At 55.6% G+C, this 56,347-nt stretch carries 57 protein-coding genes and 1 pseudogene (1 of these 58 cut by a window edge); 31 read left to right on the top strand and 27 right to left on the bottom strand.

Annotation, left to right across the window (positions count from 1 at the left end; all coding sequences use genetic code 11):
* Positions 1–869, top strand: the 3' portion of a protein-coding gene (gene glpK, locus D9980_RS20790) for a glycerol kinase GlpK (protein WP_021181885.1). Its footprint begins 640 nt before the window's first position; 869 of the gene's 1,509 nt are visible here — the last part of the coding sequence; its start codon lies off the left edge, out of view; it ends in the stop codon at positions 867–869.
* Positions 870–990: 121 nt separating this feature from the next.
* On the top strand, positions 991–2,001 hold the full coding sequence (gene glpX, locus D9980_RS20785; RefSeq protein ID WP_021181884.1) for a class II fructose-bisphosphatase: 1,011 nt from the start codon (positions 991–993) through the stop codon (positions 1,999–2,001).
* 32 nt (positions 2,002–2,033) lie between these two features.
* Here the strand turns inward: glpX and emrD are convergent, their stop codons facing one another.
* Positions 2,034–3,218, bottom strand: a complete 1,185-nt coding sequence (emrD, locus tag D9980_RS20780) for a multidrug efflux MFS transporter EmrD (RefSeq protein WP_021807226.1) — start codon at positions 3,216–3,218, stop codon at positions 2,034–2,036.
* Positions 3,219–3,526: 308 nt separating this feature from the next.
* Between emrD and D9980_RS20775 the strand changes: the two genes are divergently transcribed.
* Together D9980_RS20775 and fpr are read left to right on the top strand one after the other, a co-directional pair.
* Complete coding sequence (locus tag D9980_RS20775) at positions 3,527–4,150, top strand: metalloregulator ArsR/SmtB family transcription factor (RefSeq protein ID WP_021807227.1); 624 nt, start codon at positions 3,527–3,529, stop codon at positions 4,148–4,150.
* A 4-nt stretch (positions 4,151–4,154) separates the two neighbouring features.
* Positions 4,155–4,901, top strand: a complete 747-nt coding sequence (gene fpr, locus D9980_RS20770) for a ferredoxin--NADP(+) reductase (RefSeq protein WP_121608327.1) — start codon at positions 4,155–4,157, stop codon at positions 4,899–4,901.
* Position 4,902: 1 nt separating this feature from the next.
* Here the strand turns inward: fpr and D9980_RS20765 are convergent, their stop codons facing one another.
* The gene (locus D9980_RS20765; RefSeq protein ID WP_021181880.1) at positions 4,903–5,322 is read right to left on the bottom strand and encodes a DUF805 domain-containing protein; all 420 of its coding nucleotides are present in this window, start codon (positions 5,320–5,322) and stop codon (positions 4,903–4,905) included.
* 195 nt (positions 5,323–5,517) lie between these two features.
* Between D9980_RS20765 and D9980_RS20760 the strand changes: the two genes are divergently transcribed.
* Complete coding sequence (locus D9980_RS20760) at positions 5,518–6,105, top strand: DUF1454 family protein (protein ID WP_121609061.1); 588 nt, start codon at positions 5,518–5,520, stop codon at positions 6,103–6,105.
* 127 nt (positions 6,106–6,232) lie between these two features.
* A complete protein-coding gene (tpiA, locus tag D9980_RS20755; protein WP_024482884.1) occupies positions 6,233–7,000 on the top strand; it encodes a triose-phosphate isomerase in 768 nt (255 codons plus the stop codon).
* Positions 7,001–7,065: 65 nt separating this feature from the next.
* Here tpiA and D9980_RS20750 read toward each other — a convergent pair whose 3' ends face one another.
* The 5 genes from D9980_RS20750 to cpxP all read right to left on the bottom strand — a co-directional run bounded on the left by D9980_RS20750 (position 7,066) and on the right by cpxP (position 12,860).
* The gene (locus tag D9980_RS20750) at positions 7,066–8,055 is read right to left on the bottom strand and encodes a sulfate ABC transporter substrate-binding protein (RefSeq protein ID WP_024482885.1); all 990 of its coding nucleotides are present in this window, start codon (positions 8,053–8,055) and stop codon (positions 7,066–7,068) included.
* Positions 8,056–8,255: 200 nt separating this feature from the next.
* Positions 8,256–9,728 (bottom strand): IS1182 family transposase, encoded by a 1,473-nt coding sequence (locus tag D9980_RS20745; protein ID WP_238393656.1) that lies wholly within the window; start codon positions 9,726–9,728, stop codon positions 8,256–8,258.
* A 203-nt stretch (positions 9,729–9,931) separates the two neighbouring features.
* Positions 9,932–10,894 carry a 6-phosphofructokinase gene (gene pfkA / locus D9980_RS20740; RefSeq protein ID WP_021181876.1) on the bottom strand — a complete coding sequence of 321 codons (963 nt, stop codon included), beginning with the start codon at positions 10,892–10,894 and terminating at the stop codon, positions 9,932–9,934.
* 233 nt (positions 10,895–11,127) lie between these two features.
* Positions 11,128–12,030 carry a CDF family cation-efflux transporter FieF gene (fieF, locus tag D9980_RS20735; RefSeq protein ID WP_024482886.1) on the bottom strand — a complete coding sequence of 301 codons (903 nt, stop codon included), beginning with the start codon at positions 12,028–12,030 and terminating at the stop codon, positions 11,128–11,130.
* 335 nt (positions 12,031–12,365) lie between these two features.
* Positions 12,366–12,860, bottom strand: coding sequence for a cell-envelope stress modulator CpxP (gene cpxP / locus D9980_RS20730; protein ID WP_024482887.1), 495 nt, complete (start codon positions 12,858–12,860; stop codon positions 12,366–12,368).
* A 149-nt stretch (positions 12,861–13,009) separates the two neighbouring features.
* Here cpxP and cpxR point away from each other — a divergent pair, with 149 nt between their 5' ends.
* The 5 genes from cpxR (at position 13,010) to D9980_RS20705 (ending at position 18,291) form a co-directional block, all read left to right on the top strand.
* The gene (gene cpxR, locus D9980_RS20725; protein WP_021181873.1) at positions 13,010–13,708 is read left to right on the top strand and encodes an envelope stress response regulator transcription factor CpxR; all 699 of its coding nucleotides are present in this window, start codon (positions 13,010–13,012) and stop codon (positions 13,706–13,708) included.
* Entirely contained in the window at positions 13,705–15,075 is a 1,371-nt protein-coding gene (cpxA, locus tag D9980_RS20720) for an envelope stress sensor histidine kinase CpxA (RefSeq protein ID WP_121608326.1), read from the top strand. The genes cpxR and cpxA overlap by 4 nt, the downstream gene beginning before the upstream one ends.
* Positions 15,076–15,132: 57 nt before the next feature.
* Entirely contained in the window at positions 15,133–15,606 is a 474-nt protein-coding gene (trmL, locus tag D9980_RS20715; protein ID WP_121608325.1) for a tRNA (uridine(34)/cytosine(34)/5-carboxymethylaminomethyluridine(34)-2'-O)-methyltransferase TrmL, read from the top strand.
* Between the two features lie 215 nt (positions 15,607–15,821).
* On the top strand, positions 15,822–16,856 hold the full coding sequence (gene rhaT, locus D9980_RS20710; protein WP_024527897.1) for an L-rhamnose/proton symporter RhaT: 1,035 nt from the start codon (positions 15,822–15,824) through the stop codon (positions 16,854–16,856).
* Positions 16,857–16,866: 10 nt separating this feature from the next.
* Complete coding sequence (locus D9980_RS20705; RefSeq protein WP_121608324.1) at positions 16,867–18,291, top strand: L-fucose/L-arabinose isomerase family protein; 1,425 nt, start codon at positions 16,867–16,869, stop codon at positions 18,289–18,291.
* A gap of 3 nt (positions 18,292–18,294) precedes the next feature.
* On the opposite strand, the gene rhaR is transcribed toward D9980_RS20705, so the two are convergent.
* Positions 18,295–19,134, bottom strand: coding sequence for an HTH-type transcriptional activator RhaR (gene rhaR, locus D9980_RS20700; protein ID WP_037411283.1), 840 nt, complete (start codon positions 19,132–19,134; stop codon positions 18,295–18,297).
* Between the two features lie 12 nt (positions 19,135–19,146).
* Positions 19,147–20,040, bottom strand: a complete 894-nt coding sequence (gene rhaS, locus D9980_RS20695) for an HTH-type transcriptional activator RhaS (RefSeq protein WP_121608323.1) — start codon at positions 20,038–20,040, stop codon at positions 19,147–19,149.
* A 377-nt stretch (positions 20,041–20,417) separates the two neighbouring features.
* Here rhaS and rhaB point away from each other — a divergent pair, with 377 nt between their 5' ends.
* The 5 genes from rhaB to rhaM all read left to right on the top strand — a co-directional run bounded on the left by rhaB (position 20,418) and on the right by rhaM (position 25,468).
* Entirely contained in the window at positions 20,418–21,833 is a 1,416-nt protein-coding gene (gene rhaB, locus D9980_RS20690) for a rhamnulokinase (RefSeq protein ID WP_238393738.1), read from the top strand.
* Entirely contained in the window at positions 21,830–23,086 is a 1,257-nt protein-coding gene (locus D9980_RS20685; protein ID WP_121608321.1) for an L-rhamnose isomerase, read from the top strand. Before rhaB ends, D9980_RS20685 begins: the two co-directional genes overlap by 4 nt.
* Positions 23,087–23,096: 10 nt before the next feature.
* On the top strand, positions 23,097–23,921 hold the full coding sequence (gene rhaD / locus D9980_RS20680) for a rhamnulose-1-phosphate aldolase (RefSeq protein ID WP_121608320.1): 825 nt from the start codon (positions 23,097–23,099) through the stop codon (positions 23,919–23,921).
* 67 nt (positions 23,922–23,988) lie between these two features.
* The gene (gene fucO, locus D9980_RS20675; protein ID WP_121608319.1) at positions 23,989–25,137 is read left to right on the top strand and encodes a lactaldehyde reductase; all 1,149 of its coding nucleotides are present in this window, start codon (positions 23,989–23,991) and stop codon (positions 25,135–25,137) included.
* Positions 25,138–25,153: 16 nt separating this feature from the next.
* Positions 25,154–25,468, top strand: coding sequence for an L-rhamnose mutarotase (rhaM, locus tag D9980_RS20670; RefSeq protein ID WP_024482895.1), 315 nt, complete (start codon positions 25,154–25,156; stop codon positions 25,466–25,468).
* Positions 25,469–25,515: 47 nt separating this feature from the next.
* On the opposite strand, the gene D9980_RS20665 is transcribed toward rhaM, so the two are convergent.
* From D9980_RS20665 to D9980_RS20625, 9 genes are all read right to left on the bottom strand, one after another.
* Entirely contained in the window at positions 25,516–25,971 is a 456-nt protein-coding gene (locus tag D9980_RS20665; protein ID WP_121608318.1) for a GNAT family N-acetyltransferase, read from the bottom strand.
* 99 nt (positions 25,972–26,070) lie between these two features.
* Entirely contained in the window at positions 26,071–27,576 is a 1,506-nt protein-coding gene (locus tag D9980_RS20660; RefSeq protein ID WP_121608317.1) for a PLP-dependent aminotransferase family protein, read from the bottom strand.
* A 40-nt stretch (positions 27,577–27,616) separates the two neighbouring features.
* Entirely contained in the window at positions 27,617–27,898 is a 282-nt protein-coding gene (locus D9980_RS20655; protein WP_024482898.1) for a helix-turn-helix transcriptional regulator, read from the bottom strand.
* Positions 27,885–28,208, bottom strand: a complete 324-nt coding sequence (locus D9980_RS20650; RefSeq protein WP_024482899.1) for a type II toxin-antitoxin system RelE/ParE family toxin — start codon at positions 28,206–28,208, stop codon at positions 27,885–27,887. Before D9980_RS20650 ends, D9980_RS20655 begins: the two co-directional genes overlap by 14 nt.
* 184 nt (positions 28,209–28,392) lie before the next feature.
* A complete protein-coding gene (gene cysE, locus D9980_RS20645) occupies positions 28,393–29,214 on the bottom strand; it encodes a serine O-acetyltransferase (RefSeq protein ID WP_121608316.1) in 822 nt (273 codons plus the stop codon).
* 98 nt (positions 29,215–29,312) lie between these two features.
* Positions 29,313–30,332, bottom strand: coding sequence for an NAD(P)H-dependent glycerol-3-phosphate dehydrogenase (gpsA, locus tag D9980_RS20640; RefSeq protein ID WP_121608315.1), 1,020 nt, complete (start codon positions 30,330–30,332; stop codon positions 29,313–29,315).
* Positions 30,332–30,802, bottom strand: a complete 471-nt coding sequence (gene secB, locus D9980_RS20635; RefSeq protein WP_021181865.1) for a protein-export chaperone SecB — start codon at positions 30,800–30,802, stop codon at positions 30,332–30,334. The genes gpsA and secB overlap by 1 nt, the downstream gene beginning before the upstream one ends.
* An 83-nt stretch (positions 30,803–30,885) precedes the next feature.
* On the bottom strand, positions 30,886–31,134 hold the full coding sequence (gene grxC / locus D9980_RS20630; protein WP_024482902.1) for a glutaredoxin 3: 249 nt from the start codon (positions 31,132–31,134) through the stop codon (positions 30,886–30,888).
* 26 nt (positions 31,135–31,160) lie between these two features.
* Entirely contained in the window at positions 31,161–31,595 is a 435-nt protein-coding gene (locus D9980_RS20625; RefSeq protein WP_024482903.1) for a rhodanese-like domain-containing protein, read from the bottom strand.
* 303 nt (positions 31,596–31,898) lie between these two features.
* Between D9980_RS20625 and gpmM the strand changes: the two genes are divergently transcribed.
* The 3 genes from gpmM to D9980_RS20610 are packed head-to-tail and all read left to right on the top strand — an operon-like array spanning position 31,899 to position 35,740.
* Positions 31,899–33,443 carry a 2,3-bisphosphoglycerate-independent phosphoglycerate mutase gene (gene gpmM, locus D9980_RS20620; RefSeq protein ID WP_024482904.1) on the top strand — a complete coding sequence of 515 codons (1,545 nt, stop codon included), beginning with the start codon at positions 31,899–31,901 and terminating at the stop codon, positions 33,441–33,443.
* A gap of 9 nt (positions 33,444–33,452) precedes the next feature.
* Positions 33,453–34,787, top strand: coding sequence for a murein hydrolase activator EnvC (gene envC / locus D9980_RS20615; protein ID WP_121608314.1), 1,335 nt, complete (start codon positions 33,453–33,455; stop codon positions 34,785–34,787).
* A 2-nt stretch (positions 34,788–34,789) separates the two neighbouring features.
* Positions 34,790–35,740, top strand: a complete 951-nt coding sequence (locus D9980_RS20610; protein WP_024482905.1) for a divergent polysaccharide deacetylase family protein — start codon at positions 34,790–34,792, stop codon at positions 35,738–35,740.
* An 87-nt stretch (positions 35,741–35,827) separates the two neighbouring features.
* Here the strand turns inward: D9980_RS20610 and tdh are convergent, their stop codons facing one another.
* Positions 35,828–36,853 carry an L-threonine 3-dehydrogenase gene (tdh, locus tag D9980_RS20605; protein ID WP_021181859.1) on the bottom strand — a complete coding sequence of 342 codons (1,026 nt, stop codon included), beginning with the start codon at positions 36,851–36,853 and terminating at the stop codon, positions 35,828–35,830.
* Positions 36,854–36,862: 9 nt separating this feature from the next.
* A complete protein-coding gene (kbl, locus tag D9980_RS20600) occupies positions 36,863–38,059 on the bottom strand; it encodes a glycine C-acetyltransferase (protein ID WP_121608313.1) in 1,197 nt (398 codons plus the stop codon).
* Between the two features lie 240 nt (positions 38,060–38,299).
* On the opposite strand from kbl, the gene rfaD reads away from it, so the two are divergent.
* The 6 genes and pseudogenes from rfaD to D9980_RS20570 all read left to right on the top strand — a co-directional run bounded on the left by rfaD (position 38,300) and on the right by D9980_RS20570 (position 44,671).
* Complete coding sequence (rfaD, locus tag D9980_RS20595; protein WP_121608312.1) at positions 38,300–39,232, top strand: ADP-glyceromanno-heptose 6-epimerase; 933 nt, start codon at positions 38,300–38,302, stop codon at positions 39,230–39,232.
* Between the two features lie 24 nt (positions 39,233–39,256).
* On the top strand, positions 39,257–40,303 hold the full coding sequence (gene rfaF / locus D9980_RS20590; RefSeq protein ID WP_024482909.1) for an ADP-heptose--LPS heptosyltransferase RfaF: 1,047 nt from the start codon (positions 39,257–39,259) through the stop codon (positions 40,301–40,303).
* A 2-nt stretch (positions 40,304–40,305) separates the two neighbouring features.
* Positions 40,306–41,270: pseudogene (gene rfaC, locus D9980_RS20585) on the top strand (lipopolysaccharide heptosyltransferase RfaC).
* Entirely contained in the window at positions 41,267–42,430 is a 1,164-nt protein-coding gene (locus D9980_RS20580; protein WP_121608311.1) for a glycosyltransferase, read from the top strand. The pseudogene rfaC and the gene D9980_RS20580 overlap by 4 nt, the downstream one beginning before the upstream one ends.
* 28 nt (positions 42,431–42,458) lie before the next feature.
* Positions 42,459–43,691: an O-antigen ligase gene (locus tag D9980_RS20575; protein ID WP_121608310.1), complete on the top strand. Its 1,233-nt coding sequence runs from the start codon at positions 42,459–42,461 to the stop codon at positions 43,689–43,691.
* The gene (locus tag D9980_RS20570; protein ID WP_121608309.1) at positions 43,688–44,671 is read left to right on the top strand and encodes a glycosyltransferase; all 984 of its coding nucleotides are present in this window, start codon (positions 43,688–43,690) and stop codon (positions 44,669–44,671) included. The genes D9980_RS20575 and D9980_RS20570 overlap by 4 nt, the downstream gene beginning before the upstream one ends.
* An 82-nt stretch (positions 44,672–44,753) precedes the next feature.
* Here D9980_RS20570 and D9980_RS20565 read toward each other — a convergent pair whose 3' ends face one another.
* Both D9980_RS20565 and D9980_RS26750 read right to left on the bottom strand, forming a co-directional pair.
* Entirely contained in the window at positions 44,754–45,848 is a 1,095-nt protein-coding gene (locus D9980_RS20565) for a glycosyltransferase family 9 protein (protein WP_121608308.1), read from the bottom strand.
* Between the two features lies 1 nt (position 45,849).
* Positions 45,850–46,806: a polysaccharide deacetylase family protein gene (locus D9980_RS26750; RefSeq protein WP_162304305.1), complete on the bottom strand. Its 957-nt coding sequence runs from the start codon at positions 46,804–46,806 to the stop codon at positions 45,850–45,852.
* Positions 46,807–47,021: 215 nt separating this feature from the next.
* Here D9980_RS26750 and rfaQ point away from each other — a divergent pair, with 215 nt between their 5' ends.
* The 3 genes from rfaQ to D9980_RS20545 are packed head-to-tail and all read left to right on the top strand — an operon-like array spanning position 47,022 to position 50,326.
* Positions 47,022–48,101 carry a putative lipopolysaccharide heptosyltransferase III gene (gene rfaQ, locus D9980_RS20555; RefSeq protein WP_024527877.1) on the top strand — a complete coding sequence of 360 codons (1,080 nt, stop codon included), beginning with the start codon at positions 47,022–47,024 and terminating at the stop codon, positions 48,099–48,101.
* Positions 48,098–49,225: a glycosyltransferase family 4 protein gene (locus D9980_RS20550; protein WP_121608307.1), complete on the top strand. Its 1,128-nt coding sequence runs from the start codon at positions 48,098–48,100 to the stop codon at positions 49,223–49,225. Before rfaQ ends, D9980_RS20550 begins: the two co-directional genes overlap by 4 nt.
* Before the next feature lie 3 nt (positions 49,226–49,228).
* Positions 49,229–50,326, top strand: a complete 1,098-nt coding sequence (locus tag D9980_RS20545) for a glycosyltransferase (protein WP_121608306.1) — start codon at positions 49,229–49,231, stop codon at positions 50,324–50,326.
* Between the two features lie 32 nt (positions 50,327–50,358).
* On the opposite strand, the gene D9980_RS20540 is transcribed toward D9980_RS20545, so the two are convergent.
* Positions 50,359–51,372, bottom strand: coding sequence for a glycosyltransferase family 9 protein (locus D9980_RS20540; RefSeq protein WP_098929415.1), 1,014 nt, complete (start codon positions 51,370–51,372; stop codon positions 50,359–50,361).
* Positions 51,373–51,495: 123 nt separating this feature from the next.
* On the opposite strand from D9980_RS20540, the gene waaA reads away from it, so the two are divergent.
* The 3 genes from waaA to coaD are packed head-to-tail and all read left to right on the top strand — an operon-like array spanning position 51,496 to position 54,036.
* Complete coding sequence (waaA, locus tag D9980_RS20535) at positions 51,496–52,773, top strand: lipid IV(A) 3-deoxy-D-manno-octulosonic acid transferase (RefSeq protein WP_024482919.1); 1,278 nt, start codon at positions 51,496–51,498, stop codon at positions 52,771–52,773.
* Positions 52,774–53,547: a glycosyltransferase family 2 protein gene (locus D9980_RS20530; protein ID WP_121608305.1), complete on the top strand. Its 774-nt coding sequence runs from the start codon at positions 52,774–52,776 to the stop codon at positions 53,545–53,547.
* A gap of 3 nt (positions 53,548–53,550) precedes the next feature.
* Positions 53,551–54,036 (top strand): pantetheine-phosphate adenylyltransferase, encoded by a 486-nt coding sequence (gene coaD / locus D9980_RS20525; protein ID WP_121608304.1) that lies wholly within the window; start codon positions 53,551–53,553, stop codon positions 54,034–54,036.
* Here the strand turns inward: coaD and mutM are convergent, their stop codons facing one another.
* The 4 genes from mutM to radC form a co-directional block, all read right to left on the bottom strand.
* Positions 54,037–54,846 (bottom strand): bifunctional DNA-formamidopyrimidine glycosylase/DNA-(apurinic or apyrimidinic site) lyase, encoded by an 810-nt coding sequence (gene mutM / locus D9980_RS20520; RefSeq protein WP_121608303.1) that lies wholly within the window; start codon positions 54,844–54,846, stop codon positions 54,037–54,039.
* A gap of 79 nt (positions 54,847–54,925) precedes the next feature.
* Positions 54,926–55,093 carry a 50S ribosomal protein L33 gene (gene rpmG / locus D9980_RS20515; RefSeq protein ID WP_004392084.1) on the bottom strand — a complete coding sequence of 56 codons (168 nt, stop codon included), beginning with the start codon at positions 55,091–55,093 and terminating at the stop codon, positions 54,926–54,928.
* 11 nt (positions 55,094–55,104) lie between these two features.
* Complete coding sequence (rpmB, locus tag D9980_RS20510) at positions 55,105–55,341, bottom strand: 50S ribosomal protein L28 (RefSeq protein WP_004931195.1); 237 nt, start codon at positions 55,339–55,341, stop codon at positions 55,105–55,107.
* A gap of 265 nt (positions 55,342–55,606) precedes the next feature.
* Positions 55,607–56,290: a DNA repair protein RadC gene (gene radC / locus D9980_RS20505; RefSeq protein WP_024482923.1), complete on the bottom strand. Its 684-nt coding sequence runs from the start codon at positions 56,288–56,290 to the stop codon at positions 55,607–55,609.
* Positions 56,291–56,347: the final 57 nt, after the last annotated feature.

The raw sequence follows: 56,347 nt of genomic DNA, 5'->3' as shown, positions 1-56,347 counted from the left end.
CCATGCTGCCAGCAGTCCGTCCTTCTTCCGAAGTGTATGGCCAGACCAACATCGGGGGTAAAGGCGGGACGCGTATTCCTATCGCCGGGATCGCCGGTGACCAGCAGGCGGCGCTGTATGGCCAACTCTGCGTCCAGCCGGGTATGGCGAAAAACACCTACGGCACCGGCTGCTTCCTGTTGATGAATACCGGCAAAGAGGCAGTACGCTCCAGCCACGGCTTGCTGACCACCATCGCCTGCGGCCCACGCGGCGAAGTGAACTATGCGCTGGAAGGTGCGGTGTTTATTGGCGGTGCCTCTATCCAGTGGCTGCGCGACGAGCTGAAACTGATCAGCGATGCCGCCGACTCCGAATACTTCGCCACCAAGGTCAAAGACAGCAATGGCGTCTACGTGGTGCCCGCCTTTACCGGCCTGGGTGCCCCCTACTGGGACCCGTATGCCCGTGGCGCTATCTTCGGCCTGACCCGCGGCGTCAACAGCAACCACATCATCCGCGCCACGCTGGAGTCTATCGCCTACCAGACCCGCGACGTGCTGGATGCTATGCAGGCCGATGCCAATACCCGTCTGCAATCGCTGCGTGTGGACGGTGGTGCGGTAGCCAACAACTTCCTGATGCAGTTCCAGTCCGATATCCTCGGCACCCGTGTTGAGCGTCCTGAGGTGCGTGAAGTGACGGCGTTGGGCGCGGCCTATCTGGCCGGGCTGGCGATTGGCTACTGGAGCGATCTGGATGAAGTGAAGAGCAAAGCCAACATCGAGCGTGAATTCCGTCCGGGTATCGAAACTACCGAGCGTAATTTCCGTTACAGCGGCTGGAAAAAGGCCGTGGCTCGTGCGCAAGCCTGGGAAGATCACGACTGATTCGTTTTACCCTGCAACAGCGCTGCCTTCGGGCAGCGTTTTTTTTGCCTCGCCCTGCCACCTCCCCCCTGTGGTAAACTTTGCCGATATTTTCTTCCCTTTTCTCACTGACAGGTTTGCCATGAAACGTGAATTAGCCATCGAATTTTCCCGCGTTACCGAAGCCGCCGCACTTGCGGGTTATAAATGGTTGGGACGCGGCGACAAAAACGCCGCCGACGGTGCTGCCGTCAATGCCATGCGCATTATGCTCAACAGGGTGGATATTGATGGCCGGATCGTGATCGGTGAAGGTGAGATTGATGAAGCCCCGATGCTGTATATCGGCGAAAACGTCGGTACCGGGCTAGGCGATGCGGTGGATATTGCCGTCGATCCCATCGAAGGCACACGCATGACCGCAATGGGGCAATCCAATGCGCTGGCGGTCCTGGCGGTAGGCGATCGTGGCACCTTCTTGCACGCTCCTGATATGTACATGGAAAAACTGGTCGTCGGCCCGCAGGCGCGTGGAGTGATCGATCTCAACTTGCCGCTAGCCACCAACCTGAACAACATCGCTGCCTGCCTAGGCAAGCCACTGACGGAGCTAACGGTGATCACGTTGGCTAAACCACGCCACGATGCGGTGATCGCAGAAATGCAGCAGCTCGGGGTGAAGGTTTTCGCTATTCCCGACGGTGATGTCGCCGCGTCGATCCTGACCTGTATGCCGGAAAGCGAAGTGGATGTGATGTACGGCATCGGTGGCGCACCGGAAGGCGTGATCTCCGCTGCGGTGATCCGGGCGCTGGATGGTGATATGCAAGCCCGCCTGCTGGCTCGCCATCAGGTCAAAGGGGATAACGAAGATAATCGCCGTATTGGCGAGCAGGAGCTGGCCCGCTGTAAAGAAATGGGCATCGAAGCCGGTAAGGTGTTGGTGCTGGATGAAATGGCGCGCAACGATAACGTGATCTTTGCCGCAACCGGCATCACCAAGGGCGATCTGCTGGAGGGCATAAGCCGCAAAGGCAATATGGCCACCACCGAAACCCTGTTAATTCGGGGCAAATCGCGCACTATCCGCCGCATCCGTTCGACCCACTATCTGGATCGCAAAGACGCAGCGCTGCACGAATTCCTGCTTTAACGCCTAGGGGCGCAGAGCGCGCCCCGTCTCTATCAGGCGGTATGTCCCTGATGCTGCATACGGCTCGATAGCGGCCACCAGCACAGCAAAATCAACAACGCCATGGCAAACATCAGCAAGCCAAGGCTGAACTGCCCGGTTTGTGGCAGCATGGCTGACAGCCAGGTTGCCAGGCCAGACCCCATATTCTGCATGCCGCCCACCAGGGCACCCGCCGCCCCGGCCAGATAAGGGAACGGCTCCATCGCACCGGTGGTCGCCAAGGGGAATAGCATCCCGGCACCGAAGAAGAACAACGCCGCAGGCACGATCAGCGTCCAGATATTCATCACCCCGAACCAACCAGGGATCCACATCATCAGCCCGGCCAACAGGCAACTGATCACCGAATGCCACATCAGGCTGTGGAAGGATTTGCCGTCACGCCCGGCATACCAGGCACCAAAGAACGCCGCCGGGATCGGCAAGATAAACAGGATACTGACGGTCAAACCGCTCAGGCCCAACACTCCGCCCATCAACACGCCACAGCTGGCTTCAAAGACGGCGATACCGGCCAGAGCACCGATCAACATCACCAGATAGCAGCTGAAGGTGCCGTCCGCCAGCAGTTGGCGGAAGCTGGAAAGCATACGGCGTTTTTCCGTTTGCTGCGGCCGGGTTTCCGGCAACCAGCGGAACATGGCAAACGCTACACCGGCGCACAACACCAGCAGGAAGCCATAACAAGCCCGCCAGCCAAACATCATCGCCAATCCCCCGCCAATCACCGGAGCCAACAGCGGGCTGACCAGAATGCCCATATTCAGCAGGCTATTGGCATAACGTAGGGAAGTGCCTGCATACAGATCGCGCGGCATGGTTCTGGCCATCACGCCCGCCACGCCGGTGCCCATACCCTGAACCGCGCTGGCGGCTACCAACATCGATAGGCTGTTGGCCAGCAAAGCGCCCAAGGCACCAAGCAGGAAAATCATCATGCCAGCCAGGATCACCGGGCGGCGGCCAATGCGATCGGAAAGCGGTCCGTAGATCAGCTGCGAGAAGCCGTAGGTCAGCAGATAAGCCGCCATAACGCGCTGCACGGAGCCGGAGGGCACCGAGAGATCGCGGGCAATATCGGCGATGATAGGTACATAAATGGTTTGCGCCATCTGACCGACGGCAACCAGCAGGATCAGCATCACCAGCAGGTGGAAGTTCTCAACTTTTCTCATTATCTTCATTAACTTATTCAGTCTTGCGACACTCAACCCCGCCTAATATCCCAGGGGGAACCACAGAGCAGCTTCTCAGCGTCGCATAAGCTAACAAATCTGATTTTTTTAGCGAGTTTCGGGCAAATATAGATCGCCGTCACACTGGCACCTATCGCTACCAGTCTCGTAAATGAAACTGTACGTATCTGTTGTCATAACGGGAAAGAGTTAAAAATGATAAACTTGCATCAGATTAGCTTTAACACTTAATCGATAATTATTTCCATCAACTTGAAATAAGATACCGCCACAGGGATTTGGGTTTTATGAAAACACCAGAGCTGATTTTATTGCAGTTAAAAACCTTGGGTCCTCATTCTGCCAAAATGCTGGCAGAGCGGCTGGAAATCACGCCGATGGGGATCCGCCAGCATCTGCAATCCCTTGAACAACGTGAGCTGGTTTGCTACGAGGAAACGCGCGCCAAAGTAGGCCGCCCGACGCGTTACTGGTCTTTGACCCAACAGGGCCATGCCCAGTTTGCCGACGGACACGATCGGCTTTCGGCGATCCTGCTGGAGTCTGCACATGAGCTGTTCGGTGCCGAAGGCATAGAAAAGCTGATCCGGGCGCGCGAGGATAAACTCTATCACCGGTACGCCGATGAGCTGGCAGAGGAAGAAGACCATCTCAGCAAGCTCAACCGCCTGGTTAACCTACGCCAGCGTGACGGCTATATGGCGGAACTGTTGGAAAGCCCGCAGGGCATGTTGCTGGTGGAAAACCACTGTCCGATCGGCGTGGCGGCCCATACTTGCAGCAACCTGTGCAACTCCGAACTGCAGCTGTTCCATCGCCTGTTTGGTAAAGGCTACCGGATAGAACGTACCGCGCATGCCATCTCCGGCTCACGACATTGTGCTTATTTGATCCGACCACGGGAGCGTTAAAAGTATGGCTGAATGGGTTAATGGCAAAGTGACAGGGGTACAACATTGGACCGATGGCTTGTTCAGCATCACCGTCAATGCCCCGATCGACAGTTTCACCGCCGGGCAGTTTGCCAAGCTGTCACTAGAAATAGGCGGTGAGCGCGTTCAGCGCGCCTATTCTTATGTTAATGCCCCCAGCGATCCCAACCTGGAGTTTTATCTGGTCACAGTGCCAGAAGGAAAACTCAGCCCAAGCCTCCATCAGTTGCAGCCCGGAGCGGAGGTGATGGTCACCAAAGAAGCCGCCGGATTCTTTGTGCTCGAAGAAGTGCCAGACTGCGACACCCTATGGATGTTGGCGACCGGCACCGCCATCGGCCCTTATCTGTCGATCCTGCAAGAAGGCAAAGATCTGGAGCGCTTCAACAACCTGGTGCTGGTGCACGCTGCACGATTTGCTCGCGATCTCAGCTACCTGCCACTGATGCAGCAGCTGCAACAGCGTTTTAACGGCAAACTACGCATTCAAACCGTGGTCAGCCGCGAAGAGGTGGCTGGCTCATTGACCGGGCGCGTTCCTGCTCTGCTGGAAGACGGCCGACTGGAAGCGGCAGTTGGTTTGACCCTGGATGCCGAAACCAGCCATGTGATGCTGTGCGGCAACCCGCAGATGGTGCGAGATACCCAGCAAACGCTGAAAGAGAAGTACCAGATGCGCAAACATCTGCGCCGTAAGCCGGGCCATATCACCAGCGAGCATTACTGGTAGTTCAGCGGAATTTTACCGGTTCGGCCTCTGGCCCGAATCGGTTATCCCCAGGAGTGCCAAGAAAAGCCCCCAGATCGATCGCCATCATCACCACAATCAGCGTTGGAATAAAACGCCCCACGCCCCATTGCCAGACCGGCGCCAACATCTGCCAATTACCTGCCGCCAATATCCACGCCAGGATCAAAAGCAACGCCCACCAACCCTTTTTATTACGATCGTGCAGGCGCTTGACCAGCACCGCCGCCGTTGGCCACAACAGCGCCACAATGCAAAAGGCGATGGTCTGGATCGCCACCACATCGTAGTTGGCCAGCGTGAAAGCCACTGCCATCAGCACCACCCAGACTGCCATCCAGATCCAGAAGTCGCGCCGCCCGATGCGGCCCTTAAAGGAAAAACACCATTGCTGTAAGCTCATCGATTCATGCACTCTTGGCCTGCCCATATTCTGCGCCGCAGTGTAACATAGGCCATACCGGGTTGAGCTAGCCCCGGAAAAACGCAGACCATCGCACCGCCTTGCGTCAGCAAACGACAATCACGCGGAATTTTTGACAATTCCCCCGGGTTATCGTTTTAATCGGAGTCATCTTTGTTACCGATGCCGTATACCATGCTGAAAAAAATCATCGTTATAGCCTGCCTGTGCTTCCCCATCGGCAGTGCCTGGGCCGATCCACCGGATACGCCTACCGAAGCCCCGGCGAACGCCCCCTACTTGCTGGCTGGCGCGCCCACCTTCGATCTGACGGTGGTGCAATTTCGCGAAAAATACAACCGCGACAACCCAACGCTGCCGATTGGTGAGTTTCGCGTCGTCCCCTCCAGAGAGGATGACTCTCCTTTGCTGACCCGCGCGGCCAGTAAGATTAACGAAAACCTGTACGCCTCTACCGCGTTGGAAAAGGGCACCGGTAAGATTAAAACCATGCAACTTACCCATTTGCTGTTGCAGGATGGCGAAGAAAAAGCGGCCAAAGCCATCGCGGTGAACTACATGGCGGCCCTGAGCCGTCAGTTTGAACCGGCACTCACCGTGGAAGAAAGCATTATCAAGGTGAACAACCTGCTGGAAAAAGGCAAAGGCTCCTACTTCTACCAGCAACAGGTCGGGGCAATACGCTATGTGGTGGCAGATAACGGCGATAAGGGGGTAACCTTCGCCGTTGAACCGATTAAGCTAACGCTATCTGAACCCTGATACCCCAGCAATTAATGACAAAAAGCAAAGCCTTTGCACTGATTCATCTCTATACTGTTGGGCAGGTAAACTGCCAGTCCGGCAGTTGTCATTTAGACTCTCGCGTCCCCTTTTTGGAGGAAAACACATGCGTCATCCATTAGTAATGGGTAACTGGAAGCTTAACGGCAGCGTTCACATGGTTAACGAACTGATCGCCGCCTTGCGTAAAGAACTGAGCAGCGTTGACGGTTGTGGCGTTGCCATCGCACCTCCAGTCATGTATCTGGATCTGGCCAAGCACGAGCTGGGTGGCAGCCGCATCGCTCTGGGCGCACAGAACGTCGACATCAACCTGTCTGGCGCCTTCACCGGTGAAGTTTCTGCCACCATGCTCAAAGACGTAGGTGCTGAATACATCATCATCGGCCACTCAGAGCGCCGTACCTATCACAAAGAAACCGACGCAGCGATCGCAGAGAAATTTGCCGTGCTGAAAGCCGCTGGCCTGATCCCAGTGCTGTGCATCGGTGAAACCGAAGCAGAAAACGAAGCGGGTAAAACCGAAGAAGTTTGTGCGCGCCAGATCGACGCCGTGCTGAAAACCCAGGGCGCTGAAGCGTTCAAAGGCACCGTCATCGCTTATGAGCCAGTGTGGGCTATCGGTACCGGTAAATCTGCCACCCCAGCGCAAGCTCAGGCAGTGCACAAATTTATCCGTGACCATATCGCCAAGCAAGATGCTGCGGTAGCAGCCGAAGTGATCATCCAGTACGGCGGTTCCGTGAACGATAAGAACGCCGCAGAGTTGTTTGCTCAGCCAGACATCGACGGCGCGCTGGTTGGCGGCGCATCACTGAAAGCTGACGCTTTCGCCGTGATCGTCAAAGCCGCTGCCCAAGCGAAAAAAGCCTGATTTTATCCGGCCTGAAATAACAAAACCCCGGCAAGCCGGGGTTTTTTATGGCCAAAAATTAGCGATCAGCGCTTGCTGATTTCGTCAAAGATCCCGCCAGTGGCAAAGTGCACCTTCTGCGCTTCAGTCCAGCCACCAAAGGTATCATCCACGGTGAACAGCTTCAGTTTTGGGAACTGCTCGGCGAATTTGGCAGCAACGGCTGCATCACGCGGACGGTAGTAGTTGTTGGCCGCAATAGTCTGGCCTTCCGGTGAATACAGATACTTCAGGTAAGCCGTGGCCACATCACGGGTGCCACGCTTATCAACGACCTTATCCACCACCGATACCGTCGGTTCGGCCAGAATGGATTCGCTCGGAGTGATGATTTCAAACTTGTCTTTACCCAGCTCTTTCTCTGCCAGCAAGGCTTCGTTTTCCCAAGCGATCAGCACATCACCGATGCCGCGCTCAACGAAGGTATTGGTTGCGCCACGTGCGCCGGAATCCAACACTTCCACATTGCGGTACAGCTCTTTGACGAACTCCTGAGCCTTGGCTTTATCACCACCGTTCTGGTGCAGAGCATAGCCCCAGGCAGCCAGATAATTCCAACGGGCACCGCCAGAGGTTTTCGGGTTCGGTGTAATAACCGATACGCCGGGCTTCACCAGGTCAGCCCAATCATGGATCTGTTTTGGGTTGCCCTTACGCACCAGGAAAACGATGGTCGAGGTATAAGGTGCTGAGTTGTCTGGCAGGCGCTTGATCCACGCTTTATCAATACGACCACGTTCTGCAATGGCGTCCACGTCGTATGCCAACGCCAGCGTGACCACGTCCGCTTCGATGCCGTTAATCACCGAGGTCGCCTGCTTGCCGGAACCGCCGTGTGACTGACGCACGGTAACCTTATCGCCGGTCTGCTGCTGCCAATACTTACCAAACGCCGTGTTATATTCCTGGTAGAACTCACGCGTTGGATCGTATGAGACGTTCAGCAGTTGAATATCTTTCGCCATGGCACCCGATGCCAACAGCAGTAAAGTCAGACCCACACCCCATTTTTGCATTGCCGTTCCCCCAGAAAATGACGCAACCTCAAGCGGTTGATTTAGCATCAAAGCCTGCCAGAAACTTCCCTCACAATTAAAGAATAAAAAATGTGGTACTAGACCATTCTGGAATATAGCGATAACAGACAAAAAAAAGCCTCCAAAACGGAGGCTCAGACTGATGACGAACCCCATTATTTTGATGGGGTTCGTTGTTTTTAGCGACCGTAGGTCGCGATCGCGATATTTTCACACCACACTGCTTTTTGCTTTTTCTGAGTGCCTCTATGGGGCTCCTGTCCTTCCATAAGCCCTTTCAGCCACTTATAAACAGCATTAAGAAGCGCCAGCAGCGCCATCTTCTTCATATTTTGCGCTGTCGCCGCAAGCAGACACTGCATCTGCACTTTCGACAGACCGCGGAACCGCGCATATCGATGCCCATGGTGCTGTTTCGCATCCGCGAAGCTTCTTTCAACCGTTTCTTTGCGCCGCGCATACACCTTCTTGCCCCATTTCGTCAGTCGCAACCTGTTCGCTTCCTCTTTCGCCCCTTCCCATACGTGCCGCGTTATCGTTTTCTGTGCTTTGCTGTTCTGCGTGCATTGCCCTCTCTGCTCGCACCGCTGGCACACTGCCGGCTCTGAACGATAATGCCGATAGCCGTTGCGGTCCGTTGTGCCGTATATCAGGAGTTCCTCCGCCGGACACACATACACATCACGCGCCTCGTCATACCTGAAGTGCTTTTTCTGGAAGTCATTCAGCCCTTTGTGTGGCCTGCGATAACCCGGTACCAACGCGATACTCATCTCCTGCGTCAGATGGCACACCGCCGAGGTAAAATAACCCGCATCCACACCCACGGCGACCGTATCAAGGTTGAACCGCTCCACCTGCCGTGCCAGCCTGCCAATGAACGGCTGGCTATCGTGCACATTGCCCGGCGTGACATGGGTATCCATGATGATGCCGTGCTTGCCGTCCACCGTGCGGTGGTCCAGATAGAAGAAGCCCTTTGGCTTGTTGTCCCGGTGCATAAAGCCGCTTTCTGGGTCGGTGATGCTGACTTTGGTGTTTTTAACGGCGTCGTTTTTGGTTGTTTTTCTTGCGGCGGGCAGCGGCTTTTTTTCGCGTTTCTTCCTGTCGGCCTCCACGGCATCATTCAACTGTGTGAAGTATTCACTGACGCCTTCAGGGCGCAGTTCATTCACGGCCTTGCGCGGGTTGGCATCGGCTTTCAGGTGGGTGCTGTCGGTGTAGAGCACACGTCCGTTTGCCATCCCCTGACCCAGAGCCTGTAACACGATATGGTCAAAAATCTGCTGGAAGACATCGCTGTTGTTGAAGCGACGAATGCGGTTCTGGCTCAGGGTTGAGGCGTCGGGGACCTTCTCGGTCAGCCCCATACGCAGGAACCAGCGGTAAGCGACATTGACCTGGATTTCCTTGACCAGACGGCGCTCTGAGGGGACACCGAAGAGGTAGCCCAACAGCATCATTTTAATCAGGCGAACGGGGTCGATTGCGGGTCTGCCATTATCGGGGCAATAAAGGTGAGCAACGGCATCGCGGATAAATTCAAAATCAATGGCGGCATCGATTTTACGGACCAGATGGTCTTCGGGAACCAGTTCATCAAGGGTAATGGTTTCAAACTGGTACTGATGGGGAGAAGGTTCTTTGAGCATGGCAGTCAGTCCGTTTTTTGCACTGACCTTATTAGATCAAAGTCCTGGCCTCACGGCCAGGACTTTGTCATCAATCTGAGCCTCCAAAACGGAGGCTCCAGATTGATGACCAAGTGCCAATGCGGCTGAACTTGTAGAGGCGAGCATGTTCGCCCGTAGGAGCGCCTTATATACCGCGCCCGCTTAGCAGCATCAGGGGCAGATTAGTACAGCTTTTTCGCCGTTTCCAACCAGTCACCTTTGAACGGACGCTTCATGTTTTCGATCGCGTCAACGATGTCGTGGTGCACCATCTTCTCGTTCTGGATCCCTACGCAGCGGCCACCGTAACCTTGCAGCAGCAGGTCGATGGAGTACGCGCCCATGCGGGAAGCCAGAATACGGTCGTAGGCAACCGGTGAACCACCACGCTGGATGTGGCCCAATACGGTCGCACGGGTTTCACGCTTGGTTTCCTGCTCGATATGGCGTGCCAGTTCGTCGATATCACAGATATGCTCGGTGATCGCCACGATGGCGTGCTTTTTACCTTTGGCGATACCAGCTTTAATTTCGTCAACCAGATCGTCACGGCTGAATTCGATTTCCGGCAGGACGATAAATTCACAACCACCGGCAATGGCCGCCGCCAGGGTCAGGTCGCCACAGTAACGCCCCATCACTTCTACGATAGAGATACGTTGGTGTGATGAAGAGGTGTCGCGCAGGCGGTCAATCGCTTCCACCACGGTTTCCAACGCGGTGAAGTAACCGATGGTGTAGTCGGTGCCTGCAACGTCGTTATCGATGGTGCCAGGCAAACCGATGCAAGGGAAACCCTCTTCAGTCAGGCGCTTCGCCCCCATGTAGGAACCGTCACCGCCGATGACCACCAGCGCATCAATGCCGCGGTTTTTCAGGTTTTCAATCGCCTTGGCGCGCACACTGTCATCCCTGAACTCTGGAAAACGCGCTGAACCCAGGAAGGTGCCGCCGCGATTGATCATGTCAGACACGCTATAGCGGTCTAATTGCTCCATGCGATCTTCGTACAAACCAAGGTAGCCATCGTAAATACCAAATACTTCCAGACCTTCTGTGAGCGCGGCACGCACAACGCCACGAATGGCAGCGTTCATACCTGGGGCGTCACCGCCACTTGTCAGTACACCGATTTTCTTGATCATGACTACCTCTGAACTGTAGATGCAATTTCTTAAGAATTCTGTATTCGCCGACTCACCGGGTATCTCTCCAACGGCGCAAAACCAGCTTTACGGCTTTTATTGCTGGATATTATAACAAAAACACCCAGCTGAATTGATTCAGGTCACGCAACATCAAGGAAAAAACTTCACATGGCACGGCGTGCTAACACCGTGATTTCTCAATCCACCCAACATTGACCTATGTCTGTTGATTATAGTTCCCAATGCCCCTGTCGGCCCTGAGGAACAACAGAACAGGGATCCTGGTGAATAATCACGTCGGCCCCAGGGAAACGATGCAACAATGCCTGCTCCACCTGTTCTGCCAGAATATGCGCCTGCATCAACGGCAGGTTGTCTTCCATTTCCAGATGCAACTGGATAAACCGCGTTGGCCCGGACTGCCGCGTACGCAGATCGTGCGCACCTTTCACACCCGGCCAAGACGATACCACATCGATAATTGCCTGACGCTCTTCATCCGGCAAGGCGCGGTCCAGCAGGGACTGCACCGCCTCGTACCCCATACGCAGCGCGCTATAGAGAATATAGACCCCAATACCCAGGGCAAACAGCGCATCCGCACGGTGAAATCCATACCAGCTTAGCCCAAGTGCTATCAAAATAGCACCATTCATCATCACATCTGACTGATAATGCAGCATATCGGCCCGTACCGCCTGGCTGCGCGTTTTTCTGACTACCCAGCGCTGATAGGTCACCAGGATGAGAGTGCTAATCAACGCAATGATAGTTACAGCTATCCCAATACCCGGCGAATTCAGGGGCTGCGGGGAATACAGATGCTGGAAGCCGGTCAAGAACAGGAACAGGGCAGAACCGGAGATAAACATGCTTTGCGCCAGCGCCGCCAGCGACTCGGCCTTGCCGTGACCGAACGTATGCTCTTCATCAGCCGGCTGCAACGAGTAGCGCACCACCAGCAGGTTGGTTAACGATGCGGCAATATCCACCAACGAATCCACCAACGCCGCCAACAGGCTGACCGAACCGGTGAGATACCAGGCAACGATCTTGATCAACAGTAGAACGGAGGCCATTCCGGTGGCGGCTAAAGCAGCGGACTGCACCAGCCGCGCGTATTGCTGTTCCATAAAAAACCCCAACCAAAGTTTATGGGCTTCAGTATAACGGAATGCGGGGTAAAAAAAGTCCCGCCATCATTACGGGATGCTTGTCAGTTAAGCAAAAAAATCTGGCAAAATGTGCAGTAATGTCGCTGTCCCTAGATAAGTATCCATAAGTTATCCAGGTTTGAAGGCGCGTCCACATAGTGTCCACACTCAATGGTTTTTAAAAATCCGAAACCTTTTAGTAAAAAATTAATTCATTGTTTTTTAATCGAATTTATTTTATCGAAATGAAAAAAAACCCCCTCATCATGAGGGGGAAGACAGGGATGGTGTCTATGGCAAGGAAAAACAGGGGATTACTCAGTCATACTCAACTTCTGGGCAGAAGTTTGCTGCAAACCAGAAATCTGTTGCTTCATCAGCTGCACACGCTGCTGATGCTTCTGGTCTAAAACACTTTTTTGCTCTGGCGTCAGCAGGTTATACATTTGGTTGCGTACCCGGGCCATTTCGACCTGGCGCTTAACCTGTTCCTGAGCCATTTTTTCCGCCTGGGCCTGCACGGCGGCTTCATCAAATTTATCTGCGGTGACCAGCTTATGCATGGTTTCCACTTCGTCTACATTAACACCAGGCAAATCGTAACGGGCCTGGCGCATCAAATCGCGCATTTGCTGGCGTTGCTGTTCGGTCAAGCGAACGCCGTCGAACATGTGATTCTGGCCAAGCGCTCTCAACAGTGCATCATTAGCAGGAGGTTGGACAGTTTCCGGTGTAGTATCAGCAGCAAAGGCAGCGGTAGAACCTATTGCCAAAATTGATGCCATAACTACTGCGGTCACCTTAACCATTTTTACTCCTCGAGCTTTCTCACTTTGCGAATCAACGAGGAGCAGTGTATCGCTGCACCTGCAAACATGCGTCAGGGCATGTAAAACTACGTAAAGTCATGGAATAGCAACAGTTGATGACGTATTTTGCGTCAGGAGGTAAATCACATATGCACAAAATTCTGTTAGTTGACGACGACCGCGAGCTCACCTCGCTACTGAAAGAACTGCTTGAAATGGAAGGCTTTAACATCGTCGTGGCTCACGACGGTGAACAGGCGTTGTCGTTACTGGACAGCTCCATCGATCTGCTGTTGCTCGATATCATGATGCCGAAGAAAAACGGTATCGATACGCTGAAAGAATTGCGTCAGCACCACCAGACGCCGGTGATCATGCTAACCGCTCGCGGCAGCGAATTGGACCGGGTACTTGGCCTTGAACTAGGTGCGGACGACTACCTGGCAAAACCCTTTAACGATCGCGAACTGGTTGCCCGCATCCGGGCCATTCTGCGCCGTTCCAACTGGAGCGAACAGCAGCAGAATGTGGATACCAGCGCACCTACGCTAGACGTTGACGGCTTGCAGCTGAATCCCGGCCGCCAGGAAGCCAGCTTCGACGGGCAAGTGCTGGATCTGACGGGCACCGAATTTACCCTGCTCTATCTGCTGGCACAGCATCTCGGCCAGGTAGTTTCCCGTGAACTCCTCAGCCAGGAAGTGCTGGGCAAACGCCTGACGCCGTTCGATCGCGCCATTGATATGCATATCTCCAACCTGCGGCGCAAACTGCCGGACCGCAAAGATGGGCATCCTTGGTTCAAAACCCTGCGCGGACGGGGCTATCTGATGGTATCTGCAGCATGATCAACAGCTTGACGGCACGCATCTTCGCCATTTTCTGGTTCACATTGGCCCTGGTGCTGATGTTGGTGTTGATGGTGCCCAAACTCGACTCCCGCCAAATGACCACGCTGCTGGAAAGCGAACAGCGGCAGGGGTTGATGCTGGAACAGCATGTCGAAGCCGAACTGCAAAACGATCCGGCCAACGACCTGATGTGGTGGCGCCGCCTGTTCCGCGCCATCGAAAAATGGGCACCGCCGGGCCAGCGCCTGTTGTTGGTTACCAGCGAAGGGCGAGTGATCGGCGCGCAGCGCAACGAAATGCAGATCGTGCGCAACTTTATCGGCCAGTCGGACAACTCCGACCAACCGCAAAAGAAAAAATATGGCCGCGTCGAGCTGGTTGGCCCGTTCTCGGTGCGCGATGGTGAAGACAACTATCAGCTGTACCTGATCCGCCCAGCCAACAGTTCGCAGTCCGATTTTATCAACCTGATGTTCGACCGGCCGCTGCTGCTGCTGATCGTCACCATGTTAATCAGCGCCCCGCTGTTGCTGTGGCTGGCCTGGAGCCTGGCCAAACCGGCGCGTAAGTTGAAAAACGCCGCCGATGATGTAGCACGTGGCAACCTTAAGCAACACCCTGAGCTGGAAGCCGGGCCGCAGGAATTCCTTGCCACCGGGGCCAGCTTCAACCAGATGATCAGCGCGCTCGAAAGGATGATGACGGCCCAGCAACGGCTGATCTCCGATATCTCCCACGAATTGCGTACCCCGTTAACGCGTCTGCAGCTGGCAACCGCCCTGATGCGCCGCCGCCACGGTGAAGGCCATGAACTGGCGCGTATCGAAACCGAAGCCCAACGGCTGGATTCGATGATTAACGATCTGCTGTTGCTATCCCGTGGCCAACAGAAAAGCGAGCTGGTGCGCGAACTGCTGAAGGCCAACGAACTGTGGGCCGACGTGCTGGATAACGCCAGTTTCGAAGCCGAACAGATGGGCAAGCAGCTGGAGGTCACCTCCCCTCCAGGCCCATGGACGATTTACGGCAACGCAGGTGCCCTAGACAGTGCGCTGGAGAATATTGTGCGTAATGCCCTGCGTTATTCCAATACGCGCATCGCGGTGGCATTCAGCGCCGATAATCAGGGGACCACCATCGTGGTGGACGATGATGGCCCAGGCGTCAGCCCGGAAGATCGTGAGCAGATTTTCCGGCCGTTCTATCGCACCGATGAAGCACGCGATCGCCAATCCGGCGGCACCGGGTTGGGCTTGGCAATCGTCGAATCCGCCGTCAATCAGCATCGCGGCTGGGTGAAAGCGGAAGACAGCCCGTTGGGTGGCCTGCGTCTGGTGTTATGGTTGCCGCTGCATCAGCGTTAATCGCCAGCACCCAAAGATTTTGCTATTCTGCGCCCCTCGTCATGAGGGGCTTTTTACATGCTGAATATCGTTTTATTTGAACCTGAAATTCCGCCGAACACCGGCAACATCATTCGCCTGTGTGCCAACACCGGTTTCCAACTGCATCTGACCGAACCTATGGGCTTCCCGTGGGACGACAAACGCCTGCGCCGTGCCGGGTTGGATTATCATGAATTTGCCTGCATCAAGCGCCATGCCGACTACGCCGCCTTCCTCGCCAGCGAAAATCCACAGCGGCTGTTTGCCCTTACCACCAAAGGCACACCGGCACATAGCGCCGTCAGCTATCAGGCTGGCGACTATCTGCTGTTTGGCCCGGAAACCCGTGGCCTGCCCGCCAGCATTCTGGATGCCTTGCCCGCACAGCAGAAGATCCGTATTCCCATGCAGGCCCAAAGCCGCAGCATGAACTTGTCCAACGCCGTCTCGGTGGTGGTTTACGAAGCCTGGCGCCAACTGGGTTATGCGGGCGCACTGCTTAAAGAGTAACCCCTATTGGGCGATCGCCTGCCAGCCAGACATCGCCCCATCGCCGCCCTGCCAAATTTGTGATCGTCAACACCCGCACCCGCTGAATTTTGCCATGCTCTCCCGGCAACCGGCAGCCAACCGAAGGTTCCTTTCCTAGTGTCTCTTTAGACTCCCTGTTCATCCGTGGTCTCTGCGCTCTACGTCACCACGCCAACAACAACAAGGATAACAAGATGAACAACGCCATTCTGCTAGGGATACTCTGGCACCTGGTAGGGGCGGCCAGTGCGGCCTGCTTCTACGCGCCATTCAAACAGGTCAAAAACTGGTCTTGGGAAACCATGTGGTCGATCGGCGGTTTCGTTTCCTGGCTGATCCTTCCCTGGGCCATCAGCTATATGCTACTACCCGATTTTTGGCAGTATTACGGCTCATTCAGCGCCGCCACCCTGCTGCCGGTGTTCCTGTTTGGCGCCATGTGGGGGATCGGTAATATCAACTATGGCCTGACCATGCGCTATCTCGGCATGTCGATGGGGATTGGTATCGCCATCGGCATCACGTTGATCATAGGCACATTGATGACGCCGCTGTTGCAGGGCCGCTTTGAATTACTGTTCGGCACTGCCGGTGGTCGCCTGTCGCTGGTTGGGGTATTTGTGGCGTTGGTCGGCGTAGTGATCGTCAGCTATGCGGGCTTGCTGAAAGAGCGGGCCATGGGCATCCGCGCCGAGGAATTCAGCCTCAAGAAGGGGCTGGCGCTGGCGGTGATGTGCGGCATTTTCTCCGCCGGTATGTCCTTCGCCATGGACGCGGCCAAACCGATGCATGAAGCCGCCGGAGCACTGGGCATCGATCCGTTGTATGTTGCTCTGCCAAGCTATGTGGTGATTATGGGCGGCGGCGCGCTGATCAACCTGGGCTACTGCCTGATCCGCCTGGCCACCCTGAAAAATATCTCGGTGAAAGCCGATTTCTCACTGCCGAAAAAGCTGCTGGTCGCCAACGTATTGTTCTCCATGCTGGCTGGATTGATGTGGTATCTGCAATTCTTCTTCTACGCCTGGGGCCACGCCAAAATCCCGGCACAGTACGACTACATGAGCTGGATGCTGCACATGAGCTTCTACGTGCTGTGCGGCGGCATCGTCGGGCTACTGCTGAAAGAGTGGAAATGCGGGACCAGAAAGCCGGTGGCAGTGCTGTGCCTCGGTTGCCTGGTGATCATCCTGGCTGCCAACATTGTGGGCTTGGGCATGGCGTCTTGAGGAGCGAAAAATGAACAGTCCGTTGAATATTTTGCTGTTTGGTATCGGGCTTGACACTTACTGGCCGCAGTTTAGCGGCCTTAAGCCCCGGCTTGAAGGCTACCTCGAACAGATCGCCGAACGCCTTTCCAACGGCCATCGGGTTCAGCGTGGCGGGCTGGTGGATTCGGTCGCTGCCGCCGATGCGTTGCTGGCAGAGGCTCGCCACCAGCCGGTAGATGTGGTGGTGCTTTACATCAGCACCTACGCGCTTAGTGCCACCGTATTGCCGCTGGTGCAAGCCTTGGGTAAACCGGTGTTGGTATTAGCCTTGCAACCCGAGGCCGGTTTGCCCTACCAGAAAATACGCGCCATGGCAGATCGTGGCGATCGCACCGGCGAATGGCTTGCCCACTGCCAGGCGTGTAGTGCTCCCGAATTGGCCAACGTATTTAATCGCGCCGGGATCGAGTACCAACTGCTGGTGGGGGCGTTACAGGGCGATCCACAGGTCTGGCAGGAGTTGGACAACTGGCTGACCGCTTTCGCACTGCGTAATGCGTTAAGCACCACGCAGATCGGCCTGCTCGGCCACTATTACGACGGGATGATCGACGTCTACAGCAATCTGACCAACCTCTCCGCCCAGCTTGGTGTGCGTTTCAAACCGCTGGAAATGTGCGAGCTGAACGCTCTGCGCCAACAAAGCACCACAGCGCAAATCCAGCTTAAGCGGGATGAAATGCACAACACATTTGTGGTCGACGAGCTCTGTTCAGAGGCCGAATTGCAACGCGCTGCGCATACCGCCTGCGCGCTGGATCGGCTGGTAGAACGGCATGGGCTGGGCGCAATGGCCTATTACTACGAAGGGCACAACGGCAATGATTACGAGAATATCGTTACGTCGGTGATTGCAGGTAATACTCTGCTGACCCAAAAAGGCATCCCGATCGCTGGTGAGTACGAAGTCAAAAACGCGATCGCCATGAAAATCTTCGCCCTGCTGGGAGCAGGTGGATCCTTCTCTGAGCCTTACGGCATCGAATTCGAGGATGACGCCGTGCTATGGGGCCACGATGGGCCTGCGCATCCGCTGATGGCAGAAGGCGATGTACGCCTGGTGCCGCTGCCGGTGTATCACGGCAAGCCGGGATGTGGCGTTTCGATTCAGATGTCGGTGAAGAACGGCCCGGTCACCTTCTTATCGGTGGTTGAGGAGCGTAACGGCGACGTCGTGTTGCAGTATGCCGAGGGGCTCTCGGTGGCGGGGGAAACGTTGGATATCGGCAATACCAACAGTCGCTACCGTTTCAGCCTGGATGCCAGAACCTTTACCCGTGAGTGGTCATTGGCTGGCCCTGCCCACCACTGCGCTATCGGTATTGGCCACCAGGGCGATCGGCTGGAAAAGCTCGCTCAGGTACTGCATATTCGCACAAACCGGATCGCCTAGCCCCTAGGCAATAAACCGTTGGCGATACTCGCGCGGGGTCATTCCGGCCTCGCGCGTGAACACCACGGAAAAGTAGTTACTGTCTTCAAACCCGCATCGGGCGGCAATATCGCTGATGCGGTATTCGCTGCGGCGTAGCAGACGCTTGGCCTGGCATAAACGGATCTGGCGCAAATAGTGGTTGATGGTCATACCGGTTTGCTGGCGGAACAGTAGCTTCAGCGCCCGCTCAGTCAACTGATGCTGCTGGCAAAATGCCGGCAGATCAAAGTCGCCGTCGATGCCGCTTTGCAACGCCGCCATCAACAAGTCCAACTGTTCCCCGTCCGGCAACATGTGCACGCAATCCACCGCATAGCGATAGCGTTTGAGCACGATCGCCAACTGTAGCAGTAAGGCTTCGGTCAACTGGATAGATAACGAATCGGTTTTACGGCTCTCCTGCGAAAGCTGGGCGATAATCGGCCGGGCCTGCGCCATGCCTTGGGTAGAGAGCCGCCAGTAGCGCTCGCTGGAGGTATCAAACGGCGGCAGCAGGCTTTCCCACTGGGCATTCAACCGCAGGCGATCCGGGCAATAGATGATGTTATCCAGCACCAGATCGTGTACCGACTCGTAGCTGTGGCAATCGCTGGCACGGATATAAAAAATATCCCCGCAGGTGATCCGGTAAGGGCGATCGTTCAGCACGTGTAGGCCATTGCCACGCCAAACGATCACAATCTCGCAAAACTGGTGAGTATGCGTGGCAAATCCCATCTGGGGATAGCGCTCCGCCACGGCCACCGGCATCTGTACAGAGGGCAGATAATCGCGGCTCTCTAACAGTAATGTCTCCCTCATCTCACACCCTTCCTATTTGGCACGACTGGGCATTATTGCCGAACCCACGGCGAGGAAAATTGACGTAGTCGTGATTTTCGCGTCGCTAGCGCATGCCACGTAGCGCACGGGGGGGCAGGTAAACTCACGCTTGAACAGGGTCGAAAAATGGTTGCTGTCGCCGAAACCACAGCGAAAAGCGATATCAGTGATGCTGCTATCGCTGTGGCACAGCATATGGCGCGCCTGTAACAAACGCAGGTGGGTCAGGTAGCGCTGTGGCGTCATGTTGGTGTGCTGTTTCAGCTGCCGGTGCAGCGTACGCAGCGGGATGGCAAAGCGATCGGCCAGCTCGGACCATTCGATCGATTCAGCATAGTGGCCCTGGAGCCAGTCCAACAGCTGATGCAAACGCCCCTCCTGATCGTCCCCCTGCCGGGCCAGACAGCCCTGCCACAGCTGCACCAACAGCTGCATAAATACGCTTTCATGCAGCGCTATCTCTTCTGGCCGCTCACCTGCAGGTGCCGCCGCGAGCTGCGCAATCAACCCCTTGACCTGTTGCAACACCTGCTGGCTGATGCGCCAATGGGCCGGATATACACCATCGGCCTCGCGCGGCAGGAACTGCTCCACGCCTGAAACAAAGCGGAAAGCGTCCGGCGCCCGGAACAGAATATTGGTCAGGATCAGGCCGTCGGTCTGTTCAAACAGGTGGCGATCGTGATCGCGCACAAAACAGACGCAACCGCTGTTAAGGGTATAGGGGTTGCCATTAAACACATGCACCCCCGCCCCCTGTTCGACAATCACAATTTCGTAAAAATCATGATGATGTTCTGGAAAAGCCTGCTGCGGCTCGCGGGGTTCGATCACCACGGGCGCGCTGCAGGAAGGGAAAAAATCACTACTGTGCAATAGGTTCATCTTGCCCCCCGGAGCTTTGGCGCGGCGGGATTACCGCGCAACGTCGGTAATCGATAGTAAGAGAAGCGTCCGGTAACAAACCTTAAGGTTTTGACCGAAAAGCACGCTAAAGCTGCGCGTTTTTTAAGAAAGCCGTAGCAATGTTGAGAAATGCGTACAAGGTCACAACCGGGCGAAAACCGGCCCGAGTCGTAAACTGTGAGCTACTTCACCTTTACCTTTGCCATTTTGCCAATCCCCCTCTGGCGTTGGCAGTGGCGAGAAGGCCCGGGCAGCGGCAACTTCCTACACTGCTCGCATCAAGCAATCACGGGCTTTCTCTCATGACTATTCGCAATACTGTCGCCATCGACCTTGGAGCCTCCAGTGGACGTGTGATGCTGGCGAGCTATCAACCAGAGCAGCAACAACTCAAGCTGCGTGAAGTCAGCCGCTTCACCAACCGTTTGCAGCACCGGGCAGGGCAAGACTGCTGGGATCTGGATGCGCTGGAAGGCAACATCCGTCAGGCGCTGGCGCAGCTTGATGCAGAAGGCATTCGCCTTGATAGCATCGGCATCGATACCTGGGGCGTGGATTTTGTGCTGTTGGATGCCCAAGGTGAGCGGGTCGGCCAGGCCGTTTCCTACCGTGATGCCCGCACCCAGGGGCTGATGGCAACAGCCCAGCAGGATTTGGGCCGCAGCAATATCTATCAACGCACCGGCATTCAATTCCTGCCTTTCAATACGCTGTACCAGCTGCGTGCCCTGCGCGAACAGCAGCCAGAACTGGTAGATCGCGTGGCTCACCTGCTGCTGATCCCGGATTACCTGCACTTTCGCCTGACGGGGGAGCTGAATTGGGAATACACCAATGCCAGCACCACCCAGCTGCTGAATATTGAAAGCGATCAATGGGATGAGGAACTGTTGGCCTGGGCCGGGGTACCTGCCAGCTGGTTTGGCAAACCGACACCTCCAGGCAACCGTGTGGGCTATTGGACCAGCGCCAGTGGTCAGCAGATCCCGGTGATTGCCGTGGCAACGCACGACACCGCCAGCGCGGTACTTGCTACGCCATTGCAAGATGCCAATGCCGCCTATCTCAGCTCCGGCACCTGGTCGCTGATGGGCATCGAAAGCCCAATCCCGGTGGTTCACCCGGCATCATTGGCGGCCAATATCACCAATGAGGGCGGCGCAACGGACTATCGGGTGCTGAAAAACATCATGGGCCTGTGGCTGCTGCAACGCGCGACTCAGGAATTGAACATCAGCGATCTGCCTGCCCTGATCGCTCAAGCGGCCCAACAGCCAGCCTGCCGTTCATTGGTTAACCCCAATGACGATCGCTTTATCAACCCGGCCAACATGTGCCAAACCATTCAGGACAACTGCCGCGAGCGCGGGATGCCGGTGCCGGAAACCGCAGCCCAACTGGTGCGTTGTATTTTCGACAGCCTCGCCATGCTCTACCGCCAGGTCGCACAGGAGTTGGCGACGATGCACGGCCGCCCGCTCAGCCACCTGCATATCGTCGGCGGCGGCAGCCAGAACCATTTTCTTAATCAGCTGTGTGCCGATGCCTGCGGGCTGGCCATCAGCGCCGGGCCAATCGAAGCCTCAACCCTGGGCAACGTCGGCTGCCAGTTGATGGCCTTGGACGCCGTCAGCGACATTGGGCAATTCCGCCGCATCGTGGCACGAAACTTCCCATTACAACACTTTACCCCTCGCGACAATCCAGACTTTGCCGCCCACTGGTCGCAATTTCAGTCGTTGAGTCAATTACCTAAGGAACTTTGCATATGAAAAGCTCGATCGATCAAGCTTGGGAACTGGCAAAACAGCGCTTTGCTGCCGTTGGCGTGGACGTTGAAGCCGCGATAAACGCTATGGAGACCCTGCCGGTGTCAATGCACTGCTGGCAAGGAGATGACGTTGCCGGGTTCGAAAATCCGGAAGGCTCCCTGACCGGCGGCATTCAGGCCACCGGCAACTACCCGGGCAAAGCACGCAATGCCAAAGAGCTGCGAGCCGATCTGGAACAGGCTCTGGCACTGATCCCTGGCCCAAAACGCCTGAACCTGCACGCGATCTATCTGGAGTCTGAGACGCCAGTAGCCCGTAACAACATTGAACCCCGCCATTTTAAAAACTGGGTGGAGTGGGCCAAACAGCACCAGTTGGGGCTGGATTTCAACCCGTCATGCTTCTCGCACCCGCTGAGCGCCGACGGTTTTACGCTGTCACACGCCAACCCGGAAATCCGTCAGTTCTGGATTGAACATTGCCAGGCCAGCCGCCGCGTGTCGGCCTATTTTGGCGAACAGCTCGGTACGCCTTCGGTGATGAACATCTGGATCCCGGACGGTATGAAAGATACGCCGATCGATCGCCTGGCACCGCGCCAGCGTCTATTAAGCGCGCTGGACGAAGTGATTAGCGAAAAACTCGACCCGGCACACCATATCGACGCGGTGGAAAGCAAGCTGTTCGGGATTGGCGCAGAGAGCTACACCGTGGGTTCCAATGAGTTTTATCTCGGTTATGCCACCAGCCGCCAGACCGCACTCTGTCTGGATGCGGGCCACTTCCACCCAACCGAAGTGATCTCCGACAAGATCTCCAGCGCCATGCTGTATGTACCACGCCTGCTGCTGCACGTTAGCCGCCCGGTACGCTGGGACAGTGACCACGTAGTGCTGCTGGACGACGAAACACAAGCCATCGCCGGTGAGATCGTGCGCAACAACCTGTTCAACCGCGTCCACATCGGCCTGGACTTCTTCGACGCCTCCATCAATCGCATCGCCGCCTGGGTGATCGGCACCCGCAACATGAAGAAAGCCCTGCTGCGTGCGCTGCTGGAGCCGACCGAGATGCTGCGCAAGATCGAAGAGAGCGGCGATTACACTGCCCGCCTGGCCTTGCTGGAAGAGCAAAAATGCCTGCCATGGCAAGCCGTGTGGGAAACCTACTGCCAGCGTAACGATGTCCCGGCCGATGCCAGTTGGCTCAACAACGTACGCAATTACGAACAACAGATCCTCAGCCAACGTTAAGGGTAGAGCAATGCAACAGATAGTTTCTTCCTGGTTCGTCCAGGGCATGATCAAAGCCACCAGCGACATGTGGCTCAAAGGCTGGGATGAGCGCAACGGCGGCAACGTCAGCCTGCGGCTTTCGGCGGAAGATGTTGAGCCTTTCCGTAGCGACTTCGTGGCCGAGCCGCGCTGCGTAGAGCTGACGCAACCGGCAACCGAGCTGGCCAACTGCTGGTTCCTGGTCACCGGTTCAGGCAAGTTCTTCCGCAACGTGCAGTTGGCACCGCAAGAGAATCTGGTGCTGTTGCAACTGAACCACAACGGCACCGCCTACCACATCCACTGGGGGCTTTCGCAGGGAGGTTTTCCGACCTCGGAACTGGCGGCTCATTTCCAGTCGCACATCGTGCGTATGAACGTCACCTCTGGCCGTGATCGCGTCATCATGCACTGCCATGCCACCAACCTGATCGCTCTGAGCTTTGTGCAGGAACTGGACAACGCCAGCTTCACCCGCCTGCTGTGGGAAGGCAGCACCGAGTGCCTGGTGGTGTTCCCAGACGGCATCGGCATCGTGCCCTGGATGGTGCCAGGTACTGACGGCATCGGCACCCAGACCGCCGAACAGATGCAGGAACACAGCCTGGTGCTGTGGCCATTCCACGGCATTTTCGGCTCTGGCCCAACGTTGGACGACGCTTTCGGCCTGATCGACACCGCAGAAAAATCGGCCGAGATCATGGTGAAAGTGCTGTCGATGGGGGGCAAGAAGCAAACCATTTCCGGCAGCCAACTGGCGGCGCTGGCCAAACGTTTCGGCGTGACGCCACTGGCCGCCGCACTCAAGGATTGAGACATCGGTGCCCTGCGTCCGCTACGGCGGACGCATCACAACGGTTTTTCATTTCAGGAGCAATATCATGAGTTTCATGCTGGCATTACCGAAAATCAGTTTGCACGGCTGCGGCGCCATTGAAGATATGGTCAAGCTGCTGGCACAGAAGCAATGGGGTAAGGCGCTGATCGTCACAGACGGTCAACTGGTTGAGCTCGGCCTGCTGGAAGGCCTATTTAACGCCATGCAGCAGCATGCGCTGCCTTATGCCATGTTCAATGAGGTGTTTCCCAACCCTACTGAAGAACTGGTGCAACAGGGCTGGCAAACGTTCAAACAGCAGCAGTGCGACTATCTGATTGCCTTCGGTGGCGGCAGCCCAATCGATACCGCCAAGGCGATTAAAATCCTGACCGGCAACCCTGGCCCCTCTACCGCCTATTCCGGCGTTGGCAAAGTCAAACATCCAGGCGTCGCCTTGGTGGCCATCAATACCACTGCGGGCACCGCAGCCGAGATGACCAGCAACGCGGTGATCATCGACAGCCAACGCCACGTCAAAGAAGTGATCATCGACACCAACATCATCCCTGACATCGCCGTGGATGACCCGCAGGTGATGTTGGATATTCCCGCTAGCGTCACCGCCGCCACCGGTATGGATGCGCTGACCCACGCGGTGGAAGCCTATGTTTCCGTGGGCGCTCACCCGCTGACCGATCACTCGGCACTGGAAGCCATCCGCCTGATTAGCACCTGGCTACCTGCCGCTGTAGATGACGGCAAAAACCTGCAGGCGCGGGAAATGATGGCCTATGGGCAATACCTGGCGGGGATGGCGTTCAACAGCGCCGGGCTTGGCCTGGTGCACGCATTGGCTCACCAGCCGGGTGCGACCCACAATCTGCCGCATGGCGTCTGCAATGCCATCCTGCTGCCGGTAATCGAAGAGTTTAACCGCCAGAATGCCGTGGCTCGCTTTGCCCGTATTGCGCAGGCAATGGGGGAGGACACGCAAGGCATGAACGAAGAACAGGCTAGCCATCAGGCAATTACCGCTATTCGCGCGCTTTCGTTGCGCGTGGGTATCCCGGCAGGTTTCTCGGCCCTGGGTATCAAGGAAGCCGATATCGAAGGCTGGTTGGATAAAGCACTGGCTGACCCATGCGCCCCTTGCAACCCACGCACGGCAGATCGCGAACAGGTTCGTGCGCTGTATTTAGCCGCGCTGTGACCCTTAAGGAAAACCCATGATCCGTAAAGCTTTTGTGATGCAGGTAAACCCGGATGCGCACGCCGAATACCAGCAGCGCCACAACCCGATCTGGCCAGAGCTGGAACAGGTGCTGAAGGAGCACGGTGCACACCACTATTCCATCTTCCTGGACGAAGCACGCAACCTGCTGTTTGGCTATGTGGAGATTGAATCTGAAGAACGTTGGGATGCAGTGGCCAACACCGCCGTCTGCCAGCGCTGGTGGCAGCATATGGGCGATGTGATGCCGAGCAATCCTGATCATAGCCCGGTCAGCTCACCGCTGCGTGAAGTGTTTTATCTAGAATAATCAACAGGCGACGGTTAAACCCCGTCGCCTTATTTTTTAACGCCGTACTATTTTTTACTATAAATAATAAACGAGGTTCTTTGGCCGATTTTATCGTACAGCGAACGGGCAGAGGAGTTAAACTCCTGGGTCATCCAGTAAACGCGGCTTGACTCTCTCACTTCCGCCTGTTGATAAGCTTCATTAAATAAGCTCTCTGCCACGTTTTGTCCCCGCGCGCTTTTATCAACGAACAGATCCTCAATATAACAATAGTTTTTATCACTCCAGGTCGAGGCGTGATAAACCAAATGCATAAAGCCGAGGATCTGCCCCTGATCGTTAACGGCGACCAGACCGACCAAATCCTGTTTTTGGCACAGGCGGATAAAGGTTTTTTCGGTGATTTCGGCACTGACATCGGCACGATAAAAGTGCAGATACTGCTGCCACAGATGTTCCCAACCCACTCTATCTGAAGCGATTATTTCCCTGATGGTAACGCCATTTTTAGTCATCAACATAGTCCTACCCCTGCATGTTCAAAGTGGCGCAAGTATAGGCGATGCCATAGGGCGGGGTTAATGGACCAATCCGCTATAGACACCGGACCATTTCAGCGGCTAATTATCCATCTCGTTTAAACAGCGCGTTAGCAACTGGGAAAACTGTTCGACGTTATAGGCTATCTCAATAGGGTCCAGAGCCGCGAAGCCCAGCAACCAGCCAGATAAGGGAATATCTGCAGTACAAAACTCGGAAACGCTTCTCAGAGTTAAATTATACTCAGAAGCATGATGGGCAACAGCTTGCTCAAGCTGTTTACTTTCCACCAGGCAGAGTATTTGCAAGCCACAGTTAGGCACTATAACCTTCACCTTTAAGCCGCAGTGCTTGTTGATCTCGTTAATAAACAGCGCCGCACGGGATGAATATATTTTCTTCATCATCAGGACATGTTCTCGGTAATGTCCCTGCATAATGAATTTTGCCAGCGTGCGCTGAGCGATCCCCGAAACCTGGCTGTCCGTATTCGCTCGTGCGGCGGTCATGGGTTTTACCAGCGATGCTGGCAGCACCATATAAGCCACATGCAGATCCGGGAACAGGGTTTTACTGAAGGTGCCCATATAAATGGTGCGCTGATGGGGGTCTAACCCCTGCAAACAGGCCGTTGCAATGCCTTGGTAATGAAACTCGCTGTCGTAGTCATCTTCGATGATCCACATATCCCGAGCTTTAGCCGCCTCAATCAATGCCAACCGCCTGGCCAGCGAAAGTGCTCGACCGGTCGGATATTGGTTGGAAGGGGTGACATAGACAAATTTGCCGTTAACCTGAGAGCGAATGATTTCGTCGGTACAGATCCCCTGCTCATCCACGGTAATCGGGATAGGCGTTAGCTGGGCCGCCCGAAAGGCCTTAATCGCACCGGTATACCCCGGATTTTCGATAAAGACGCTATCGTCAGCATCCGCCAGGACCTGCGCACATAAAGACAGCGACTGCTGCGTACTGCTCACAATCAGAATTCTATCGGCCTGCGCCTTCACGCCCCGCTCGGCCAGCAGGAAATCGCAAATCGCCTCCCGCAGGTGAATATTGCCCTGCAAGTTGCTGCCCGCCGAGATAGACAGCCCCTCTTCTTTGACGGTTTGCTGATATAGCCTGAGCCAAGTATGGATCGGGAAATTACGGGTTTCAGGCATGCCCGGGCTAAATGCCCGCTGCTGGGACAGGTTGCCTGGTTCAGGCCTGGTATGCTGTGACGATCTCCGGCTCAATGTGACCTGGCCGCCAGAGGGTGCAGCTGAGTGCTCGCTAGTCAGGCCCAGCAAAGGTTGCTGTCTTTGCGCGACAAAGCTTCCCCGCCCCACCTCTCTGCAGACGTATCCCTCGGTTTCCAGCGCCGTATAACAGTTCTCGATGGTCCCTCGGGATAACTGCAATGAGGCTGCCAACGCACGGCTGGCCGGTAAACGTTGGCCGGTGATGAACTCGCCCTGCTGGATCATCGTCTTGAAAGCAGCGGCCAGCGCCGTAGTTAATGAAACTTCGGGGACTGTTTGCTTGGCGAGGTTTTTTTGCAGCAAGAGAGTCTGGAGCTGCTTTTCGGTCAGGCGGTTCAAGGCGCAGCTCCACGGAGAGAGAAAATAACGCTGTCGTTAATCAGAAGGAAATCGTCACATGATCAATACCGCAAGCTTTTGCATAGCGAGCAATGGTTTCAACGCTCGATTTCGTTACGTTGTTTTCCATTCTGCTGACTGTTGAAGCATTCACACCCATTGCCTTTGCGACTTGTGCACTAGTAAGTCCTGCGATATTTCGCCACTCTGCCAAGGTTGCCTGCAAACGCTCTTTGCGCATTTCATCCTCAATCGCAGCCTTAAACTCGCTGTTTTCCATCATCTCGGCCTGAACTTGCGAATGTGTTTTATACTTTGTCATTGATCATTTCCTCCAGTCGCTGCATGGCCAGATCTATCTCATTTCTTGGTGTTTTTGGCGTCTTTTTAATAAAAATTCTAAGCATAAAGATCCTCTCACCCTTCTGATAAACCCACATGCCACGTGCGATATCTTTGCCCATGGAACGGATCTCATAGAGTCCATTACCTAGGGGCTTTGTATCTGGTTCTCTCAGTTGTCGGGGATCACTTTCAAGCTTGCTGATAATCCGGGACAGTTTTGCCGCAACGGTCGGGGGCAACGCCTTCAATTCCTTTTCCGCTTCGTAGTGATAGATTACTGTAAACATCTTTCCATCCCTGTGTCTTTGCCACTATTGCACTATAATGCAACTTGCATTGTAGTGCAATTTTCATGTCTTTCTTCAGGGGGCACACAGGGATAAACCGGTATGTGATTTTGTTTCCACATGCCGGTTCACAAGGGGTTTAGTGGGTATTAGAGATAATTAGCAATAACGACTGAAAAGCTATTCAGATACCGTCGCCATACTCAAACCCGTGATTGGAACCGTTGAAGTACTGGTTCATATCCATCGATGGCGTATCGCTTTCTGGGCGGCCAACAATACGTGCGGGCACGCCTGCGGCGGTGGTATGTGGTGGCACGGGCTGTAGCACCACGGAACCGGCACCGATCTTGGCCCCTTTCCCCACTTCGATATTACCGAGGATTTTAGCCCCCGCGCCAATCATCACGCCTTCGCGAATTTTAGGGTGGCGATCGCCGCTGGTTTTACCTGTCCCACCCAGGGTTACCGACTGCAGGATAGAGACGTTATTCTCTACCACGGCGGTTTCACCGATCACAATGCCGGTGGCGTGGTCGAGCATGATGCCGCAGCCGATGGTGGCCGCCGGGTGAATATCCACCCCAAAGGCGACCGAGATTTGATTTTGCAGGTAGATCGCCAATGCCTGGCGGCCCTGCATCCACAACCAATGGCCGATGCGGTACGCCTGCAAGGCATGGAAACCTTTCAGGTAAAGCAGCGGCGTTGAATATTTATCTACTGCGGGGTCGCGCAGCCGCACCGCCAGAATATCGCGGGCCGCTGAGACGATCATTTGAGCATCGGAACGATAGGCATCTTCCACCACCTCACGCACGGCAATCGCCGGCATGATCGGATTGGCCAGTTTGTTCGCCAGAATATAGCTGAGCGCACTGCCCAGATTTTCATGCTTGAGCAAGGTCGCGTGGAAAAAGCTAGCCAGCATCGGTTCACAATCTGCCAGTGCTCTCGCCTCTGATTTAATGCTGCTCCAGACCTGTTCTAACTCTTCTGACGACATCGCTTCCTCTCTGCCAAAACAGACTACCCCGCCTGATCCCGGCAGGGTAACCTAATCAAATTGTCGCGGCGCGATACATTGCTGCACCGCAGCCAAGGTCAAGCACTGTGCTTTTCGTCTTTCTTGGTGCGCCCAAGCAGAGTCAACGCTGCCTCGCGGGCATTTTTATCACAGTACAGCACCTGATAGATCTGTTCGGTGATCGGCATTTCCACGCCAAAGCGCTGCGCCAGCGCCAATACCTCTTTGGTATTGCGATAGCCTTCAACCACCTGGCCGATGCTATCCTGCGCTTCCTGCACGCCCTTGCCTTGCCCCAGCATAATACCGAAACGACGGTTACGCGATTGATTATCCGTACAGGTCAACACCAGATCGCCCAACCCAGCCATGCCCATAAAGGTGGAAGGATCGGCACCCAATGCCGAGCCGAGACGGCTCATTTCCGCCAGGCCACGAGTGATCAATGCGGTACGCGCGTTGGCACCAAAACCAATACCGTCAGACATACCGGCACCGATGGCAATCACGTTTTTCACCGCCCCACCCAGCTGTACCCCGATGAAATCCGGGTTGCTGTAGACGCGGAAGCTTTTGCCACAGTGCAGCAGCTGCTGTAAATCTTCGGCAAACTGCTCGTCGGTGGCGGCGAGGGCGATCGCCGTTGGCAATCCGGCCGCCAGCTCTTTGGCAAACGTTGGCCCAGAAACGACCGCCAGTGGGATGGTATCCCCCAGAGCTTCACGAGCCACGTCTTGCAACAGCCGCCCCGTTTCCGCTTCCAGACCTTTGGTCGCCCATACGATGCGGGCATCCGGGCGCAGATGAGGTTTCAGCTGACGCAATACGTCACCAAACACGTGGCTAGGCACCACCACCAGCACATCACGGCTGGCCGCTAATGCACTAGCAAGATCGGTTTCGAGCAACAGGGTATCGGGGAAAGGGACGCCGGGAAGGAATGCCTGATTGCAGCGATCGCGCTGCATAATCTGGATCTGCTCGGGGTTATGCCCCCACAGCACTACCGGGTGGCCGTTACGCGCCAGCGTAATGGCTAAAGCGGTGCCGTACGAGCCGGCACCGATTACAGTCATTGAAGCATTGACGGTATTCATCAGGCATCCTGATGAGGTTCAGCGCTTTCGCCTTCCGCCTGCTGCTGCAAATAGCTCATGAACAGTGCGTCAAAGTTTACCGGTGCCAGGTTCAACTGCGGGAAGGTACCGCGAGAAACCAGGCTGGTGATGCACTCACGCGCATACGGGAACAGAATGTTCGGGCAGTATGCACCCAGGCAATGTGCCAGTTGCGTGCCTTCGATACCGGAGATGGAGAAGATACCTGCCTGCTGAACTTCACACAGGAATGCGGTTTCTTCACCCAGAGAGGCGGTAACGGTAACGCGCAGTACCACTTCGTAGACGTCGTCTGCCAGGTGGCTGGAAGCCGTATCCAGATCGAGCTTAACTTCTGGCTGCCATTCTTGCTGGAATACCTGCGGAGCGTTTGGCGCTTCGAATGAGATATCCTTGGTGTAAATGCGTTGGATCTGGAAAGCCATCTCTGTGCTGTTTTGTTCTGACATGTGTGTAATACCCTTGGTTAAATATCCTTATAGACACTCAGTGGTTGCAATACCCACATCTTGGCAGTGGGACCGCCGCTGGTTTACAGCAGCGGATCCAGCCCACCGCGAGCATCAAGTGCATGTAAATCATCACAGCCGCCAATATGTTGGCCATCGATGAAAATCTGAGGCACGGTGGTTCGCCCACTGCGCGCAATCATTGCTTCGCGCTTGACGTTATCACCATCGATGGCAATCTCGCTAAACGCAGCTCCCTTGCTGTTCAGCAGCGCCTTGGCGCGATGACAGAACGGGCAGGTTGCCTTGGTGTAGATCTCAATGTTAGCCATGGAAACCCCTTCAATCACACTAAAATTTACTTGCCACGCGCCAACGGCAGGTTTTCCCCACTCCAGCCGGCAATGCCGTCTTTCAGGGTATAGACCTGTTCAAACCCGGCTTTGCTCAGGTTTTCTGCGGGTTCGCGTGAGGCGGTGCCATTGGCACAGACCACGATGACCGGCTGAGCCTTGTGTTTGTCCAGTTCGCCGAAGCTGCCGGTTTTGATCTCGCTCGCCGTCAGGTTGATCGCGTTGGCGATATGGCCTCTGCGGAAATCATCACGGGTACGGGTATCTACCACTACCGCATCTTCTTTATTAATCAAGCGAGTAGCTTCACCGCGGGCGATCTCTTTAACCTTGGAGAAACGGCTCTTGAAGGTCATGACGATCACGGCAGCCAGCAGACCGACCCAGGCCAGACTAAGTATGGGGTGCCGGCTAACAAATTGCATAATTTCTTGCAGCATGGGGTGTAACAACTCCCGTCAGTTAAGGGAAAAATAAGTCAAGGTTTCAGAGTATACCTGCCGAATGCGTCAAATACAGCCAATAAGCAAACGGGAATGCAGAAACTGCGGAGTACACTGGAAAATTACCGTCATGACGTTGAGAAAGTCGAGGCTGTTCACCGCATCTTTGATCTCTTTGGGCTCTTTTTAGTCGGCCACATTGTAGTATCATCAGGTTCCAGAGGGTGAATAGCCATCATTCCAGCGCCAATGGGCTGATGGCTATTCACAACTTAAAACGATCATAAAGAGGTTACTGCAATGTCGAGCAAGAAAAAGCCCATGGTACTGGTGATCCTGGACGGTTACGGCCACCGGGAAGAGCAACAGGACAACGCGATCCTGAACGCCAAAACGCCGGTCATGGACCGTCTGTGGCAACAACAGCCACATACCCTGATTGCCGCTTCCGGTCTGGATGTCGGCCTGCCTGATGGCCAGATGGGTAACTCGGAAGTCGGTCACGTGAACCTCGGCGCCGGCCGCATCGTGTATCAAGACCTGACCCGTCTGGATAAAGAGATCAAAGACGGTGACTTCTTCACCAACGCAACGCTGACCAGCGCCGTCGACAAGGCCGTGAAGGCAGGCAAAGCGGTACACATCATGGGCCTGATGTCCCCTGGTGGCGTTCACAGCCATGAAGAACATATCCTGGCGATGATCAAACTGGCCGCACAGCGTGGAGCCAAAGCGGTTTACCTGCACGCCTTCCTGGATGGACGCGACACTCCACCGCGCAGTGCTGAAAATTCACTGAAACGTTTCAGTGACGAATTTGCCACGCTGGGTGCCGGGCGTATCGCCACGGTGATCGGCCGTTACTACGCGATGGATCGTGATAATCGTTGGGACCGCGTACAGCTGGCCTACGATCTGATGACCCAGGCCAAAGGCGAATTCACCGCCGACAACGCCGTGGCCGCGCTGCAGGCTGCCTATGCCCGTGGCGAAAACGACGAGTTCGTTAAACCGACCGTGATCCAGGCAGCGGGCGAAGCCAGCGCCGAAATGAACGACGGCGACGCGTTAATCTTCATGAACTTCCGTGCCGACCGTGCGCGCCAGATCACCCGCGCCTTCGTCAATGCCGATTTCGACGGCTTCCCACGTAGCAAAGTGGTCAAGTTTGGTGATTTTGTCATGCTGACCGAATACGCCGCCGACATCAAAACCGCCTGTGCCTATCCACCAGCCTCGCTGGCCAACACCTTCGGTGAGTGGCTGATGAAGCACGACAAAACCCAGCTGCGCATTTCGGAAACCGAAAAATACGCCCACGTCACCTTCTTCTATAACGGCGGCGTCGAAGAACCGTTCAAAGGTGAAGACCGTATTCTGATCAACTCGCCAAAAGTGGCCACTTACGATTTACAGCCAGAGATGAGCTCCGCCGAGCTGACCGAAAAGCTGCTGGCAGCCATCCACAGCGGTAAATATGACGCCATCATCTGTAACTACCCGAACGGCGACATGGTTGGCCACACCGGTGTCTATGATGCAGCCGTCAAAGCGGTAGAAACCCTGGATAACTGTATTGCGCAAGTCGTTGAAGCGGTGAAAGCCGTTGACGGCCAACTCTTGGTTACAGCCGATCACGGTAACGCCGAGCAAATGCGCGATCCGGCTACCGGCCAGGCGCACACTGCCCATACCAGCCTGCCAGTACCGTTGATCTACATCGGTAAAGCCGCCAAAGCGGTGGAAGGTGGCAAACTGTCCGACATCGCTCCAACCATGCTGTCACTGATGGGAATGGAAATCCCGCAAGAGATGACTGGTAAGCCGCTGTTCATCGTGGAATAATCCTTCCCCATGAGGGAGAAGGCGAATTTTGCACTATCAAGGGTAACCCGAAGCGCAAACTCAGGCAGCCAACCGCTGCCTGAACGCTCCGCGCCACGGAAGTTAACCACACTCTGCGCCAGCGTGTTTTTCGCTGGCGCATTGCTGTTGCCATTCACCGGCAACGCCGCGGAAGATAACAAATCCCAGCTCAAAGACATTCAGCAGAGCATCGCCGAAAAAGAAAAAGCGGTTAAACTGCAGCAACAACAGCGCAGTTCGCTGCAAAATCAGCTCAAACTCCAGGAAAAGACCATCGCGCAAGCCAGCCGTTCGCTGCGTGATACCCAAGGTACGCTCGACATACTGGGCAAAGACATTTCCGGGCTGAACACCTCCATCGCCAAGCTACAAAAACAGCAGTCCACTCAGCAGGAAATCCTCGCCAAACAGCTCGATGCCGCCTTCCGCCAAGGGCAACACAGCGCCTTGCAGCTAGTGCTCAGCGGTGAAGAAACCCAGCGCAGTGAACGCATGCTGGCCTATTTTGGCTATCTGAACGAAGCGCGCCAGCAGTCCATTGAACAGCTCAAGCAGACCCGTAAGCAATTGGCAGAGCAAAGGAGCTCGCTGGTGGCCAAACAGGGTCAGCAGAAATCCTTGCTTGGCGAGCAACAAACCCAGCAGCAAAAGCTGGAACAGGCACGCATCGCCCGTAAAAAAACCCTGACCGCGTTAGAAGCCTCGTTGGAAAAAGATCAGCAGCGGCTGGTGGAACTGCGCCAGAACGAAACCCGTCTGCGCGATCAGATCGCCCGTGCCGAACGTGAAGCCCGCGCCCGAGCCGAACGCGAAGCGCGTGAAGCGGCCAAGGTGCGTGAGCAGGTCAAAGTCAAAGAGCAGCAGGCGAAGAAAACCGGCACCAGCTATAAGCCGAGCGAAGGAGAGCGTTCACTGATGGCGCGAACCGGCGGTTTAGGCAAGCCTGGGGGGCAAGCCGTATGGCCGGTGCGTGGCCGCATCGAACATCGCTTTGGCGAGCAACTGCAAGGTGAGTTACGCTGGAAAGGCATGGTGATCTCCGCAGCCGAAGGCAGCGAGGTGAAAGCCATTGCCGATGGCCGCGTGCTGCTGGCCGACTGGCTGCAAGGCTATGGCCTGGTGGTCGTGGTCGAACACGGTAAGGGCGATATGAGCCTGTATGGCTACAACCAGAGCGCTTTGGTTAGCGTCGGGGCGCAGGTGCGTGCCGGTCAGCCTATCGCCCTGGTCGGTACCAGCGGTGGTCAGGGAACGCCATCGCTCTATTTCGAAATCCGTCGCCAGGGTCAGGCCGTTAACCCACAGCCGTGGTTGGGAAGATAGATTTGTACTATAGCAAAACGCGTACTGCCCTGTTGCTGAGTGCTCTGCTGTTCGTTAGCGCAGCACAGGCAGGCAAGCTCTCTATCGTGATCGATGACGTGGGCTATCGCCCACATGAAGAAAATGCCGTACTGCAAATGCCGACGGCGATCTCGGTTGCCGTGCTGCCCAATGCGCCTCACGCCCATCTGATGGCCACCAAAGCCCATAGCCAAGGCCGTGAAGTGCTGATCCACATGCCCATGGCTCCGCTCAGCAAACAGCCGCTGGAGCGCGATACCTTACAACCCTCCATGAGCAGTGAAGAAGTGCAGCGTATCATCCGTAACGCGGTGAATAACGTGCCTTTTGCTGTGGGCATGAATAACCATATGGGCAGCGCCATGACCTCCAGCCTGCCGGGCATGCAAAAGGTCATGCAGGCGCTGGAAAGCTACCATCTCTATTTTCTCGACAGCATGACCATCGGCAACAGCCAGGCCACACATGCGGCGGCGGGCACCGGCGTGAAGGTGATCAAACGCAGGGTGTTCCTTGACGATACGGCCAACCCTGACGATATCCGCCGCCAGTTTAATCGTGCCGTCGAACTGGCGCGCCGCAACGGATCGGCCATCGCCATCGGCCACCCGCGCCCGGCAACGGTAAAAGTGCTGCAACAGATGCTGGCTACGCTGCCTTCAGACATTGTGCTGGTGAAACCCAGCTCACTGCTCAATGAACCGCAGCAGAGCGGAAGCGGCTATGTGCCGCCATCCAAGCCACACAAACCGCAGCCGAAAAATCCGTTCACCGGTGGCATCAAGCAGTGCAAAGTTAAATTACCGCAGGAAGGCGTGAATGCCAGCCATGCGCTGGGCATCATTGCAGAAAGCGTGGCGCAATCGCCGGTCGTGGTGGTGATCAAACGCCATTGGCAGCACTGGATGGGTTCAGAGTCGACCAAACCATAAGATAAAAGGCGGGGCTTACGCTCCGCCTTTCATTAATGACCAAGTAGCCAAGGGGCGCCGCATGCAGCGCCCGCTTAGCCAATCACATCAATCCCAGCTCAGTACCACTTTCCCAGACTGCCCGGAACGCATGGCGTCAAAGCCCTGCTGGAACTCGTCAATCGAGAAACGGTGGGTGATGATCGGCGTCAGATCCAGACCGGATTGGATCAATGCAGCCATCTTGTACCAGGTTTCGAACATTTCGCGGCCGTAGATCCCTTTGATAAACAGCCCCTTGAAGATCACCTGGGTCCAGTCAATCGACATATCCGAAGGTGGGATCCCCAGCATCGCAATACGGCCGCCGTGGTTCATGGCATTGAGCAACGAACGGAACGCCGGTGGCGCACCGGACATCTCCAGGCCCACGTCAAACCCTTCGGTCATGCCCAACTCGGCCATCACGTCCGTCAGGTTTTCTTTGCTGACGTTTACCGCACGGGTCACACCCATCTTGCGCGCCAGCTCCAGGCGATATTCGTTCACGTCGGTGATCACCACGTGGCGTGCACCAACGTGTTTACATACCGCAGCGGCCATAATGCCGATTGGGCCTGCGCCAGACACCAGCACGTCTTCCCCAACCAGGTCGAAGGAGAGTGCGGTATGCACGGCGTTGCCAAACGGGTCGAAGATCGAGGCCAGCTCGTCCGAGATATTGTCCGGGATTTTGAAGGCGTTGAACGCCGGGATCACCAGATATTCGGCAAATGAACCTGGGCGGTTTACGCCCACGCCGGTGGTGTTGCGGCACAGGTGCGTACGGCCACCACGGCAGTTACGGCAGTGGCCACAGGTGATGTGCCCTTCGCCAGAAACGCGATCGCCGATGCTGAAGCCTTTGACTTCCTGGCCGATGGCGACCACTTCACCCACATATTCGTGGCCGACGACCATCGGTACCGGAATGGTTTTCTGCGACCATTCGTCCCAGTTATAGATATGCACATCAGTACCGCAGATAGCGGTTTTGCGGATCTTAATCATGACATCGTTGTGGCCCAGCTCAGGCTGAGGCACATCGGTCATCCAAATACCTTCTTCCGCTTTCAGTTTTGCTAACGCTTTCATCGAATTACCTTATGCAATAACGCCAAGCGTCTTACCGATGCGGATAAACGCCTCAACGGCACGTTCAATCTGCTCCGGTGAGTGATCGGCTGACATCTGGGTGCGGATACGTGCCTGACCTTTTGGCACCACCGGGTAGAAGAAACCAGTAACGTAGATGCCTTCCTTAAGCAGTGCGTTGGCGAAATCCTGCGCCAGTTTTGCTTCACCCAACATCACTGGGATGATGGCGTGATCGGCCCCGGCAAGCGTAAAGCCCGCTGCGGTCATTTTTTCGCGGAACAGGCTGGCATTGGCCCACAGACGATCGCGCAGGGCGTCCCCGTCTTCGAGCAGTTCCAACACCTTGATCGAGGCTGCAACAATGGCCGGCGCCAGCGAGTTGGAGAACAGATAAGGGCGTGAACGCTGACGCAGCCACTCAACAACCTCTTTCTTGCCAGCGGTATAGCCGCCGGAAGCTCCGCCCAGCGCCTTACCCAAGGTGCCGGTGATAATATCGACGCGGCCCATCACTTCGCAGTATTCGTGCGTCCCACGCCCGTTGGCGCCGACAAACCCTACCGCGTGGGAGTCATCGACCATCACCAGCGCATCGTATTGGTCCGCCAGATCGCACACGCCCCTCAGGTTGGCGATCACACCGTCCATGGAGAACACCCCGTCGGTAGCGATCATGATGTGGCGCGCACCGTCTGCCTTGGCCTGCTTCAGTTGCTCGGCCAGTTCACTCATGTCGTTATTGGCATAGCGATAGCGCTTGGCCTTGCACAGGCGCACGCCGTCGATGATCGAGGCATGATTCAGCGCGTCGGAAATAATGGCGTCTTCCGGGCCCAGCAGGGTTTCAAACAGGCCACCGTTGGCGTCAAAACAAGAGGAGTAGAGGATCGCATCTTCCATTCCCAGGAAATCGGCCAACTTTTGTTCCAACTGCTTATGGCTATCCTGTGTACCACAGATAAAACGCACTGACGCCATGCCGAAGCCATGGCTGTCCATCCCAGCCTTTGCCGCCACGATCAGCGCCGGGTGGTTAGCCAGCCCGAGATAGTTATTGGCGCAGAAGTTGATCACCTGGCGACCATCGGCCACCGAGATATCGGCCTGTTGGGCCGACGTGATAATGCGCTCTTGTTTAAACAGCCCTTCGGCGCGAGTGGTAGCAAGCTGCTGTTCCAGCTGCTGGTAAAAAGACGCAGACATTCGGTCATCTCCAGGATAGGGGCATTTTCGGCATATTTTACTGCTTTGTTACTAAACTGACGACATTCCGCCACAGAGAATCTGAAAATTGCAGCAGATATCACGGCAAACCGGCACATCGTGTAACGGCACGGGATATTAAGAGCCGTACCGATGTTCCCAATGGCATGAAATGCTATTATAGGCAACATATAGGGTGGAGCATTGTGCACCACCGGGAAGAACACAGGGGTAAACCCAATGATTATCGTCACTGGCGGCGCTGGCATGATTGGCAGCAACATCATCAAGGCACTGAATGAAAACGGATATCGCGATATCCTGGTGGTGGATAACCTGAAAGATGGCACCAAATTCGTTAACCTGGTCGACCTTGATATCGCTGACTATGTCGATAAAGAAGACTTTATCGCCAGCATCATGGCCGGTGACGATTTGGGCGAAATTGACGCCATTTTCCATGAAGGTGCCTGCTCCTCCACCACCGAGTGGGATGGCAAATACATGATGGATAACAACTATCAGTATTCCAAAGACATCCTGCATTACTGCCTGGATCGTCAGATCCCGTTCCTGTATGCCTCTTCTGCTGCCACCTACGGCGGCCGCACCGATAACTTTATCGAAGAGCGTCAGTTTGAGCAGCCGCTGAACGTTTACGGCTACTCCAAATTCCTGTTCGACCAATACGTGCGCGAGATCCTGCCAGAAGCGGATTCGCAGGTGTGTGGCTTCCGTTACTTCAACGTTTACGGCCCGCGTGAAGGCCATAAAGGCAGCATGGCCAGCGTAGCGTTCCACCTGAACAACCAGATCAACCGCGGCGAAAATCCAAAACTGTTCGCCGGCAGCGAAAACTTCAAGCGTGACTTCATCTACGTCGGCGACGTGGCGGCAGTCAACCTGTGGTTCTGGAAGAACGGCGTATCCGGCATCTTCAACTGCGGTACCGGCCGTGCGGAAACCTTCCAGGCGGTGGCCGATGCGGTGGTGGAATACCATCAGTCCGGTGCCGTGGAATACATTGAGTTCCCGGAAAAGCTGAAAGGCCGCTACCAGGCTTACACACAGGCCGATCAAACCAAGCTGCGCGCTGCCGGTTATGACGCACCGTTCAAAACCGTGGCCGAAGGCGTGAAAGAATACATGGCCTGGTTGAATCGTCCCGCTTAAGCGCTGAAGGAAGTTACTCACGGTATGAAAATACTGGTCATTGGCCCTTCGTGGGTTGGCGATATGATGATGTCGCAAAGTCTCTACCGCACCCTGAAGGCCGAGTACCCGTCGGCAGAAATCGATGTGATGGCACCTGCCTGGTGCCGTCCTCTGCTGGCGCGGATGCCCGAAGTCAACCAGGCGTTGGCAATGCCGCTGGGCCACGGTGCCCTGGCATTGGGCGAACGCCGCCGTCTTGGCCATGCGCTACGCGCTAATGGTTATGACCGTGCCTATGTGCTGCCCAACTCATTCAAGTCTGCCCTGGTGCCCTTCTTTGCCAACGTGCCGCAGCGTACCGGCTGGCGCGGCGAGATGCGCTACGGCCTGCTCAACGATCTCCGCGTGCTGGATAAAGCGGCATTTCCACTGATGGTGCAGCGCTATGTCGCGCTGGCTTATGACAAGCAGCGGATACAGCGCGCCGAAGATCTGCCGCAGCCGATACTCTGGCCGCAGTTGCAGGTCAGTGACGAAGAGATTGCCGAAACCACTTCGGCGTTTAATCTCACCGATCACCGGCCCATTATCGGTTTTTGCCCAGGCGCCGAATTCGGCCCGGCCAAGCGCTGGCCGCATTACCACTACGCCACGCTAGCGCAGATGCTGATCGATGCAGGCTATCAAATCGCCCTGTTTGGTTCGGCCAAAGACCACGAGGCCGGTGAGCAGATCCGTGCCGCCTTGGCGGAAAAATCTCGCGATTTCTGCTTCAACCTGGCCGGGGAAACCCAGCTCGAACAGGCAGTGATCCTGTTGGCCTCCTGCCGGGCCGTGGTCAGTAACGATTCCGGCCTGATGCACGTTGCAGCAGCGTTGAATAAACCTCTGATAGCCTTGTACGGCCCAAGCAGCCCGGACTTCACCCCACCGCTGTCCCATCAGGCCAAGGTGATCCGCCTGATCAGTGGTTATCACAAGGTACGCAAAGGCGATGCCGACCAGGGTTATCACCAGAGCCTGATCGACATCCAGCCACAGCAGGTGTTAGACGCGCTGACGCCGTTACTAGCCGCCAGCGAGGAATAATCATGCAGGTGCTGATAGTAAAGACCTCTTCGATGGGGGATGTGCTCCATACGCTGCCGGCCTTGACCGATGCGATGCATGCCATCCCCGGTATCCGCTTCGATTGGGTGGTGGAAGAGGGGTTCAGCCAGATCCCCACTTGGCATCCGGCGGTGGATCGCGTGATCCCGGTAGCCATTCGCCGCTGGCGTAAAAACTGGTTTGGTAGTGAAACGCGCCAACAGCGTTGCGATTTCAAGCGCCAGGTACAGGAGCGCAACTATGACCTCGTGATCGACGCCCAGGGCCTGATCAAGAGTGCAGCGTTGGTGACACGCATCGCGCACGGCAGCAAACACGGCCTGGACTGCAAAAGCGTCCGTGAGCCTTTTGCCAGCTGGTTCTATAATCATCGCCATGAGATCGACAAGCAGCAGCATGCAGTGGAACGCATTCGCGAGCTGTTCGCCAAGAGCCTGGGGTATGCAAAGCCGCAGAGCACGGGTGATTACGCCATTGCCGCTCGTTTTCTGAGCCAACCACCCGCCGATGCCGGGCAATATCTGGTGTTCCTGCACGCCACTACGCGGGATGAGAAACACTGGCCGGAGGCAAACTGGCGCGAATTGCTCGCGCTGATCGCTCCGAGCGGCCTAAAGATCAAGCTACCTTGGGGGCTGAGCACGAACGCCAACGCGCTTTACGGCTGGCAGAAGGGTTTGAACATGTTGAGGTGTTGCCCAAGCTCAGCCTGCAACAGGTCGCAGAAGTGCTGGCTGGAGCCAAAGCCGTGGTGTCGGTCGATACCGGGTTAAGCCACCTGACCGCTGCGCTCGATCGCCCGAATATCACCCTGTTCGGCCCGACCGATCCGGGGCTGATTGGGGGTTACGGGCAGAATCAGCACTCACTGATTTCGCCGGAAAAAAGCATGGCCACCCTCACCGCCGACGCCGTTTGGACAGAACTGCAAAAGGTTATTGAATGAAAAAGCTGCATATTATCAATTTAGGCAAGATGGGCGGGGTTGAGCGCCTGTTCCTGCAGTATATCAATGATACCCACGACGGCAGTAACCAGGTGATTTGCGTCAGCAGCGAAGTTGGCGAAGAGATCCGCCAACAGATGCCGAACCAACAGGTCACCTTTGCCAACCGGCTGTTCAATTCGCTCCCTCTGCGTTGCCCACAGTTTCTGCGCAAATACCTGCTGCAAAGAAAAATCGAGCGAGCAAACGCCGACGTCATTATCGTGTGGGATCTGATCCCAGGGCTGGCGGCCAAGCCCAAGCGTGGCAAACTGGTTTATTACGATCATGGCTGCTCATGGCGCTACGCCAAAAATCACAAGACCTTGCGCTTCTTCGGCATGCTGGACGGCGTGATTTCTGCCTCCCATGCCTCAAAACGGGTAATGGAGCTGCGTTTTAATCTGCCTTGCCCGAACCCGGTGGTGATCAACCGCATCAAAACGCCTGCGGGGATCGGCGAGGCACCGAAATCATTGGCACAGCCGATCAGGATTGGAACCGCCTCACGCCTGGTGAGCCTGAAAGGCATCAGCGTTTCTTTGCTGATGATGCAGGAGCTGCTACGCCGTGGGCACGACGTTTATCTGGAAATTGCGGGCAAAGGCCCGGATCGGGCAGCGTTTGAAGCCTTGGCAGCCAAGCTACAGCTTGGTGAGCACGTGGTCTTCAGCGGCTTTCAGGATAACGTGGCGGATTTTTTCAACCGTACACAAATCTATATGAGCACGCCGATCACCGAACCCTTCGGCTTATCCTGCATGGAGTCGCTCTATTTTGGCGTACCGGTGATCTTCCCGATGGTCGACGGCCAGCCGGAAGCAGTGAAGGACAGCTACTGCGGCATTGGCTTGACGCCGACGGTGTCCATTGAAGAGCACCAGCGGTTAACCGGCATCAAGGTCGATTTCCCGCACGAGGTTTACGATCCCCTCTCCGACAGCCTGGTCACGCCGAAGCTGTTGTCGCATATCGATTGTGCTGATGCGGTAGAAAAACTGCTGGTGGCGGAAACCTATCACCAGATGAGCCAGAATGCCCGGCACTACCCCGCTCAACATTTCAGCTATGCTCTGTTCAAAACAGAATTCGACGACACGCTGCAATCCTTTATTGCCTAACCGTAATGTGAGCCGGAAACCTTACTCCATGTTTAAAGAAACAGCCCCGCATCCTATTTTTAGCTACCTGATCTATCTGGGATGCGCCATTGCCTTTTGTACCATCCCTTTCGGCTTCGACACGGGGCGTAACCTGTTTTATGTCTCCAGCTATATCTCCTTTATTGCCGTTTGCCTGCACTTAAGGTACTTCCTGATAAACAAAAGAAACCTGATCCTGCCGCTGCTGTTCTTCTGCGTGGGTATGGGAACGATTTTCTGGATGAACCATTTCAAGCAGCCCGGCGAATACATCAATATTTACCGCTCGTATATGTCGACCGGTAAGCTGCAGATTGCCACTGCGTTTATTTTACTGATCGCACTGAACGAGCGTCTTTGCATGCAGCGCGCCTTTATTGTCGTAGCGTTGGCTTGCGGCTTGGCCGTCAATGGTTATGCGCTTTATCAGGGCCTGCAGTTAGATATCTCGCGCGTGGAGCTTAACTTCGACCGGGCCACCGTCGTTGCCTACCTGATGACCGCCATCAGCCTGGTCATGATGAAGGCGATACTGATGCTGCGGACCAAGTATCGCATCCCGCTGTACGTGGTTGGCTTCTTGCTCACCTTCTCCACCCTGATCCTCACCGGAACGCGGGCGGCCATACTGGTGTACCCCGTTGCCATCTGCCTGTCCCTGTTGGCAACCAAAGATCTGGTGACCCGCAAACATAAGATCCAGCTGGTCGCCTTGGTGCCTTTATTGCTATTGGCCTGCGGCTTCGCCTTTAAGTCACAGATCGAACAGCGCGTTGCCGATTTCAAAACCAATCTGCAAATGATCGACCAGCCCGAAGTGGATAACTCGATTATTTCCCGCTTGACGATGCAGGTCATCGCCATACGCACTGGCTCGCTTGCACCATTGGGGCAATCTGCCGAACAGCGTGGGGAAGAGATCCGCGCCATCATTGCGCAGGAGCCGCGGTTGTACGGGGTAACGCCTTACATCAACGTGCATCTGCATAACGAGCTGCTGGAAACCTATTCGCTCAAAGGCCTCTGGGGAAGCTTGTTGTTATTGGCGCTCTACATCGGCCTATTCATCTCCTCATTTAAGCCGTATCGCAATGCGCTGTTGCTGGGGGTGACCTTCAGCCTGTTTGTCTACGGGCTTAGCGACGTTATTTTCTTCAGTACTGAAGGCACGGCAGTCTTCTGCCTGGCCATTATCGCCAGCGTGCTGTCGGTGAAAAAGCGTCAGGAACCGTCAGTATGAGTTCGTCACCGCTGCTGCTCAGCTTTATTGTGCCGATTTACAACAATGAAGACTTTGTCATCGCCAGCCTGAGCTCGTTATACGATCAGATCGACGATGATATTGAAGTGGTGATTATCGATGACGGCTCAAGCGATGCATCAGCGGCCTTGGTGAACCAGTTCCTGGCTGCCAGACAACATCCGCATAGCAAATTCATTACTCAGGCAAACCGCGGCGTTGCCCACGCTCGTAACGTCGGTTTGCAACACGTCAGCGGACGCTACGTCGCGTTCCTGGACGGCGACGACCTGCTGAGCAGCGACTATCTGGCGATCCTGCGCCCGCTGTTACTCACGGGCAAAGATGACCTGATTGATTTCAACTATCAGAAATTCTCTGGCAGCCCGCCAGCAGTGCCCGCCAATAGCGAGGTACGCTACCGCATCTACGATTTCGAACAGCACGGCCTGGCCAGTCTGAAGCCGCTGTTCGCCCACTCAATGTGGCACGTCTGGAGCCGGATTTACCGGCGTACGCTGCTGGCTGGGGAAACGTTCGAAAACGGCCGCCGCTATGAAGACGTGATCTTCACGCCGTTCCAATATTTCAAAACCCGCCACATCGCTCATCTCGACCACTCGCTCTACTTATATCGGGATAATGACCGGGGGATCACCCGCAACATCCGGGCGAAAGATAGTGAAGATATGCTGTTTGCCATGCAGAAGATGCTGCGCTTCGTGGACGCTCATCGCGGTGATGAACCGCTGCGGCAGCTGGCTGCTCTGATGCTCGCCAACGCTTTCTCGGAGTTAAAGGCCATGTCGAAAGCGGTCTACGGCTATTATCACTACCCGCCGGAAACCCTGGCGATCCTGCGCCAAACGGCAGCCCTGTGTAGCAACAGCGACGTTCCGCACAAGAAAGTCCGCCAGATGCGTTTCGCGCGCGTGGATACCTGCTTATCTAAACTTCGTTGGTGGCTGAAAAAACGCTAAACACACTGGGCGCAGCATGCAGCGCCCCTACGTTGGAAGTCCGGTGGGTTTGTCAGCTGTCTCAAGACCAATACGTTCATCCTCAAGGTTTCAGCGGCACGTGAGCCACGATTTCATCAAAAACCCGCTGCGGTTGTATAACCCCCACCGGGCCTTCCGCTTCCAATGGCATGGTGTAGCCCGTGCGTGACTGATGAATGATACGGTGCAGTTGGTGATCCTGGATCGGCCCGGTTGAGCGCGGATCGGCGGTGACAAACAGGCTGATGGTCTTGGTTTTCAGGGCCACTGCCAGATGGAGCGGCCCGGTATCGCCGGTGACCAGCACATCGAGGCTGCTGATCAGCGTCAGCGCTCCTTGCAGCCCGGTCTTGCCGATCTGGTTATCAACGCAGGCCTGGGTATTGGCATTGATCAGCCGCTGGAACTGCTGGGCTTTTCCTTCTTCCATCGGCGCGCCGATCAGCACGAAGCGCATGTTGTCATAGCGAGCAACCAGCATATCCGCCAGTTTGGCAAAGTGCCCCACCGGCCAGCAGCGTGATTCTGTTGAAGCGCCTAGCTGGAAACCAATGGTGCAGAAATCAGGGTTTTTAATGCCTGGCGTATAAGGGGCCGGGATTTCCATGGTCGGATCGTCGCTGCGGCAGCCCAGAATAGAAACCAGCTCCAGCTTACGGCGGATAAAGTGGCCGTAATAATGGAATACGTAGTTGGTCAGCCAAGGCTCCAGCCCACAGATCCCCGAACTGTAGTTATCCCGGATGACATATTTAGCCCCGGCCATAATGGCGCTGATAATGTCATAGGGCAGGTGTGAATGCATGATCAGCGCCAAATCAGGCTGATGCTCACGCAACGATTTCAACAGCGGCCCCAGGGTCTTTATTTTGCTATTCCAGTAAACGACGCGATCGTAATAGCGGCCGTTTTCTACCAGTTCCCTATTCTTTTCATGTACCACCAGCGTGATATGCGCCGCCGGGTAGCGTTCGCGCATCGCTCTTAACACCGGGGTATTGAACATGAAATCCCCCAGCGCCGTCGTGGAATAAATCACGATATTCTCGAACTGGAGACGGCTGTCGAAAGTCGCTGGCGGCTGGAAACGGCCATGCTTTGCCGTATAGCGCCGCAAGAACCAGTCAGCGGCCTTGATTTTCCATTTTTTTGACATGTTAATTCACTTTCAGTTGATAGTATTCAGCCAAGGTCATGCCAACCGTGCGCTGTTGCAACCAGGCAAACAGCTGCTCCAAATCGCGATATAACGCGTCAATATCCTGCTCGGTTTTGAACGTCGGGCTGCCTCCCGGCATAAACTCGGAGGAGTGCAGCATAAATTCGACGTAATCGTGCCCCTGTGCCAGAGAGCGTTCGACCACCAGCTTCATCTTGTCCAGATTGTTACCGGAGGGACGCAGCCAATGCACCGACGGAGAACGCTTTTTACCCCGCAGGCGGTCATAGCCCCGCTTCACCGCATTCATCAGCGCCGAATGTTTATACTGAATGCTCATTGGCACTTCCAACAGCGTGGAATTACCGGGTTGGGCGATATTGGCCGGATCGATAAAATAGGCCTGCGAGGGGAAATGGCGATAGTCGGTCCCGCCGTTGCCCTGCGGATTGCCGGGCGAATATTGCCAGTTAACGCGCGGAGTGACGGAACAATCGACCTGATAGCCATATTCCAGCAGCAATGAGGCATAAAACTCATTAAACGCCCAGCGCCCGGCACGGTGGCTGAGCATCTTGGTCTGGAAGGTATCTTCCAGCAGCTTGGTCATATGATCGACCTTGGCGCGAATTTGGTCGGCCGGGTATTCGATCAGATAGGGTTTATGTCGCCAGTCATCATCGGTGAGCGGCGTCAGCGGTGGGCTGTTCCAGGCGTGCAGGTGCATTCCCACTTCGCCGGTGCCGCGTGCTATCACGTCGCGGGCAAATTCAACGTACTGTGTATCCACCGCCATTTCATAGTTGGTCAGATAAACCGGCTTGCAGGCATATTTTTCACACAGCGCCTGAAAGCGCGGCAAAAAACGCGTGTTCTCGGTCGAAATGCGGTCGTGGTTTTGCCACAGATTATCGCCTTCGGTATCAATCGTGATAAGAAACGCCGGTTTAGTCATACATTGGGAACCTGATAGTCACAGATTTACATTATGTTACGCAGCCCCATTCCTCAGGGCAAACGACTTTATCGCCTCGTTTGGACAACATTGAGCCGTAATTGTCACCCTATGCCACTATTTTTTTCTGCACAGGCAAGAAAACCGAGCAACAGTAGCCACATGCAATCGGGTCATTTAGAATCAAAGATTGGTTTCCCTGAAAGCGACTGACTATGAACGACGCGCCAGCCCCTGTTTCTGCCACGCCCATACAGCGTATTCTGATCGTCAAGCTGCGCCATCATGGCGATATGCTGCTGACCACTCCGGTCATCAATACGCTGCGGCAGAACTATCCCGACGCTCAGATCGACATCCTGCTATACAAAGAAACGCAGGAGATGTTGGCGAGCAACCCGGCGCTGTCGCAAATCTTTGTCATCGATCGCCAGTGGAAAAAACAGGGCACCAAGGCACACTTGGGCCACGAACTGCATCTGATCCGTCAGTTGCAGGCACAACGCTACGATCTGGTGGTCAACCTGGCCGATCAGTGGCGCAGCGCGTTGATTACTCGCCTCACCGGTGCGCGCATTCGTCTGGGGTTCGATTTCCCCAAGCGCCGTGGCTTCCTGTGGCGCTATTGCCACACTCAGTTGGTGCCGGTAGCCGGGCACGAGCATCTGCATACCGTTGAACAAAACCTCTCGCTGCTGCAACCGCTGGGTTTACCTGAGCAAAACCAGCAGGTCACCATGAGCTACAGCCCACAAGATTGGCAGGCCAGCCACCAGCTTTTGCAACAAAATGGCGTCACCGGTAGCTATATCGTGGTACAACCCACTTCGCGCTGGTTCTTTAAATGCTGGAGCGAAGAAAAAATGGCGGCCACCATCAGCGCATTGCAGGCCGAAGGGCACCAGTTGGTGATCACCTCAGGGCCAGATGCCAAAGAGCAGGACATGGTGGCGCAAATACTGAAACAGTGCCCACAACAAGGGGTGGTTTCTCTGGCCGGGCAGTTGACCCTACGTCAGCTGGCGGCGTTGATCGACCATGCCAAACTGTTTATCGGGGTAGATTCAGTCCCCATGCATATGGCGGCGGCATTACAGACGCCCTGCGTGGCGCTGTTCGGGCCATCCAAGCTGGTATTCTGGCGCCCCTGGCAGGTTATCGGCCAGGTGATTTGGGCCGGGGACTACGGCAGCCTGCCGGACCCGGATGCCATCAATACCGGCACCGATGAGCGCTACCTGGACCTTATTCCTACAGACGTGGTGATTGCAGCCGCGCGGAGCACGCTTGCATGAAAGCATTTCGCCTGGCGATTGTCCGCCAAAAATACCGCCCGGACGGCGGGGCAGAACGTTTCGTTTCCCGTGCCCTGGAGGCGCTGGAACAACAAGATCTGGATCTGAACGTCATCACCCGCGAGTGGCAGGGGGACGTTAACCCAAACTGGCACATCCACCTGTGCAACCCGATGAAGTTCGGGCGCATCAGCCGCGAACGCGGTTTTGCAGAAGCGGCTCGAGCCCTGTGGCAGAAAGAGAGTTTCGATCTGGTACAAAGCCATGAACGCATCCCCGGCTGTGATATCTATCGCGCCGGTGACGGCGTCCATCGCCGCTGGCTGCTGCAACGGGCACGCCTGTTGCCGGAGTGGCGGCGCAAATGGCTGTTCTCCAACCGCTATCACCGCTATGTGATGTGTGCCGAACGCGCCATGTATGCCGCGCCAGAGCTGAAAGCGGTGATCTGCAACGCCGAGATGATCAAACGGGAAATCATCGCCGATTTCGGCGTGCCGGCCGATAAAATCACGGTGATCTACAATGCCATCGACAATCAGAAATTTTTACCGGCGAATGAGCAACAGCGGCAGCAATTGCGGGCGCAATATCAGCTCCCGCAGCAGGCGCACTGCCTGATCTTTGTCGGTTCGGGCTTTGAACGTAAAGGGCTGGCAGCCGCAATTCGCGCCGTAGCCGCCACCGACAGCTACCTGTTGGTAGTGGGTAAAGATAAAGCAGAAAAGCGTTACCGCTCACTGGCGCAAAAGCTGGGTTGTGGTGATCGGGTGCGTTTCATGGGCGTGCAGAAACAGACGTTGCCGTTCTATCAGGCCGCCGACGCCCTGTTGCTGCCAACCTTGTACGATCCATTCCCCAACGTGATATTGGAAGCCATGTCATGCGGACTCCCGGTGATCACCAGCACCACTTGCGGTGGCGCTGAGTTCATCACTCCTGGGCAAAACGGCTTTGTCTGTGATGCGCTGGACGTCAGTGCCCTCACCGATGCTATCGTTGCATTGCCGCGGCAAGCCTTGGGTTCGAGCATGGGAGAGGCGGCGCGGCTGCGTATCATGTCTGCCACGCCAGCACACCTCTCAGAACAGCTCATATCGTTGTATAACCGACTGCTGGACTAACTTATGCGTATTCTGATGATTATCGACGGCCTGCCGGGCGGCGGAGCAGAAAAGGTGGTACTGACCCTGTGCCAGGGCATGCAGCAGTTGGGGCATGATGTCAGCCTGATCTCATTGCGGGACGTCTGCAACTACCCGATCCCCACCGGCATTGATTATCAGGTGCTCAGCGACAACTGTCGATCGCCTTGGCGTAAGCTGACCGAGCTGGCACGCCGCGCCGCGATGTTGGATCGCGCAGTTGCCGCCAACGAGCAGCAGCACGGCCGTTACGACCTGGTGTTCTCCAACCTGCATAAGACCGATCGTATCGTCAGCCATAGCAAAGTGCTGGACAGTACCCGTCTGTGGTTCTGCATTCACGGTATCCTGTCCACCTCCTACCTGGGTCACCGTACCGGCCTCGATCGCTGGCTGAAAAGCCGCAAGGTCGCGGGCGTCTACCAACGGCAGAATATCGTTGCCGTCTCGCAGGCGGTGGGCAACGATCTCCAGCAAAACCTGGGGATTGCACCTAACCGGCTGGCGGTGATCAACAACCCGTTTGATATCGCCGCCATCGAACAGCAGGCGGCAGAGCCTTGTGAACTGGCAGGCAAAGACTATCTGGTGCACGTGGGCCGTTTTCATCCACATAAACGCCACGACCGCTTGCTGAAAGCCTACGCACTGTCTGGTATCCAGGCCCCTTTGGCGCTGGTGGGCGCCGGCAATGAAGCGCAAATCAACGAGACCAAACGCCTTGCCACAGAGTTAAACATTAGCGATCGCGTGCTGTTCCTCGGTTTTCAGGCCAATCCCTATCCCCTGATCAAACACGCCGCGATGCTGGTGCTCAGTTCAGACAGTGAAGGATTCGGTAACGTGCTGGTTGAAGCCTTGCTGTGCGACACGCCGGTCGTCAGCACCCGTTGCCCTGGAGGGCCTGAGGAAATTCTGGAAAAAGCGGGGTTGACCCGTGCACTGGCGGAATTAAATGAAGCCTCACTGGCGGAGAAAATGGCAGAGATTTATGCTCAGCCGCCGGTCATTAATCACCAGCAACTGCTCAGCTATGGCCTGGAGCCTATTTGCCAACAGTATCTGGCGTTAAAGAAATAAGTCCAGGCAGGTTTACCCTGCCTGGTTGTTAATTAATTCAAGGCCTGTATTTCTTGCCACACCTCATCGACGGTAACATCGACGCAATCACCCGACTCGGTTTGCAGGATCCGATATTGCCCGCTCCACGGATGCCAAGACTCTTTATCCGTATCGCCAAAGAATACCACCATGCTTTTATTCAGTGCCGCGGCCAGATGCATCTGGCCACCGTCGCTGCACAGCACCCTGTCGCATAGCTCGAAACCGGCCAACAGTTCGCGTACCGAGGCCGTTGGGTAAAGCGCTACTCTTTCATTCTGGCAGCCAGCCAATAGCTGCTCCGCTCGCTTTTGATCGCCGATATCATCAGGCGTCAGCGTCCCCTGCGGCGACCAGAAGATCAGCACGCCGGTGGTGGGATCGGCAACCAGGCGGTTGATGATTTCGGCATAGCGCTCAATGGGCCAGCGCCGTTTCGGGCTGCGGCTGCTGATATGCACGGCAAACACCCGCTCAACCGGGGGCAACAGGCTATGCAAACGTTGCTGCGCTTGCTGCTGTTCTTCCGCAGTGAGAAAAACCTTCACCGGGGGAATGGCAATGGAGCGATCGGTGATGGCAGACAGGTAGCTGAACGTGTGTTCCACCTGATGCTTGCCGTGAAAATCTGCCGCGCGGAAAGGGTGATGAATTTCACTGGTACCAAGATCTGCGCCGATAATATTTTTAACCCCGGCCATTTTTGCCAGGCGCAGGCTATATTTGCACGGCACCGGATTAGCCAGAATAGCCGCATCAAACTTTATTTTTCTCAGCTGTAAAAATATCATCAGCCGCTCAAAATATACCCCAAGGGTGGTCTCATTCTTGGCCTTGTGTTTGGCCTTCTTATAAACAAACACCTTGGTGAGATGCGGGTTATTTTTCACCACATCCTGGCTGACTTTATTGATAAGCAGATAGAGGTTGGCGTCAGGGTAAGCGGTTTTCACCCCTTCAATCAGCGGGGTGGTACACACGAGATCGCCAATATTGTCGCGGCGGATAATTAAAATATTCTTCATTACAAACCTATCGGCGACATCTCTCGCCTGTTGTCCCAACCTGACACCGAGCCACCAAGTTAGCGCCTTTCCCTTCCGGTTATGGTACTATTCTGGATAACCCATATAAATGAAATTGATAGAATGCTGCTCCGTTTATATCAGGTACTACTCTACCTTATCCAACCCCTGATCTGGCTCCGCTTACTGCTGCGCAGCCGCAAAGCACCAGCCTACCGTAAACGTTGGGCGGAACGCTATGGTTTCTGCGCCGGGAAAGTAGTATCGGGCGGCATTATGCTGCATTCCGTTTCCGTTGGCGAAACCCTGGCGGCGATCCCTCTGGTTCGCGCCCTGCGCCATCGTTACCCTTACCTGCCGATTACTGTGACCACAATGACGCCAACGGGTTCCGAACGGGTGCAGTCCGCTTTCGGTAAAGATGTGCATCATGTCTACCTGCCTTACGATCTGCCGGGTTCGATGCGCCGTTTCCTCGACCAGGTGGATCCCAAGCTGGTGATCATCATGGAAACCGAGCTGTGGCCCAACCTGATTAACGCCCTGCATCAGCGCCAAATCCCGCTGGTGATCGCCAACGCGCGCCTTTCCGCCCGTTCAGCAGCTGGCTACAAGAAAATCGGCGGTTTTATCCGTGATATCCTGCGCCGCATTACCCTGATCGCTGCACAAAATCAGGAAGACGGCGAGCGCTTTATCGAACTGGGCCTGAAGCGTTCACAGCTGACCGTCACCGGCAGCCTGAAGTTCGATATCTCCGTAACGCCAGAGCTGGCGGCCAGAGCCATTACGCTACGCCGCCAATGGGCACCACGCCGCCCGGTGTGGATTGCCACCAGCACTCACGAAGGTGAAGAAACCATTCTGCTGGAAGCCCACCGCCGGTTGCTGGAAAAGCACCCCGACCTATTACTTATCCTGGTGCCGCGCCACCCGGAGCGCTTCCCAACCGCCAAAGAGCTGACGCAAAAAGCGGGCTTCAGCTACACCACCCGCAGCAGCGGCGAAATCCCTTCCGGCAGCACGCAGGTCGTGATTGGCGATACCATGGGCGAACTGATGCTGCTGTACGGCATTGCCGATCTGGCCTTCGTCGGTGGCAGCCTGGTTGAGCGCGGGGGGCATAACCCCCTGGAAGCGGCAGCCCATGCCATTCCGGTGCTGATGGGCCCACATACCTTCAACTTCAAAGATATCTGCGCCAAACTCTCCGAAGCAGGCGGGATGATCACCATCAGCGATGTCGATTCCTTGGTGAAAGAAATAGAAACGCTGCTGACCGATGAAGATTATCGCCGCTATTACGGCCGCCACGCGGTTGAAGTGCTGTATCAGAACCAAGGGGCGTTGCAACGCCTGCTGCAGCTGTTGGAGCCACACCTGCCGCCACGGAGCCACTAAATGAGCCACCGTAACAGCCTGTCGGTAGTGATGATCGCCAAAAACGAAGCCGAGTTGCTGAGAGAGTGCCTGCAATCGGTCGCCTGGGCTGATGAAATCATCGTGCTAGATTCCGGCAGTACCGACGGTTCCGTCGCTTTGGCGGAAAGTCTGGGTGCCAAGGTGTTTACCCATACCGACTGGCAAGGCTTCGGCAAGCAGCGGCAGAAGGCGCAAAGCTACGCTACCCAGGATTACGTGCTGATGATCGACGCCGACGAGCGCGTCACGCCAGAATTGCGCCACTCCATCGAGCAGGTATTAGCCAACGCCGACGATAACGTCGTCTACAGCCTGGGCCGCCGTAACCTGTTTCTTGGCCGCTTTATGCGCCACAGCGGCTGGTATCCCGATCGGGTCAACCGGCTATATGCCAATCAGCGCTATCGCTATAACGACGACCTGGTCCATGAATCCCTCAACACCGGCGGCGCAAAAGTCGTGCCGCTGCAAGGCGATCTACTGCACCTGACCTGCCGTGACTTTTTTGCCTTCCAGCGCAAACAGCTGCACTACGCCGAGCAATGGGCAATCCAACGCCACCAGGCCGGTAAGCGTTGCGGTTATCTGTCGATCCTCACCCACACGCTAGGGGCGTTCTGCAAAACCTGGCTGCTGCGGGCCGGTTTCCTCGACGGCAAACAGGGCTTGCTGTTAGCCGTGGTCAACGCGCAATATACCTTCAATAAATATGCCGCACTGTGGGCATTGGGCCGCAACTATTCAGAGAAGTAAACCATGAGCAGCAAAGCCATCTACCCAGGTACCTTCGATCCACTGACCAACGGCCATCTGGATCTGGTCACCCGCGCCTCACTGATGTTTGATCACGTGATCCTGGCCATTGCCGCCAGCTCGAGCAAAAAACCGCTGTTTACGCTGGAAGAACGCGTTGCCCTGGCCACGCAGGTGACCTCTCATCTGGATAACGTCGAGGTGCTGGGGTTCAGCGAGTTGATGGCGCACTTTGCCGCCCATCAGAACGCCAATATTCTGATACGCGGCCTGCGTGCAGTGTCCGACTTTGAATATGAATTGCAGCTGGCGAACATGAACCGCCATCTGATGCCAACGTTGGAAAGCGTGTTTCTGATGCCTTCCGAGCAATGGTCATTTATCTCTTCTTCCTTGGTGAAGGAAGTGGCACGTCATGGCGGCGACATCGCACCGTTCTTGCCGGATGTCGTCACCAAAGCGCTGATGGAAAAGCTCGCCGCGCAGTAATCAGTGCTGGCAGCGGCGGCAGAAGAAGGTGCTGCGCTGCCCGTGTTTGGCGCTCTCGATCGGTGTGCCACAGGCGCGGCAGGGTTCACCTGCCCGGCCATAGACCTGCAGTTCCTGCGCGAAATACCCCGGCTTACCGTCCGACTGCAGGAAGTCACGCAGCGTCGTTCCCCCTTGTTCAATTGAACGCAGCAACACCGCCTTGATGGTTTCGGCCAGCAGATCCGCCTGCGCCTTGGTCAAGGATCCCGCCTGACGATCCGGCAGGATCCCGGCGGTAAACAGCGATTCGCTGGCATAGATATTCCCCACGCCAACCACCAGCTTGTTATCCATCAACCAAGGCTTGATCAGCGTGCGCTTATTACGGGATTTCTCGTACAGGTAGGTGCCATTAAACTCTTCACCCAACGGTTCCGGGCCAAGATGAGCCAATACGTTGCTGGCGGCCAGATCTTCACACCATAGCCAGGCACCAAAGCGGCGCGGGTCGGTGTAGCGCAGGATAAAACCGTTGCTCATCACCAGATCGACGTGGTCATGCTTACCTGGCTCGGTTTCCTCTGCCAGCATACGTAAGCTGCCAGACATCCCCAGATGCACGATAATCCAGCCGTGGTCCAACTCGATCAACAGATACTTGGCACGGCGCTGTACGCTGCGCACCGGCCGATCGCTCAGCGCCAGGATCTGCTCGGAAACCGGCCAACGCAGGCGAGCGTTACGCACCACCGCATACTGGATGTTGTGGCCAACAAGATAAGGCTCGATACCACGGCGGCTGGTTTCGACTTCTGGTAATTCAGGCATGACTGGCTCCCTCTCCGTTTGCTACCCCTATAAAATGAAAAAACCCGGCCGAGGCCGGGTTTTCATTAATCCACTAAAATTATTTAATTTTAGCTTCTTTGTAGATCACGTGTTGACGGACAACTGGATCGAATTTCTTCAGTTCCAATTTTTCCGGCTTAGTACGCTTGTTCTTCGTGGTGGTATAGAAGTGACCAGTACCAGCAGAAGAAACCAGCTTGATCTTCTCGCGAACACCTTTAGCCATGATGCAGTTCCTTAATACTTCTCACCACGGGCACGCAGATCGGCCAAGACCGTCTCAATACCCTTCTTATCGATAACACGCATACCTTTAGCAGATACACGCAGAGTTACAAAGCGCTTCTCAGCCTCAACCCAAAAACGGTGTGAGTGCAGGTTAGGCAGAAAACGGCGTTTGGTCGCGTTCATTGCGTGGGAACGGTTGTTACCGCTCACCGGGCGCTTGCCAGTAACTTGGCAGACTCGTGACATGTCTTATTCTCCAAAAATCAAATCAGCTCGAGCTTCGTATAGGGTATGGCCGCCTCGTCAGGCTTTTAGAGCCCATCTCAGCAAACTTCATACTGAGGAGACTCTCGTCATCAGGTCAGAAACCTCACATCAGGTTGGAAACCTGCTGAGATAGGCTCTTAACGCCAAACCCAAGATTCTCAAAGGTGGCGTAGTATACGCTCTGAAGCGTAAGTGCTCAAGTCCCGAACAGCTAAAGATCCCTCAAGGATCGCGAAAAAGTTGCTTATAGCCATCCGCGCTCGGCAAAAGAGACGCATTCACCCCGGCCTATCACCAAATGATCGAGCACTCGGATCTCCAATAACTGGCAGGCATTTACCACTTGCTCGGTTATCAAACGGTCGGCGTGACTGGGTTCAGCCTTACCCGAAGGGTGATTATGCGCCAGAATGAGGGCTGCTGCATTAGCCTTCAACGCCGCACGCACAATTTCTCTTGGGTGGACAACGACGCTGTTGATGGTACCAGCAAACATCTCCTGATGGCGAATAACCCGATGCTGATTGTCTAAAAACAACACTAAAAACACCTCTCGCTCATGGTGAGCCAGCAAACTGTGCAGGTAATGCTGGGTAATTTTCGGGTTCAGCAGCGCGTTTTCCAGCAAATGGGGGCCGGAAAACAGCCTGAAAGCTAATTCGGAAATTGCCTGCAGCTGTGCATAGGTGGCAATCCCCAACCCTTTCTGACTATGAAATTGTTCGTAGTCCGCCGAAACCAGGTGATACAGCGAACCAAAGTGCGCCAGCAACTGTTCGGCCCGCTGTGAGACGTGAACCCCAGGTAGCCCGGTTCGCAAGAAAATTGCCAACAGCTCCATATCGGAGAGCGCCGCTGCGCCATCACGCATCAATTTTTCCCTGGGTGCCAAAGCCCCAGACCATAACGACATATCCTGATTGCTCATTGCCACCTCCCTGCCTGCTACAGCAGCATGTCACGGGGAATTTCATCGTGCGACAGG

Origin of the sequence: Serratia sp. 3ACOL1, from assembly GCF_003668775.1 — a bacterium.
In the GTDB taxonomy this organism is placed as follows: domain Bacteria; phylum Pseudomonadota; class Gammaproteobacteria; order Enterobacterales; family Enterobacteriaceae; genus Chania; species Chania fonticola.
The sequence above is the reverse complement of the archived record's forward strand: the minus strand, read 5'-3'. Positions and strand labels throughout refer to the sequence as shown.

What these genes read in the sequence shown, in the direction of transcription:
- D9980_RS20575 (WP_121608310.1), top strand. Translation starts at nt 42,459, where the DNA reads ATGTTTAAAGAAACAGCCCCGCATCCTATTTTTAGCTACCTGATCTAT.
- rpmG (WP_004392084.1), bottom strand. Translation starts at nt 55,093, where the DNA reads ATGGCTAAAGGTGTTCGCGAGAAGATCAAGCTGGTTTCTTCTGCTGGT.
- tdh (WP_021181859.1), bottom strand. Translation starts at nt 36,853, where the DNA reads ATGAAAGCGTTAGCAAAACTGAAAGCGGAAGAAGGTATTTGGATGACC.
- tpiA (WP_024482884.1), top strand. Translation starts at nt 6,233, where the DNA reads ATGCGTCATCCATTAGTAATGGGTAACTGGAAGCTTAACGGCAGCGTT.
- cpxR (WP_021181873.1), top strand. Translation starts at nt 13,010, where the DNA reads ATGCACAAAATTCTGTTAGTTGACGACGACCGCGAGCTCACCTCGCTA.
- secB (WP_021181865.1), bottom strand. Translation starts at nt 30,802, where the DNA reads ATGTCAGAACAAAACAGCACAGAGATGGCTTTCCAGATCCAACGCATT.
- D9980_RS20745 (WP_238393656.1), bottom strand. Translation starts at nt 9,728, where the DNA reads ATGCTCAAAGAACCTTCTCCCCATCAGTACCAGTTTGAAACCATTACC.
- D9980_RS26750 (WP_162304305.1), bottom strand. Translation starts at nt 46,806, where the DNA reads ATGACTAAACCGGCGTTTCTTATCACGATTGATACCGAAGGCGATAAT.
- D9980_RS20765 (WP_021181880.1), bottom strand. Translation starts at nt 5,322, where the DNA reads ATGAGCTTACAGCAATGGTGTTTTTCCTTTAAGGGCCGCATCGGGCGG.
- D9980_RS20705 (WP_121608324.1), top strand. Translation starts at nt 16,867, where the DNA reads ATGAACAGTCCGTTGAATATTTTGCTGTTTGGTATCGGGCTTGACACT.
- rfaD (WP_121608312.1), top strand. Translation starts at nt 38,300, where the DNA reads ATGATTATCGTCACTGGCGGCGCTGGCATGATTGGCAGCAACATCATC.
- fpr (WP_121608327.1), top strand. Translation starts at nt 4,155, where the DNA reads ATGGCTGAATGGGTTAATGGCAAAGTGACAGGGGTACAACATTGGACC.
- D9980_RS20550 (WP_121608307.1), top strand. Translation starts at nt 48,098, where the DNA reads ATGAAAGCATTTCGCCTGGCGATTGTCCGCCAAAAATACCGCCCGGAC.
- rhaM (WP_024482895.1), top strand. Translation starts at nt 25,154, where the DNA reads ATGATCCGTAAAGCTTTTGTGATGCAGGTAAACCCGGATGCGCACGCC.
- fucO (WP_121608319.1), top strand. Translation starts at nt 23,989, where the DNA reads ATGAGTTTCATGCTGGCATTACCGAAAATCAGTTTGCACGGCTGCGGC.
- rfaQ (WP_024527877.1), top strand. Translation starts at nt 47,022, where the DNA reads ATGAACGACGCGCCAGCCCCTGTTTCTGCCACGCCCATACAGCGTATT.
- cysE (WP_121608316.1), bottom strand. Translation starts at nt 29,214, where the DNA reads ATGTCGTCAGAAGAGTTAGAACAGGTCTGGAGCAGCATTAAATCAGAG.
- D9980_RS20655 (WP_024482898.1), bottom strand. Translation starts at nt 27,898, where the DNA reads ATGACAAAGTATAAAACACATTCGCAAGTTCAGGCCGAGATGATGGAA.
- D9980_RS20540 (WP_098929415.1), bottom strand. Translation starts at nt 51,372, where the DNA reads ATGAAGAATATTTTAATTATCCGCCGCGACAATATTGGCGATCTCGTG.
- mutM (WP_121608303.1), bottom strand. Translation starts at nt 54,846, where the DNA reads ATGCCTGAATTACCAGAAGTCGAAACCAGCCGCCGTGGTATCGAGCCT.
- kbl (WP_121608313.1), bottom strand. Translation starts at nt 38,059, where the DNA reads ATGTCTGCGTCTTTTTACCAGCAGCTGGAACAGCAGCTTGCTACCACT.
- rhaB (WP_238393738.1), top strand. Translation starts at nt 20,418, where the DNA reads ATGCTGGCGAGCTATCAACCAGAGCAGCAACAACTCAAGCTGCGTGAA.
- rpmB (WP_004931195.1), bottom strand. Translation starts at nt 55,341, where the DNA reads ATGTCACGAGTCTGCCAAGTTACTGGCAAGCGCCCGGTGAGCGGTAAC.
- rhaS (WP_121608323.1), bottom strand. Translation starts at nt 20,040, where the DNA reads ATGAACCTATTGCACAGTAGTGATTTTTTCCCTTCCTGCAGCGCGCCC.
- rhaD (WP_121608320.1), top strand. Translation starts at nt 23,097, where the DNA reads ATGCAACAGATAGTTTCTTCCTGGTTCGTCCAGGGCATGATCAAAGCC.
- envC (WP_121608314.1), top strand. Translation starts at nt 33,453, where the DNA reads ATGAGGGAGAAGGCGAATTTTGCACTATCAAGGGTAACCCGAAGCGCA.
- cpxP (WP_024482887.1), bottom strand. Translation starts at nt 12,860, where the DNA reads ATGGTTAAGGTGACCGCAGTAGTTATGGCATCAATTTTGGCAATAGGT.
- emrD (WP_021807226.1), bottom strand. Translation starts at nt 3,218, where the DNA reads ATGAGAAAAGTTGAGAACTTCCACCTGCTGGTGATGCTGATCCTGCTG.
- cpxA (WP_121608326.1), top strand. Translation starts at nt 13,705, where the DNA reads ATGATCAACAGCTTGACGGCACGCATCTTCGCCATTTTCTGGTTCACA.
- D9980_RS20580 (WP_121608311.1), top strand. Translation starts at nt 41,267, where the DNA reads ATGAAAAAGCTGCATATTATCAATTTAGGCAAGATGGGCGGGGTTGAG.
- D9980_RS20570 (WP_121608309.1), top strand. Translation starts at nt 43,688, where the DNA reads ATGAGTTCGTCACCGCTGCTGCTCAGCTTTATTGTGCCGATTTACAAC.
- rfaF (WP_024482909.1), top strand. Translation starts at nt 39,257, where the DNA reads ATGAAAATACTGGTCATTGGCCCTTCGTGGGTTGGCGATATGATGATG.
- gpsA (WP_121608315.1), bottom strand. Translation starts at nt 30,332, where the DNA reads ATGAATACCGTCAATGCTTCAATGACTGTAATCGGTGCCGGCTCGTAC.
- gpmM (WP_024482904.1), top strand. Translation starts at nt 31,899, where the DNA reads ATGTCGAGCAAGAAAAAGCCCATGGTACTGGTGATCCTGGACGGTTAC.
- grxC (WP_024482902.1), bottom strand. Translation starts at nt 31,134, where the DNA reads ATGGCTAACATTGAGATCTACACCAAGGCAACCTGCCCGTTCTGTCAT.
- D9980_RS20545 (WP_121608306.1), top strand. Translation starts at nt 49,229, where the DNA reads ATGCGTATTCTGATGATTATCGACGGCCTGCCGGGCGGCGGAGCAGAA.
- fieF (WP_024482886.1), bottom strand. Translation starts at nt 12,030, where the DNA reads ATGGAACAGCAATACGCGCGGCTGGTGCAGTCCGCTGCTTTAGCCGCC.
- D9980_RS20625 (WP_024482903.1), bottom strand. Translation starts at nt 31,595, where the DNA reads ATGCTGCAAGAAATTATGCAATTTGTTAGCCGGCACCCCATACTTAGT.
- glpX (WP_021181884.1), top strand. Translation starts at nt 991, where the DNA reads ATGAAACGTGAATTAGCCATCGAATTTTCCCGCGTTACCGAAGCCGCC.
- D9980_RS20665 (WP_121608318.1), bottom strand. Translation starts at nt 25,971, where the DNA reads ATGTTGATGACTAAAAATGGCGTTACCATCAGGGAAATAATCGCTTCA.
- pfkA (WP_021181876.1), bottom strand. Translation starts at nt 10,894, where the DNA reads ATGATCAAGAAAATCGGTGTACTGACAAGTGGCGGTGACGCCCCAGGT.
- waaA (WP_024482919.1), top strand. Translation starts at nt 51,496, where the DNA reads ATGCTGCTCCGTTTATATCAGGTACTACTCTACCTTATCCAACCCCTG.
- trmL (WP_121608325.1), top strand. Translation starts at nt 15,133, where the DNA reads ATGCTGAATATCGTTTTATTTGAACCTGAAATTCCGCCGAACACCGGC.
- D9980_RS20750 (WP_024482885.1), bottom strand. Translation starts at nt 8,055, where the DNA reads ATGCAAAAATGGGGTGTGGGTCTGACTTTACTGCTGTTGGCATCGGGT.
- radC (WP_024482923.1), bottom strand. Translation starts at nt 56,290, where the DNA reads ATGAGCAATCAGGATATGTCGTTATGGTCTGGGGCTTTGGCACCCAGG.
- D9980_RS20775 (WP_021807227.1), top strand. Translation starts at nt 3,527, where the DNA reads ATGAAAACACCAGAGCTGATTTTATTGCAGTTAAAAACCTTGGGTCCT.
- D9980_RS20685 (WP_121608321.1), top strand. Translation starts at nt 21,830, where the DNA reads ATGAAAAGCTCGATCGATCAAGCTTGGGAACTGGCAAAACAGCGCTTT.
- D9980_RS20530 (WP_121608305.1), top strand. Translation starts at nt 52,774, where the DNA reads ATGAGCCACCGTAACAGCCTGTCGGTAGTGATGATCGCCAAAAACGAA.
- D9980_RS20650 (WP_024482899.1), bottom strand. Translation starts at nt 28,208, where the DNA reads ATGTTTACAGTAATCTATCACTACGAAGCGGAAAAGGAATTGAAGGCG.
- D9980_RS20760 (WP_121609061.1), top strand. Translation starts at nt 5,518, where the DNA reads ATGCTGAAAAAAATCATCGTTATAGCCTGCCTGTGCTTCCCCATCGGC.
- rhaT (WP_024527897.1), top strand. Translation starts at nt 15,822, where the DNA reads ATGAACAACGCCATTCTGCTAGGGATACTCTGGCACCTGGTAGGGGCG.
- coaD (WP_121608304.1), top strand. Translation starts at nt 53,551, where the DNA reads ATGAGCAGCAAAGCCATCTACCCAGGTACCTTCGATCCACTGACCAAC.
- D9980_RS20565 (WP_121608308.1), bottom strand. Translation starts at nt 45,848, where the DNA reads ATGTCAAAAAAATGGAAAATCAAGGCCGCTGACTGGTTCTTGCGGCGC.
- rhaR (WP_037411283.1), bottom strand. Translation starts at nt 19,134, where the DNA reads ATGAGGGAGACATTACTGTTAGAGAGCCGCGATTATCTGCCCTCTGTA.